We start from the raw sequence: 57362 nt of genomic DNA on the forward strand, positions 1-57362 counted from the left end.
GCCGCCGGACTCGCCAGCCCCACCGACCCCACCAGGACCGCGGTGGTCGCGGCCAGCGAGTACGCCGGTGCGCTGCCCGCCACGGCCATGACCACGGTGTCGAACGTGCCGAGGGCGTTGGCCTGTAGCCCTCTGCCCCTGTTGATGCTCATGGTTGTGCTGCTTTCCGGTCGTGCAGGGCGCACGGGAGTGCAGGCCCGCGGTGGTACGGGTGGGGGGTGCGCGACCCGCCTCGTACCCGTCGAGGGGGTGACCTCGGGCAAGCGGCCGGTCAGAAAGCGAGAGAAGGCGCGGCGCGGGCCGCATGCCGAGAGTCGGCGAACGGTCACACCGCGTGTGTGGGTGTGACTATAGCGGCCCTCTTTGACCTTTCAAGCTGACTGACCGGTAATCACATATGCCACTTCAGTGAGCCAACCCGTACCTCGGAAGCGGCGGTTCCGGAAACCGTCAGTCCTCCAGCCGGTCGAGCTGGCGCAGTTTGTTCGTGGCGTCCAGGGCCGCGACCTTGTACGACTCCGCGAGCGTCGGGTAGTTGAACACTGCATCCACCAGATAGTCGACCGTGCCGCCGCAGCCCATCACCGACTGGCCGATATGGATCAGTTCCGTCGCTCCGGTTCCGAAGCAGTGCACGCCCAGCAGTCGCCGGTCCTCGGGGGAGACCAGCAGCTTGAGCATCCCGTGCGAGTCGCCGATGATCTGCCCCCGGGCCAGCTCCCGGTAACGGGCCACCCCGACCTCGAACGGCACGCAGTCCTCGGTGAGTTGGTCCTCGGTGCGGCCGACGAAGCTGATCTCCGGAATGGTGTAGATCCCGATCGGCTGGAGGTGGTCCATCTGCCCGACCGGCTCCCCGAAGGCGTGGTACGCGGCGGCCCGGCCCTGTTCCATCGAGGTCGCGGCCAGCGCCGGGAAGCCGATGACGTCACCGACGGCGTAGATGTGCGGCACCTCGGTGCGGAAGTGCTCGTCGACCGTGATCCGGCCGCGCCGGTCCGCCGTGAGGCCCGCCTTGTCCAGGTCGAGTTCGTCGGTCAGGCCCTGCCGCCCGGCCGAGTACATCACCGTGTCGGCCGGTATCTTCTTGCCGCTCTCCAGGACCGTCAGCGTCCCCCGCGGGTGACGCTCGACCGCGGCCACGGTCTCCCCGAAGCGGAAGGTGACGGCGAGATCCCTGAGGTGGTACTTCAGCGACTCGACGACCTCGACGTCGCACATGTCGAGCATGGCCGCGCGCTTCTCGACCACGGTGACCTTGCTGCCGAGCGCCGCGAACATCGAGGCGTACTCCATGCCGATCACGCCGGCGCCCACGATGACCATGGAGCGCGGCACCCGCTCCAGCGACAGCACGTTGTCCGAGTCCATGATCGTGCGGCCGTCGAACTCGACGCTGTCCGGGCGGGCCGGCCGGGTGCCGGTGGCGATCACGATGTGCTCGGCGGTCAGCAGCCGTTCGTCGCCGTTCGGTTCGCGCAGCGCGACGGTGTGCGGGTCCACGAACCGGCCGGTTCCGGAGCAGAGGGTGACGTGGTTGCGGGAGAGCTGGTTGCGGATGACGTCCACCTCGCGGCTGACCACGTGCTGGGTGCGCGCGGTCAGGTCGGCGACGGTGATGTCCTCCTTCAGCCGGTAGCTCTGGCCGTACAGGTCGCGCTGGGTGAGTCCGGTCAGATAGAGGACCGCCTCGCGCAGGGTCTTGGAGGGGATGGTGCCGGTGTGAATGGACACACCGCCGACCATCTCGGGGCTGTCGACCACGGCGACCCGGCGGCCGAGCTTGGCCGCGGCGATGGCGGCCTTCTGGCCGCCGGGTCCGGATCCGATGACGAGCATGTCGAAGTCTGGCACCTTGCGGAGTCTGTCAGCAGGTGCCACCGCTTCGGAAGGGCGGACCGGCGGCCGCCGCGTGAAATCCCGTGCGGACCTGGGTCGTTGCGCGCCCTCGTGCCGCGCGGGCCGAGGCGGGGCGGCGGCCTCGCGGTCACCGCCCCGTCGCCGTCGCCGCCGCTGTCGCCGCCGTCGTCGCCGCGGTCAGGGCAGGAGGCGCTCGATGCAGTTCGGGCCCTCCCGCTCCAGCTTCTTCCTGGCCCACTCCAGCGTCGCCGGGGTGACGTCCCGGCCCGACGCCAGCACCAGGTCCTCCGGCGCCACCCCGGAGCCGGGGGCGCTGTGCAGGATGGAGTCCGGGGTGGCGCGGTCATCGGACAGCCGGGACGCTTCGGGTTCTGAGGTCGACATGGTCCCTCCTTCGCGGAGCGGGTGCACCTTCTCACCATTGCCCGCATGGCCGCACCCCGCATCCCGAGCGGATCCGGGCCCCGGCCCGGCCGGGCAGCCGGTGCGGAACGGAACGTATCCCTTTTAAGCTGGTACGTGACCGTACACCCGTTCCGGGGAGGCCGCCACGATGGCCGAGCAGGCGTTCTACCAGAATGCGCCCGGGAGCCCCCGCTACCTGCCGATCGCCGAGCACGGACTGATCGGCGACCTGCGCAGCGTGGCCCTGGTCGGCAGCAACGGCACGATCGACTGGTACTGCACCCCGTCCTTCGACTCGCCGAGCGTCTTCGCCGCGGTCCTGGACGCCGAGCGCGGCGGTTTCTTCGCGCTGGCCGCCGCCGTACCGGCCCGGACCAAGCAGTTCTACTTCCCCGACACCAACGTGCTGATCACCCGCTTCTACACCGACGAGGGGGTCGGCGAGGTCCAGGACTTCATGCCCGTGACGGGCGAGGGCGCCGAGCCGGCGGAGTGCGAGCGGCACCGGCTGATCCGCCGGGTGGTGTGCGTGCGCGGCACCGTGCCCTTCCGGGTCCGGGTGGCCCCCCGCTTCGACTACGGCGCGGTACCGCACACCCTGCGCATGCTGGGCGACACCGTGCTCTTCGAGGCCGCCACCATGTCCCTGGCCCTCACCTCCACGGTGGCCCTGGAGAGCGACGGTCCGGACGCCCACGCCGACTTCAAACTCGCCGAGGGCGAGTCCGCCGTCTTCGCCCTCGACCAGGCCGGCGGGCACATCGCCCCGCGCGGCTGTGCCCGCACCGAGGCCCAGCGGCAGTTCGAGAGCACCGTCTGCTACTGGCGGCGCTGGCTGCACCAGTCCCGCTACCGGGGCCGCTGGCGCGAGATGGTGCACCGCTCGGCCCTCACCCTGAAACTGCTCACCTACGCGCCCACCGGCGCCATCGTCGCCGCGCCCACCACCAGCCTCCCCGAACAGTTCGGCGGCGAACGCAACTGGGACTACCGCTACGTCTGGATCCGCGACGCCGCCTTCGCCGTGTACGCCCTGCTGCGGCTCGGCTTCAGCAGCGAGGCCGCGGCCTTCATGAAGTTCGTGACCACCTACATCAGCCCGGGCGACGGGTTCGCCTCCGGCCCACTGCAAATCATGTACGGCATCGACGGCCGCACCGACCTGCCCGAACGCACCCTCCCGCACCTGGAGGGCCACTGCGGCTCGGCCCCGGTCCGGGTCGGCAACGACGCGGCCGGCCAGCTCCAGCTGGACATCTACGGCGCCCTCATCGACTCGATCTACCTCTACGACAAGTGGGCGCAGCCGATCTCCAGCGCCCAGTGGGACGACGTCACCCGCCTCGTCGACTGGGTCGCCGACCACTGGGACCAGCCCGACGAGGGCATCTGGGAGACCCGGGGCGGCCGCAAGAACTTCCTGTACTCGCGGCTGATGTGCTGGGTGGCCATCGAGCGGGCGATCCGCCTGGCCAACCGGCGCGGTCTGCCCGCCGACCTGCCCCGCTGGCGGCAGGCCCGCGACATGATCTACCGGCGGATCATGGACCGCGGCTGGTCCGAGCGGCGCGGCGCCTTCGTCCAGTACGAGGGCGGGCAGGTGCTCGACGCCTCACTGCTCATGATGCCGCTGGCCAAGTTCATCGCCCCGACCGACCCCAAGTGGCTGTCCACCCTGGACGCCCTCACCGAGGACCTGGTCTCCGACTCCCTCGTCTACCGCTACGACCCGCAGGCCAGCCCCGACGGCCTGCGCGGCGACGAGGGCACCTTCTCCATCTGCTCGTTCTGGTACGTCGAGGCCATGGTGCGCGCCGGACGCGTCGACGAGGCCCGGCTCGCCTTCGAGAAGATGCTCACCTACGCCAACCATCTCGGCCTGTACGCCGAGGAGATCGGCCGCACCGGCGAGCAACAGGGCAACTTCCCGCAGGCGTTCACCCATCTCGCCCTGATCAGTGCCGCCTTCAACCTGGACCGCGCGCTGGGCTGACCTCAGGGCAGCGGCTGCTCGGCCCAGATTATCTTGCCCGCGGGCGTGTAGCGGGTGCCCCAGCGCTCGGCGATCTGCGCCACCAGGAACAGCCCCCGGCCGCCCTCGTCGGTGCTCGCCGCGTACCGCAGGTGCGGGGAGGTGGTGCTGGCGTCGGAGACCTCGCAGATCAGCGTCCGGTCGCGGAGCAGCCGGACGCCGATGGGGGCGCGGCCGTAGCGGATGGCGTTGGTGACCAGCTCGCTGAGGATCAGCTCGGTGGTGAACGACAGCTCGTCCAGGCCCCACTCCGACAGCTGACGGGTCACCTTCGACCGCACCTCGGAGACGGCCGCCGGATCCGCCGGCACCTGCCACTCGGCGATCCGGTCCGGGCCGAGCGCCCTGGTGCGGGCGACGAGCAGCGCCACGTCGTCGCTGGGACGGGCCGGCAGCCTTTCCAGTACGGCCGCACAGGTCTCGTCGGGGGTGCCGTCCGCCGCCGACTCCAGGGCGCCGGCGAGCAGTTCGAGCCCCTCGTCGATGTCCCGCTGCCGGTCCTCGACCAGCCCGTCGGTGTACAGCACCAGCCTGCTGTCCGCGGGCAGCTCCAGCTCGGCCGTCTCGAAGGGCAGGCCGCCCACCCCCAGCGGCGGACCGGCCGGGACGTCCGGGAACTCCACACTGCCGTCGGGCCTGAGCAGCGCCGGCGGCGGATGACCGGCCCGCGCCACCGTGCAGCGCCGCGACACCGGATCGTAGATCGCGTACAGGCAGGTCGCCCCGGTGATGGTGGTCATGCCGTCCGAGGGCGTCTCGTCCTGGTCGATTCGGCTCACCAACTCGTCCAGCAGCCCGAGGAGTTCGTCCGGCTGGAGGTCGAGGGCGGTGAAGTTGTGCACAGCGGTGCGCAGCCGCCCCATGGTCGCCGCCGCGTGCAGCCCGTGCCCCACCACGTCCCCGACCACCAGCGCCACCCGGGCCCCGGACAGCGGCAGCACGTCGAACCAGTCACCGCCGACCCCCGACTGCGCCGGCAGATAGCGGTAGGCGATGTCGAGGGCGCTCTGCTCCGGCAGGCTGCGCGGCAGCAGGCTGCGCTGGAGGGTGACCGCCATGCTGTGCTCACGCGTGTAGCGGCGGGCGTTGTCGATGGAGACGGCGGCGCGGGCCACCAGCTCCTCGGCGAGGGCCAGCTCCTCGGAGTCGAACGGCGCGGGCTTCTCCGACCGGCAGAAGTTGGCCAGCCCCAGCACCAGGTTCCCGGCCCGCAGCGGCACGGTGATCAGCGAGTGGATGCCGAACTCCAGGATCCGGCCGGTCAGCTCCACGTCCTGGGCCCGCCAGCCGGGCGCCTGACGCAGCACGGGCTCGACCACGGAGTCGCCGGTGTCCAGACTGCGCGCCTGCGGTGAGGAGGCCACGAACCGGAACCGTTCGCCGACCGGGTACAGCGGGGCGTCCTTGCGGATCCCGGTGAGCGCCACCCGGCGCAGCGCGTCCCCCGGCTTCGGCTCCTCGCCCTTGAGCACCGCGTCGTACAGGTCGACCGTGGCGTAGTCCGCGAACCGGGGTACCGCCAGCTCCGCGAGCTCCTCCGCGGTCCGGCTGACGTCCAGGCTGGTACCGATGCCCACCCCGGCGTCGTACAGCATGTTCAGCCGTTCGCGGGCCACTTCGGCGCGGCCGGACAGGGCCCGCAGCTCGGTGGAGTCGCGCAGGGTGATGACGCTGCCCGGCGGGCCGCCGCGCACCTCGATGGGACGCTGGTTGACGGCCAGCAGACGGTCCTTGACCCGGTGCACCTCGTCGGTGGCGATCCGCCCCGAGGCGATCAACTCGGCGGTGTCGCCGTCCAGACCGAGGTCCAGGACACGCCGGTGCTCGGCGTCCGCGGGCAGTTCGAGCAGGCGCTGGGCCTCGTCGTTGGCGAGCATCAGCCGTCCGTCGCCGCCGACGATCAGCACGCCCTCCCGCACCGAGTGCAGCACCGCGTCATGGTGCTCGTACATGCGGGTCATCTCGTTCGGGCCCAGACCGTGCGTCTGACGCATCAGTCGGCGACTGACCAGCGCCGTCCCCGCAAGCGCCAGGGCCAGTGCCACACCCGCCGCGGTCAGCAGCAGCGGCAGCTGCTGGTCGGCGGCGCCACCCACGTGCGCGGTGGTGATGCCGGCCGACACCAGCCCCACCACCCTGCCGTCGGCGTCCCTGACCGGCACCACCGCCTGCACCAGCTCCCCGATGGTGCCGTGCACCTCCTCGGAGACGATCCCGCCGGCCACCGCGGGCCCGATGTCCCCGACGAACTTCTTGCCGATCCGGTCGGGTTTGGGATGCGTGTACCGGATTCCCTCGGTGTTCATGACGACGATGAAGTCCACGCCGGTCGCCTTGCGGGCCGCCTCCGCCTTCGGCTGGAGCACGGTCGTGGGGTTCGGCAGCCGCAGCGCCGCCGCCGTGCCCGGCGCGTTGGCGAAGGTCTGGGCGACGGCCAGCGACCGGTTGCGCGCCTCGGTGCTGCTGTCGTGCCGCACCTGGAGCACCTGCGCCACCACGGCGGCCGCGACCAGCAGCAGCACGATCACCACCTGGAGGACGAACACCTGTCCGGCCACACTGCGCCCACTGAGCGCGGACCGGACCTGTCCCGCCCTGCTCGCCCCCTGCTCCCGCTCGGTGAGCGGCGCACGCGGACTCCCGGAGCGGGGCGGCCGAGTATCGGGCCGGCCGGGCAGACGGACCATGAGCCCATGTCTACACTGCCCGGCCGCGCGAGGCGAGGGGGTCTCATGAGGTAACCGGACCGATACCCCGTTCCGGCCCCGCTCCGGCCCCGTCCCGCCGACGTTCCACCGATGTTCCGCCGCGGCCGCGGCCCGGACTTCGCCGTTCAGTGCGGCGGGCGGCGGGTCGCCAGCAGCAGTGCCACGTCGTCCGGCCGGTCGGTGGCGTGCCGGGCCGTGGCCGTGAGCCGGTCGGCCACCCCGGCGAGCGACCGGCCGCCGCGCCGCCCGTGCGCCGCGCCCGCCTTCGCCAGGGCCACCCGCAGCGCCGAGATACCGTCGTCGATGTCGGCGCCGGGCCGCTCCACCAGCCCGTCCGTGTAGAGGGCGAGGATCGCCTCCGGCGCCAGCTCCAGTTCGGTCACCGGATACCGGGCCCGCGGATCCACGCCGAGGACGACACCGCCGGGTATCTCCAGGGCGTGGGTGCGGCCGTCCGGGGTACGCAGCAGCGGCGGCAGATGTCCCGCCCTGGCGACCCGCGCGAGTCCGGTGGCCGGGTCCAGCCGCAGGTAGCAGCAGCTGGCGAACTGACCGGGGTCGAGGTCGATGAGCAGGTGGTTGGTGCCGCTCATCACCTCGTCGGGCGGCCGGTCACCGAGCGCGAACGCCCTTACCGCGCTGCGCAGTTGTCCCATGGTGGCGGCGGCCTGCACACCGTGCCCCTGGACGTCCCCGATGACCAGCGCGAGCCCGTCGCCGGCCTCCACCACGTCGTACCAGTCGCCGCCCACGTCCATGCCCTGGGTGCCCGGCAGATAGCGGCCCACGGTCTCCACCCAGGGATGCGCCGACAGCCGGCGCGGCAGCAGCGCCTGCTGGAGGCCGCGGGCGAGGGCGGCCTCGCTGTCGTAGCGCTGGGCCTTCTCCATCGCGTGCGCGATCAGGCCCGCGAGTGCCATGAGGACGGTGCGTTCCTCGGTGCTGAAGCCGCGCTCGTCGTCGAAGCCGAGGATGCAGGAGCCGACCGGACGGCCGGAGGCGATCAGCGGCAGGAAGGCGCGGGCGCCCCGGTCGGCGTCCAGGGCGAGCCCCGGGTAGGTGTCCGCCAGCTGCCGCATGGACTCGAAGAACAGCGGTCTGCCGGTGGTCAGGGTCTCCACGCCGGGGATCCGGGCGTCCAGACCGACCCCGTCGAAAGGGGCGAGGAAGCCGGGCGGGAAGCCGCTCTCCCAGGCCAGGTAGAGATGCCGGTCCTGGACCAGGTAGATGGCGAGCCGCCGTCCGCCGAACGCGGGGAGCAGCTCCTGCATCACCACCGCCGACACCTGCCGGGCGGTCACCGCGTCGGTCAGCGCGATGGCCAGGGCGATCGGCCGGTACAACGGCGCCATCGAGGGCCCGCCGGACCGGCCGGGCCCGCCGACCGCGTCCGGCTCCGGCGGACAGGGCAGACGCAGCGCGGGATCGAGCCGGTTGGCGGGGACGACCGTACAGGTGACCAGGTCCGGACCCGGGTGCAGGGACATGGCGAGGAGGTCGCCCTCACCGGCGTCCTCGTGGCGGACCTGGAAGTGCACCGGGTCGGGGGCGAGCAGCGCACCGCGCCAGTGGTCGTCGTACGGCGGGCCGCTCAGCCACGGCATGGCCTCCCACACCGGCCGGTCCAGCAACTCGGCGGCGGGCCGGCCCGCGAGCCGGGCGGCGGCCCGGTTGACGTACCGGACGAGTCCCGCGCGGTCCAGGCAGAACACGCCCTGGGGGAGCAGATCGGCCGCCGAGTCGGCGGACCCGGCCGGCCCGGGGTCGACGACGATCCCGGAGACCAGGGACGGGGTGTCGGCGCCCGACGGCGGCCACAGCTCCACCAGTCGCGGGGTGCCGTCCCCGGCCCGCGTCAGCAACGGGGACTCCGGTGGCTTCCCGGCCGCGGTCTCGCGCAGCGCGGCCAGCACCTGCGGGGCGTCGGCGGGCGCCACCGCCTCGGCCAGCGCGGATCCGGTGCCCGCGAAGTCCTCCGGAGCCACCCCCAGCAGGGCGTGCAGCCGGTCGTCCGCGTGCACCGCCGAGGTCCGCGGATCCCAGGTGAAGCGGCCGGCCCGGGCCGGCCGGGCCCGTCGCGCGGGCGGCCTCACGCACACCGGCTCGCCCTCCCAGGCGACCGCCGCCGCGCCCTCGTCGGCCACCAGCTCGCGCAGCCCGGCGCCCAGACGTTCGGCGAGACCGCACAGCCGGTCCAGGTCCGGCAGCTCGTCCACGGTGTCCGGGGTCGCCGGACGCAGCACGGTGAGCACCCCGAAGGCCGGTGACGCGCCGGGCACCGGCGAGTACACCGAGCCGAACTGGAAGGGCAGCCCGGCCGCGAACTGCGGATAGCGGCGGACCATCTCGGTGGCGTTGGGCAGGACCACCCGCACCCCGAGCCGGAAGGCGTCCGCCACCGGGAACGGCCGGTCCATGTGCAGCCGCCACCAGGGCCGGAACAGCGGGCCGGGCAGACCCACCAGGGTGGCGAGCCGCAGCAGGCCGGGGGTGCGGGAGCGCAGGTACACGCCGGCGACGTGGCCGCCCGCCGCGCCCAGGGCGCCGGTCGAGGCGTCGACCAGCAGCGCGGTCAGCCGTTCACGCGCCCGGCCCACGTGCTCGCCGCTCCCAGTCATCCGGTCCTACCTCATCCGTGCACCGCCGGGTGGGTGACACAGCAAGAATGCGCCACCACGGCCTTCGAACGCACCTCCGTCGCACGGATCGGTGAACGGTTCTCCCGATCTCACACCGATGCCCCACCCGGGTGGCGGGAGCCCGGACGGGGCCCCGGTAATGGTGGGAACGCGGCGTGCCGTACATGGGGTGCCAGGTACGGCCACACCCCCCTGGAGCCGAGCATGATCACCCGCTCTTCGCCCTACCGTCCCCCGGACCCGGCGATATCCCGGATATCGGAGGTACCCGGGATATCCGAGATGCCCGAGACATCCGAGGTGCCTGGGGTATCCGAGGTATCCGAGACATTCGAGGTACCCGAGACATCTGAGGCATCTGGGATATCCGAGGCACCCGGGACGTCCGAGGCGTCCGGTACATCCGAGGTGTCCGGAGCACCCGAGGTGTCCGGGGCACCCGAGGTGTCCGGGGCATCCGCCACCGAGGCCGGGAAACCGCCCTCCGTACGGCCCTCCGACCCCGCGGTCCCGCCCGCACCGCCGCCGCCGAAGGTCCGCATCGACCCGCACGAGGTCCCGGTCCGCCCCGACGGCCCACCGGAGGCCGCCGTCCGCGACGACGACCCGCTCGACGGTCTGCTCCGCACGGTCGTCACCGACCGCCCCCTGGAGGACGTCGTCCAGCTGGTCACGCTCCTGGAAGGCGATCCCGCCCACGCCGGGCTCACCACCGACGTGCTGCGTGCGGTGGGCCGCAACCGGTCGGTCGAGGAGGTCACCCGGCTGGTCACCCTGCTCACCGCCGAGTCCGGGCCCGCCGACCGTGCCCACGTCGCGATCCGGGCCGCCGCCGAGTGCCGTCCCCTGGACGAGGTGTCACGGCTGGTGGAAATGCTGCACCGGGGATCCCTGGAGCCGCACTGCGGCCGGGCCGCCGTCCGGGCGGCCGGCGTCGGCCGCCCGGTCGAGGACGTCGCCCGGCTCATCGGCCGGCTGGCGGCCGCGCGTGCCGCGCGGACCGGGACCCGGCCCGGGTCGGCTCCGGGGAGCGGGGGCGCGCTCCCGGCCAGCTCGCTCACCTCGCTGACGTCCTGGTGCGCGGCGCCCGAGGGGACCGAGGAGGCGGCGGGCACGGCCGACGGGTCCGAGTGGCCGGCGTCGTCCGGGCCGGCCGCGTCCGCGTCCCACCGGCCGGCGCCGGCCGCCCCGGCCGCGCCGCCGTCGTTGTCCGCGCCGCCGTCGCTGTCCGCACCGTCCGAGCGGTCGGTGCCGTCCACCTCGGCCGGGGCGGACGAGCCTTCCGTGGCGCGGGCCGCGTCGGCGTCGGTGGCGGCCGGGGTGTCCGACCAGCCCGAGCACCCCGATGCGTGCGTCCCGCGTACGACGGCCGGCCGCACCGCCTGGACCGCCGCGCCGGTGTTCCTGCTGTGCGGGATGGCGCATGCCCCGCGCCACTGGGGCGGCGCGCACCCGCTGGCCCTGCTGGTGCCCGGTCTGTGCCTGCTCCTCGCCTTCGCGCTGACGATTCCCGCGGTCCGGGCGGCGGCGGCCGCGGCCGGGCTGGCCGGCGCCGCCGTACTCGCGGCCGTGCCGGTACTGGATTCCCGGCTCGGCCACCAGGCCGGTGGTTTCGGGGCGGGGCTCCGGCGGCTGTCCGCCGTGCTGGACGACGCACCGGTCGCGCCCTGGACCGCGGGCGCGGTGGCAGCCGCGGCGGCGCTCGCCGCCCTGGCCGTGCTGGTCCTGGTGCTGGCGGGCAGGCGCCGTGCGGGAAGGGCGCCGGCTCAGCCTCCGGAGACCGGTCGCAGCACCAGGTGACCGTCCTCCCGGGCCGCGGCCATGGCGAACGGGAAGGTGTCCGCCTCCAGACACAGCGGTACGTCCTCGGAGTGGACGCCCTCCCAGCCGAGCCGCAGCCCCTCGGCGAGCCGCGCGGCCGCGTGGGAGTTCCGGGCCCGTGCCACGAACGGGCCCGGAGCCAGGCCGTCGTCACCCACGCGCCCGGCGATGTACTCGGCGCAGGCCAGGTCCTCGTCGGCCCGCCCGCCGTCCCCCGTGACGACGAAGGTGACCGCCGCGGGCCGCGTGCGCCGCAGCACGGCGGCGGTGGCCCCGGCGACCACGAAACTCGCGCAGAGCAGCAGCCGGGCCCCGGCCACAGCCAGCGCGCCGGTGGTGCCGGCGGTGGTCTTCTGGACGACCGTGCGGCCCCTGACGTCCAGTGAGCGCAGCTGGGCCGGGGAGTTGGCCAGGTCGAACCCCGGCACCACCGGACCGTCCTGGAACGCCAGCCAGTTCGGGTGCCGCGCCTTCAACTCCAGTGCCTCGTCCAGGGTCTCGGCGAAGACGATCCGCTCCGCGCCCCGCCGGAAGGCCCAGGCCGTGACGGTGAACGCGCGCATCACGTCGATCACCACGGCCACCTCGGGCGGCGTGGACAGGCCGGGGATCCCGGTGAAGGTGGTTCGCATCTCCCCATGATGCACAGGGAGTTGCCCGGGTGGCTCAGAGTTCCGGGTCTTCCGCGGGCAGCGCCGAGCGCATGGAGCGCAGGGCCAGCAGCAGCACGCCGATGTCGTCCAGGTAGATCGGGTCCGGCAGCAGGTCGGTCGGCAGCACCAGATACAGGACCGCGCCCCAGAACACCCAGCGGGAGCCGGTCGGCAGTCCGGCACGGCGCAGCGTGCGCCGGGTGCGGACCAGCCGTACGAGTACGGCGACCGCCCCGGCGAGCAGGGCCGCGGCGACGATCGCGCAGATCACGAGCACGGTCGTGGTGGTGTCCATGGCTGTCCTGTCGTCCGGCCCCGGTCCGCCCGGAGCCTCTCACTGGTCCGTCTTCCCGGTTTACCGGTCCGGCCGCGGTTCTGTCCCCCCGGTTTCCTCCTCGGCCGCGGCGGCCGGCTCCGGGTTCTCCCTGGGCGCCCGCAGACCCTTGAAGGCGCGGGTCAACTGCTGGAAGGGGGACGTGGGTTGGGGCACCGGGGCGACGGGGGCGGGGGAGTCTCGAAGGGCGGCCAGCGCCTCGTGGGCCCGTTCGGCCGACTCGCGGTACAGATCCCGTGACCGGGTCATGGCCTCCAGGGCCTCGGAGTACTGCGCGACGAGCTTCCGTTCCCGTTCGAGCTGCTCCGCCATCGTCATCAGGGTCCAGTTGTCGCGCAGATCGGCCAGTGCCTCCTCGGTGCCCTGCGGCGCGGGCCTGGGCAGGGCGGCGAACCGGACCAGCAGCGCGATCAGCTCGGTGGGCTCCGAACCGTCCAGGAACACGCTGCGCACCGCGTACTCCTGCGGGTCGTATCCGGACGGCGCCGGGTCCGGAGGCAGCAGGACCGCACCGCCGCGCGGGATCTCAGCGCCGAGGTCGCGCAGCGCCCAGTTGACGGCCCGGAACTGCTCGGGCGTGGCCCGGTGCTCCACGACGCGGTGGGCGAGGCCGGGGGGCAGCCGCCGTACCAGCGGGAGGCGGCCGAGCGTGTCGGGCGTCATCGCCTCGTGCACCACGAGGTTGACGCACCAGGCGTCCTTGGCGGCGTCGCGCAGGACCCGGCGCATGTCCTTGTCGTCGGCGGGCAACGGGTTGACGGTGCGCAGCCGCACACCGGCGACGGCCGGAAGGTAGTCCCAGGCGGCCTCACCGCCGTCACCGGCCTCGTCGCCGTCGGGCCAGAACATCGTCGCAGGCGAGGGCCAGCCGTCGTCCCAGGGCCGCTCGGCCTCGGCGACCAGCTGCCACTCCCGCCCCGCCTGCCGGCCCTCGTGCGCCACGAGGGTGAGCCGGGCGCGGACCGTGACCGCGCCGTCGTCGACACGCCAGCGGGCCTCGAAGACCCGCCGGTCGGAGTCCTCGGGCACGGCGGGTTCGGCGAAGTCGTCGAGGGCGCCGGTCTCCCTGCGAAGACGCAGGATCCGGCGGATCACCTCCTCGGAGTCCGGGCCCGTGTGGCGGCCACGGGCGGGCCAGACGGACTGCGGAAGGGCGGCGTGGTCGGCGGCGGAGTTCGACATGGGCCAATCTGCTGGTGAGAGGGGAGTGCGCCTCCAGTATCACCGCTCGGGAGCGTGTCAAACAGAGCGGGGCCCGCCCGCGCACGGGGAGCGCGCCCCGCATCCGGGGTGTGCACCGTGTGCGTCGTACGACGCCGGTTCACCCGTGCCCCCGATCCGCCGGGCCCCGCACAATTGACGCGGCGAACGGGGCCCGCCCGCCCATCCGCTTCGGGGCGGGGCCCGTTCGCCGCTCGAGGGCGCACCGGCTGCCGTGCGGGGCCACGGCGGTCCGTCGGCCCCTCACGAGGTTCGTCAGGCGCCGCTCTCCCGGAGCATGTCCGCACGCTCGACGAGCTTCACGCGCTCGCGGCCCTGCGGCTCGCCCAGCGCCTTCTCGGCGGCGTCCAGCCGGTACCAGCCCTCCCAGGTGGTGAAGCGGACGTTCCGCTCGGCCAGGAACGCGTCCACGGCCTCCGGCGCGGGCGCCTCGGGGGTGTGCAGCCGGCCGTTCGCGTAGTCGTCCAGCAGGTTGGACACCGTCTCGTTGGCGTCGCCCTTGGTGTGGCCGATCAGACCGACCGGGCCACGCCGGATCCAGCCGGTCACATAGGTCGACCGGAGGTGGTTGCCGCTCTCCTCGACGACCCGGCCGCCCTCGTCCGGGACGGTGCCCGAGTCGATGTCCCAGGGGAGCTTCGGCAGCTTGTCGGAGAGGTAGCCGACGGCGCGGTAGACCGCGGTGACGTCCCAGTCCTTGAACTCGCCGGTGCCCTTCACGTTGCCGGTGCCGTCCAGGGCGGTGCGCTCGGTGCGCAGCCCGACGACCTTGCCGTCCTCGCCGAGGATCTCCGCCGGGGACTCGAAGAAGTGCAGGAAGAGCTTGTGCGGGCGGTCGCCGACGTCGCGGATCGCCCAGTTCTCCAGAGTCTTGGCGACCATGTCGGCCTGCTTGTTGCCGCGCCGGGTCTCGATCGAGCCGGCGTCGTAGTCGATGTCCTCGGGGTCGACGATGACCTCGATGTTGGGGGAGTGGTCCAGCTCCCGCAGCTCCATCGGGGAGAACTTCGCCTGCGCCGGGCCACGGCGCCCGAAGACGTGCACCTCCAGGGCCTTGTTGGCCTTCAGGCCGTCGTAGACGTTCGGCGGGATCTCCGTGGGCAGCAGTTCGTCCGCGGTCTTGGCGAGGACGCGGGCCACGTCCAGGGCCACGTTGCCGACGCCGAGGACCGCGACCTTCTCGGCCTCCAGGGGCCAGGTGCGCGGCACGTCCGGGTGGCCGTCGTACCAGGAGACGAAGTCGGCGGCGCCGTAGGAGCCGTCCAGCTCGATGCCGGGTATCCGCAGCTCGCGGTCGGCGGTGGCACCGGTCGAGAAGATCACCGCGTCGTAGAAGGAGCGCAGGTCGTCGAGGCTGATGTCGGACGGGTAGTCCACGTTGCCGAAGAGCCGGATCTGCGGCTTGTCCAGTACCTGGTGCAGGGCCGTGATGATGCCCTTGATGCGCGGGTGGTCGGGGGCGACGCCGTACCGGATCAGGCCGAACGGGGCGGGCATCCGCTCGAAGAGGTCGATGGACACGCCGGGCTCGGCGGCCACCTCGGACTTGAGCAGGGCGTCGGCGGCGTAGATCCCGGCCGGGCCGGCACCGACGATGGCTACCCGCAGGGGGCGCGGCATGATCAGGTTCCCTTCGAGCGGAGACAATCGATCGAGTGAAGGCAATCGATCTCGAACGGGAAGCCTAAACTAAGGCAGTCCTAAGTTAGTACGCGGGTCCGGTCTATGACCTCATAAGCCGATCTTATGACCCATGCGAGGCTGCCTTATGGCCGTACGGCGGCCGTCCCGCCCGCCACCTGTTCCCCTCCGGCCCGCCATGCACCACCCTGTCCCCTGCGGCGCGCCGAGGCGCGGTGCGCCCGGGGCGTGAGGGGTGAGAGCGTGGACGTACGCGGGCACACGACGGTCGCGGTGACCGGCGGCAGCGGATTCGTCGGCAGCCACCTGGTACGACGGCTGCTGGAGCGGGGCTACCGGGTCCACGCCACCGTCCGCGGCGCCGCGGGCCCGGCGAAGCTGCGGCCGCTGTGGGACCTCCAGGAGGCCTTCCCGGGCCGGCTCACCCTGTTCCGTGCCGACCTGCTGGCGGACGGCTCCTTCGACGAGGCGTTCCGCGGCTGCGCGACCGTCTTCCACGTGGCCTCGCCGTTCCTGATGCCGGAGCGCATCGAGGACGGGCAACGGGACGTCGTGGACCCGGCGTTGCTCGGCACCCGCAACGTGCTCGGAAGCGTGGCGCGCACCCCCGAGGTGACGACCCTGGTGTTCACCTCCACGGTCGGCACGATCTTCGGTGACTACGCCGACGTCCGCGAGATGGCCGGCCAGGTGCTGACGGAGCGCTACTTCAACACGACCAGCACGGTGGCGGACAACCCGTACCACTACGCCAAGACGGTCGCCGAACGCGCCGTCCTGGACGCCGCGGCCGACCAGGACCGCTGGCGGCTCATCTCGATCAACCCCGGTCTCGTGCTGGGGCCCTCCCTCACGCCCGCCTCCGAGTCCGGCAGCCTGTTCCTGCTGGACGAGCTGTTCAAGGGCTACTTCTGTTACGGCGCCCCGGACTTCAGCTTCACCACCGCCGACGTCCGCGACGTCGCCGACGCGCACATCGCGGCCGCGGAGAACCCGGCGGCCGAGGGCCGCTACATCGTCGCCAACGAGACGATGACGTCGTTCCACGCCATGGCCCGGATCATCCGCACCCGTCACCGCTGGGACCCGCGGCTGCCGCGGACCGCGCTCCCGCACTGGCCGGTGCGCGTCCTCGGCCCGTTCTTCGGCCTCACCCAGGAGTACATACGCCGGCACCTCGGCATCCGTTTCCGGGTGGACAACGGCCGCGGTGTCCGCGAACTCGGCCTGGTCTACCGGCCGGTCGAGGAGACCCTCCTGGACCACCACGAGAGCTGGCGCGCGCGGCGGCGGAGGGTCTGACCCCGGGGTCCGTCCCGCTCAGGCGGGGCGGACCACCCGGTGGATCGCGGACTCCCCGGCGTTGTAGATCGACTCCTCGCGGATGGACGCCCCCGGGCTCGGCGCGTGGATCATCGTGCCGCCACCCGCGTAGATCCCGACGTGGCTGTCGTTGTCGAAGAAGAAGATCAGGTCACCGGGCTCGACGGCGGCCAGCGTCATCGGGGAGCCGGCCAGGGCCTGCTCCGCCGCGGTGCGCGGCAGTGTGACGCCCGCGGCGCGCCAGGCGGCCTGGGTCAGGCTTGAGCAGTCGTACGACTCCGGGCCGGTCGCCCCCCAGACACACGGCCGCCCGATCTGCGCCCGCGCGAACTCCAGCGCCTTCATGGCCTTGCCGGGCTCGGCCACGGCCACGGCCTGGACGAAGGCCCCGGCGTCGGCGTAGGCGGCGGCAGCCGGAGCGGCGGCCATCGCAGGCACGGGAGCCGCGGGCACCGGAGCCACGCCGACGGGAGCAGCGCCGGCCATCTCCATCATGGGCGCGGGCATCTCCACCATCTGGGGCGCGGCCATGGCCATGAAGGGCGCGGCCGTCATCTCCATCGGAGGTGCGGCCATGGCCATGGGGGGCGCGGCCATCTCCATGGGAGGTGCCATGGTCATGGAGGGTGCGGCCGTCATCTCCATCGGGGGTGCGGCCATGGCCATGGGGGGCGCGGCCATCTCCATCGCGGGTGCGGGCATCGCCATGGAGGCGGCGCCCATCGGCACGGCGGACGTTGCCATCCCCATCGGCGAGGTGGCCATCGCGGCGGGAGGCGTCATCGTCATGGGAGCGCCGGCCATCGTCATGGGGGGCGCGGCCATCGCGGACTGTGCGGGTGGCACCGGTGCGGGCATCGGTGCCTGGGGTGCGGTCATCGCTGCCGCGGCGGCGTAGGCGCTCGCGCCGGGATGCAGGCCCGCGCCGTAGGCGCCCACGCCCATCTCGGCCATGGGCGCCATGGGTGCCATGGGCGCCGCAAGGTAGGCACCCGTACCGGGGGCGGCCTGCGGTACGGCCGGCATGACCGCGGTGGGTGCGGCGGTCGCCGTCTCGTAGGTGGCGGCGGGGTATGCGTAGCCCTCGGGGGCCGGTTGCGCGGCGTAGGCGGCCGCGTACGCGGCGGCGTCGGGCGACATGGCCTGGAACGCGCCGGTGTCGACCGGTGCCGGGGCGGGCGCGGCCGCCGGGAAGCCGCCCGTGTTCATGGGTGCGGCGGTGGGAAAGGTGCCGGTGCCGGCGGGCGCGGCGGTCGGCATGGCGCCCGAGTCGGTCGCGGACGGCATCGGGAAGGTCCCCGTGGCCCCCGGCGTCATGATGCGGAAGGAGCCGGTGTCCGCCGGAGACGGGGCCGCGGCCGGGCCCGGGTCCATCGGTGCCACGGCCGGGAAGGTGCCGGTGGCGCCCGGCGTCATGATGCGGAAGGCGCCGCTGTCCGTCATCGGGCTCATGGCCGTGGCGCCGTCCGTGGCGCCCGGCGTCATGATGCGGAAGGCGCCGCTGTCCGTCATCGGGTTCATGGCCGTGGCGCCGTCCGTGGCGCCCGGGGGCATGGTGCGGTAGGAGCCGCTGTCCGTCATCGGGTTCATGGCCGTGGCGGGGTCCGTGGCGCCCGGGGTCATGACGCGGTAGCCGCCCGTGTCCGCGGTCGGGGACATGGTCTGGGCCGCGCCCGCGCCCGGGGTCATGACGCGGAAGGAGCCGGTGTCCACCGCGGGCACGGCGGGGAACGCGCCCGTGTCCGGCGCGTTCATCGCCGGCAGCACACCCGTGGCGGCCAGAACGCCGGAGTCCGTGCGCTGGGCGGGGATGCCGCCGATGCCCGTCTGCCACTCCTGCGCCGGGACCTGGGCCTCGGGCACGGGCCACGGGTTCCGGGCCTCCTGGGCGGGCTGCGGAACGGGAGCCGGCCGGGCGGCCGGGGCTTCGGGCGCCACGCCGGGCCCCGCCGTCAGCTCCAGCTTCGGGCGCTCCGCCGGGAGTTCGCGGACGACCTCGGCGTCACTCTGCCCGGACGGCCCCGCGGGCAGCGCGGGCCGGGCCGGGCCGGCGCCCTCCAACTGGCCGAGCAGGTCGGCGGCCATGGCGCTGACTGGGCGCCGCGGACCCGAACGGTCGGGCATCCGGTCGGTCGGCAGCGCGGCCGGGACGCTCGGCCCCAGCTTCGAGCGGGCCCCCTCGAACCACTCCCGGGCGATGTTGTCGAGGCCCGGGTCGTCGCGTCGCGTCCGCTTGAACAGCGGGACACCCCGTGACCGCGAACCCCCGCTCATCGCGCGTGTGGCGTTGTAGTTCCCGGTGGCGTTCTCGGCCTGGTCGTAGAGGCTGTTGATCCGCTGTCGAACCTCGTCACGGCTCTCGGACGCCATGGGGGTCGTGCTCCTTCCGTACTCCGCCTACCGGGTTAGCTGTCGGGTTCGGGCGTGGAACGGAATCCGGAAGGTATGCCCTACGGCCGCTGCCCTCGCGGGCCGTCGGCCGATTCACCCCAGTGGTCGGTTGGGTCCCCGGCTCCGGATTCGCCTCGAGAGGCCCGGACTCGGCGGAGGCCGCGCGGCCCGACGGGATTCGCCGGGGGGAGCCGAGCGGCTTAAACGTCAACTTAGCCAACTTGTGTCACTCGTGTGAAGGTTGACGTGCGTAATGTCCGATACGTATTTGTGATGTTCGTCGTACTGATCGGAACGCGACCGTGAGGGACGGGAGTTCGGGTGCTGATCGATCACAGCCGGACGACCACCAGGGCGGTGTCGTCGGTGGCCCCCTCCGGTGGCAGCAGTTCCCGCAGCACGGCGTCGGCGAGGTCCTCCGGGTTCGACTCGCGGTGCGCGCTGAGCGACCGGGCGAGCCGGTGCAGCCCGGTGTCGATGTCCTCGCGGCGCCGCTCGATCAGCCCGTCGGTGTAGAGGACGAGCGTCGCGCCGTCCTCGAACGCGGTGACGGCCTGGGGGCGTGGCACCGGGTCGGGCCGGGCGTCGAGCGGGGGATCGGTGGCCCGGTCGAGGAACTCCACCCCGCCGTCGGCGTGCAGCAGGGCGGGCGGCGGGTGCCCGGCGCTGCTGTAGGTGACCGTGTGCCGGGAGAAGTCGACGAACGCCGTGACCGCCGTGGCCGACTCGGCGCCGTCCACCACGTGCGCGTACCGGCCCAGCACGTCGAGTGCCTGGGCCGGGCCGGCGGCGACCCGGGAGGCCGCCGTCAGCGCGCTGCGCAACTGCCCCATCACGCAGGCCGCCGCGAGCCCGTGGCCGACCACGTCGCCCACCGAGACGCCGACGCGGTCGCCGCCGACCAGGTCGACCAGGTCGTACCAGTCGCCGCACACGTTCAGCCCGCCCGTCGCGGGCCGGTAGCGCACGGCCGTCCGGTGCCGGCCCAGCCGTCCCGGTGCGGGGAGCATCGCCTCCTGGAGGGCGACGGCGACCTCGCGTTCCTGGGCGTGCGCCTGCCGCAGGCGGTCGTTGACCTCCTGCAACTCGCCCGCCCGCCGGTACAGTTCGCCCTCCAGGACCTGCGCCCGCCCGTCACCCGCGGCCCGGCGGGCCCGGATCAGCTCGGTGACCTCCTCGACCCGGTGCACCAGCAGGACGACCTTGCCGTCCGGGTCCAGGACCGGCGCGTTCACCGGGCTCCAGTAGCGCTCGTCCCAGTGCCCGGGCCGGGCGGTGTCCTGCACGTCGTACCGCTGGAGGGCCATCGTGTCCCGCTCCCCGGTGGCGAGGACCCGGCGCAGTGAGCACTCCAGATTGCGCATGCCGGTGGCGGTGGAGTCGTCGGGGTTGTCGGGGAACACGTCGAACAGGTACCGGCCGACCACGTCCTCGCGCCTGCGTCCGGCCATGCGCAGGAACTCCGCGTTGGCGTCCGCGTACACCAGGTCGGGGGTCAGCAGTGCCACCATCCCGGGCAGGTTCTGGAAGACCGTCGCGTAGTCGATCTCCGCATCGCTCATGACCGGGCCACCTCCCCGCCGGTTTCGAACCAGTTTCGCATGGAAAGCGAGAATTGCACCGGACGATCCGGCCCTTCCTCCGGCTGCACTCCGTGTCCGGGCGGTCACCCCGGGGGTCGCTTCCTGTGAGGTCGCCGTGAATTCCTGGTGTCGTTGAACACGGCCGTGCCGCGGCCCGTATGGGGCGGGGGATTTCCATGCCCGGCCGCCCACGACCACGCAGGGGTATGACCGTGAGTACGACCTTGAGACGCAACAGGCGCAGACGTCCGACCGGCGCACGGCGCGCGACCTTCGCCGCGGTCGCCCTCATGCTCGGCGGGGGAGGCCTGGTCGCGGTGAACGTCTACGCCTCGGCCACCGAGGGCGGCTGGGACCAGCGGTCCGCACAGGGCCAGACCGCCCAGGTGCTGTCCGCGCCCACGGTCTACTGCCCCGACGTCGGCAGCCGGCTGACGGACGTGCCCGACGGGGCCCGCGCCGAGGTCGACGGCGAACTCGCCGAGCTGGACAAGCAGATCGCGGGCGCCTACCAGCAACTCAAGGACTCGGCCGAGGCGATCCGGCAGAACCCGGAACTCGCCGACCAGACGATCATGAACCCGCTCAAGGAGCAGCGGTCCGGGACGCTCCGGCGCATCGGCGACGCCATCGACCGCGAGGGCGACCGGCCGCAGGGCCTCGACGACCTCGCCGCCTGCACCCTGCGCTCGACGGACCAGGGCGCCGGGCAGTCGACGCCGCCCCAGGACAACGGCGGCGCGGGCAACGGCGGTGCGGACAACGGCGGCGCGGGCGGCGGGAGCAGTGCCTCGCCTAGCCAGAGCGCCGGTACCGGCGCCGGCGGACAGGGCGGCAACGGCCCGGTGGCGGCCGACTACGCCGACATCACGACCGTCCAGCCCGACGCGCAGACCCCGGCCGAGCAGTCCGGCGGCTCCACCGGCACCTTCGCCTCCAGCTGCGGCGTCAACGCGAACGGCCTGTTCAACTCGGACAACGTGATCGTCGCGCCCGGGGTCTCCAACGGCGCCCACCACTTCCACGACTACATCGGCAACCAGTCCAACAACGCCTTCGCCAGCGACCAGGACCTCGCGAACGCCGACACCAGCTGCGCGGACAAGGGTGACAGGTCCACGTACTACTGGCCCGTGCTCCGGCTCCAGAACGGCAAGCAGGAGCGGGACGCCGACAAGCCGGGCGGCGGCACGGAGGGCAACGCCGGACAGATCGTGACGGCGAAGCAGGTCACGCTGACCTTCGAGGGCAACCCCACCTCCAAGGTCACCGAGATGCCGCGGCTGCTGCGCATCATCACCGGCGACGCCAAGGCCTTCGTCAACGGCCCGGGCAACGCCAACGCCTCCTGGAGCTGCACCGGTTTCGAGGACCGGCAGCTGAAGGACAAGTACCCGCTCTGCCCCCGGGGCAGTGACGTGGTGCGCACGTTCAGGTTCCAGAGCTGCTGGGACGGCCGCAACATCGACAGCGCCAACCACCGCACCCACGTGGCATTCGAGGCCGCCGACGGCAGCTGCCCGAACGGCTTCGAGGCCATCCCGCAGCTGGTGCAGCGCATCGTCTACGACGTGGACGCGCCGAGCCTCCAGGACGGTGGCCGTACGGTCCCGCTGTTCGCGGTGGACTCGTTCCCCGAGCAGCTGCACAAGCCGGTCACCGACCACGGCGACTTCATCAACGTCTTCGACGAGGGTCTGATGCGGAAGATGGTCGACTGCATCAACTCCGGCCGTACCTGCGGCGCGGGGGCCGCCGAGCAGCCGCCGGCCCAGAGCCCCGAGCCCACCCCGAGCGAGACCGGGAGCCCGGCCACCCCGCCGTCCGAACCGTCGGAGCCCGCGGAGCCGTCGGAGCCCGCGGAGCCGTCCGAGCCGGCGAGTTCCGGGCCCTCCGAGCCCGCCGGTGCCGGGGGCCAGGAGCCCTCCGAGCCCCCGGCCGGCACCCCGGCGACGGAGACCAGCGCTCCGGCCGGCTCCACCGGCCTGCCCAGGGTCTACGAGACCGCGTCGCCCAAGAAGTCGGCCGGCGGTGTCATCAGCCGGCCCACGCAGCGGCCCGAGACCACGACCCCGTCGGCGACCGCGGCCGCCCCGGCGGGCCAGGAGACGGCCACCGCTCAGGGGACCGGACCCCAGACCCAGCCCCAGGCCGTCCAGGGCGGCCTGGCCGAGACCGGTGCCGACCTCTGGCCCGCGGCTCTCGGCGCGCTGCTGCTGGCCGGCGGGGCCGGGCTGCTGTGGCGCACCCGGCGGAACTCCGCCTGACCGCCGCCTGACGCCCTACGAGGTACGCAGTGTGCCCTGGGCGAGCTCGAACGCGGGGAGCATCTCGTCGTGCTCCGCGCTGTCGAGCCCGCCCAGGTGCAGTACGACGGGACCCCGGGGCGTGACCACGGCCAGGGCCGACTCCTTCGTGCGCTCGCCGAGGAGTTCACTGGAGTGGACGTAGTCGACCCGGACCCCCGAGAGGCCGCCCGCTCTGAAGGTCCGGTACGCGGCCCGGGAGGTGGCCCCCTCGGCGGCCACGAACGCCCGCAGCACCGCGTGGGCGTCCCCGCTGCCCGGCTTCCCGGTCGACACCCGCAGGAAGCCGACGGCCCCGGCGGGCTTGGCGTCGATCTCGCAGACGAGGGTCACCGGGCCCTGCCGCAGCAGGCTGTCCACGGTGTCCCCGTCGACGCCGCCCGACGCGACGGCGGTCAGACCGTCGACGGCCTCGGCCTGCCACCCCGCGGCGATGTCGAACGTCACCGGCAGGACACAGGCCGACCCGGCGCGGCCGATCGTCCCCGCGCCGGCGGCCACCCCGCTCGAACCGTGCCCCGAGACCGTGACGTCGGTCGGGCGCGGCGCCGCGCCGCACCCCGTCAGCAGCCCGGCGACCAGCGCGAGCAGCGCCGCTCTTGCTCCGAGGTTTCCCACTGCCTCCCCCTCCGGCATCCCAGGCGGGCACCTTAACCGAGGGCGCCGACAACGCCGTTCGGTAACGGGGGCGTTGACCGTCCGTCATATTACTGAAACGTAATCAAACCGCTGCTACCCACGGTAACCCACTGCTCGTTACCGTCGGGTAATACGCACCTGCCCCCGTCGGCCGCTCCGGGGGCGTCCGCTCGACCCCCACGACCAGTACGTCCAGGAGGCTCCCCATGCCTGTCCGCGTACGCCTGCTGGCCACCGCCGTCACCGCCGCCGCCTGCCTCTGTCTCCAGACAGCACAGGCCACGGTCTCCCAGGCGGAGGTCTCCCGCGGTGTCACCATCCCGGCCTTCTACGACCCGCCCGCCGGCCTCCCCACGGCCGACGGCGCCCTCGTCCGCACCGCGCCCCTCCCGCTCGCCCTCAGCCTGCCCAGCCTGCCCGGACCCCTGCCGGGCACCGCGACCAGGCTGATGTACAAGTCCACCGACTCGGCCGGTGAACCCGTCGCGGTCACCGGCGCCTACATCGAGCCGACGCTCCCCTGGCTCGGCCCCGGCGCCCGCCCGCTGGTGGCCCTGGCCCCCGGCACCATGGGGCAGGGCGACCAGTGCGCCGCCTCGATGGGCCTCCAGTACCCGCTGCTCCTCAACGGCCGGACGGTGTCCGTCGGTTACGAGGACCTGGCGATCTACCGGCTGCTCGCCGAAGGAGTCGCGGTCGTCGTCACCGACTACGTCGGGCTCGGCGCGACCGACCGGCTGCACACCTACGTCAACCGTCTGGACGGCGCCCACGCCGTCCTGGACGCCGTACGGGCCGCCCGTAAGGTGCCCGGCGCCTCCGTGACCACCGCCTCGCGCGTGGGTCTGTTCGGCTACAGCCAGGGCGGTGGCGCCACCGCCGCGGCCGCCGAACTCCAGCCGGACTACGCCCCGGACGTCACCCTCGCCGGCAGCTACGCGGGGGCGCCGCCCGCCGACCTCACCGCCGTCACCGCGGCCATCGACGGCAGCGACCTGGCCGGCGCGCTCGGCTGGGCGGTGAACGGGTTCGTCCAGTCCGACCCGGCGCTGAAGCCGATCGTCGACGCCCACCTCGGGACGGCGGGCCGGGCCGCGCTCACCGACCTGTCGACGATGTGCGTCGGCGACGCGCTCTTCGCCTACGGCTCCCAGCACAGCACCGCGTGGACGAACGACGGCAGTTCCATCTCCGACGTCATCGCCCAGGAACCGGCGCTACAGGCCTTCCTCGACGAGCAGCGCATCGGCAGGACGGCGCCGGCGAGCCCGGTACGGCTCGCGACCGGCGTCAGCGACGACCTCGTCCCGCACGCGCAGGCCCGGCAGCTCGCCGTCGACTGGTGCGGCGAGGGCGCGGACGTCACCTATGTGCCGGTCGCCCTGCCGGACGCCGGCCGTGCCCTGCTCAACCATCTGGCGCCGCTGCTCACCGACCAGGGGGACGCCGTCGCCTGGCTGACGGCCCGGCTCTCCGGCATACCGGCCGGCTCCAACTGCTGGACGATGCCCGCGCAGCCCTGAGCCGGCCCCGAGGCCGTTCCCACTCACCCCCGCTCATCCCGCTCACGCCCGTTTCACCCCCGCTCACCCCGCCCGCCGCCGTTTGCCGTCGGCGGGCGGCACAGGGCAGGGTGCCGTCGTGCCCACCTTGCTGATCGTCCATCACACCCCTTCGCCGCACTGCCAGGCCATGTTCGAGGCCGTGGTCTCCGGGGCGACCACCCCGGAGATCGAGGGGGTGCGGGTGGTACGGCGGGCAGCCCTGTCCGCCACCGCCTCCGACGTGCTGGCGGCCGACGGATACCTGCTCGGCACCCCGGCCAACCTGGGTTATCTCTCCGGCGCCCTCAAGCACTTCTTCGACCAGATCTACTACCCGTGTCTGGACGGGACACGCGGCCGTCCGTTCGGTGCCTACGTGCACGGCGGCAACGACGTCACCGGCGCCCTGCGCGCCCTCGACACCATCACCACCGGCCTCGACTGGCGCAGGGCCGCCGAACCGGTCACGGTGACCGGCGAGCCGTCCAGGGCCGACCTCGAGGCTTGCTGGGAACTGGGAGCAACCCTCGCGGCCGGCCTCACCCAGCCCGCCTGACCACCCACCCCCACGGCCCCGCCGGGCGGCACCGGACCGGCTTCGGCGCGCGGGTTCCACCCAGCCGCACCGCACCGGTCGCGGCGCGCCGGCACTGTGGCGGGCGGCATCCCCTCGCCCGTGGCACGGGCTCCGTACCGGAGGGCACCGCCCCTGTCCGGCGCGCTGGCCTCTCCTGCCCGGTCGCACTCCGCCACGCCCCGTGCGCGCCGCTCTGCCGGGCAGCCCGCAGCGGCCCCGGTGGGCTGGGGCCGTGGCGTGGGCCGGGAGCGGGGCGCATGTACGTGGGGCGGCTCGGCCGGACGGGCGAAGGTGCGGGGGGCGGGGCTCGGGACCACGATGGGACGAGGGGCTGTCGTCGATCCGAGGGAGCGTCGGATGGCAGCGCATCGCCATGCCGACGGGCCGCCCGCGGCGGAAGCGCTGCGGGCGTGCGCCCGTGACGTCGTGGACGTCGCCGAGGGCATCCGCGAGGTGTCCGCGCGGACCAGCTCCGTCCTGTTCGCCCCGGCGCTGACCGCCGCCGCCCGCCGCCACCCGCGCACCGGCTGCGCGGCCCGGTGGGCGCTGCTGCGGGCGCTCACCGACAAGCAGGGACTCGGCGGTTCGGCGGTCGTGGCCCCCGACGGCATGGGCCGGCTGCTCGGCGCGGCCGGGCAACTGCTCGGCCGCCAGAGCCTCGCCGCGCTGGTGGCGGTGACCTCGCTGCGGCTGCGGATCGCCGCGCTCCTGCTCGACCACCCCGAGTTCGCGCACGACCCGGGCATGCGGCGGCTGACGGACGCCGTCGGCGCCGACGACGAGGCGGCCGTCCGCGCGCTGCGGGCCCTCTTCGAGGACCCGGACGCCCAGCGCGCGCTCTGCGGACTGGCCCCCGTCCTGACCGAACTGCTGACCGTCCGGGGCCTGCTGGCCGAGGACCCCGGCGACGACGAGGCCGCCTGGGCGCTGGCCGCGGGACACGGACTCACCGCCGGCCCCGGCAACGGCATCGGCCCCTCCCGCCCCCGCGCCCGGGACCGGACCGAGCAAGCGCCCCAGGCCGTCGAACCGACCGCGCGGGAGGCCCGGGGCCTCGCCGCCGAGGGCTCGCTCCTGGGCTTCCTGCGCAACATCGACGCCCTCTCCGCCGACGGCCGGCTCCTCGTCCAGGAGGTACGCGGTCCCGACGGCGTGCTCCGCTACGTCGTCCAGGCGCCCGGCACGGCCCCCGGCCGCCCCCGCGACGACTGCGCCCAGGACTTCGCCGGCGCCTGGCGCAACCTGTTCATGGCCGACTCGCCGTACACCCGCGCAGTCCTGAAGGCCGTCCGGGACCACGGCATCCCGCGCGGCGCCGACCTCGCGCTGATCGGCCACGGCGAGGGCGGGATCGCGCTGCTCAACCTCGCGCGGGACGACGAGTTCTGCCGCGCCTACCGGGTCACCCACGTGGTCGCCGTGGGGGCGCCCCTCGACGGCGGAAGGCCCGCCGACCCGCGCACCTGGGTCGCCGGTGTCACCAACCGGCACGACATCGTCCCGGTCCTGGACGGCCGCGGCACCGGCACCGCGGGCACCCCGCACCCCAACCGGTACGAGGTCGACTACACCGGCCCCACCCGCGAGTTCCCGCTCTGCCACCTGCTCAGCGGCTACCTGGAGCACCTGGAGACGGTGATCCCGCAGGCCCGCGTGGACATCGACCGCGCCCTCACCCCCTACCGGGGCCGGGTCGAACGCAGCCGCGTCTACCGGCTCGGCGACCGGGCCCGCCCGCCCGAGGGCCACCCCTTCCTGACCGTGCCGACCACGGGCCTGGTGACCTCCGTCGGCCCGGTCGACGTACCGGTCCGCTACTACGACTCCTCCGCCGTCCACCTGTGCTACCCGGTCGATCCCGACGTGGCCCGCACCCTGCTGCCCGACGTCGCCTGGCTGGTCCCCACCCGCTTCGGCCGCCGCGCCCTCGCCGTGCTCTCCCTGTACGAGCACCGCTGCACCACCCTCGGCCCCTACACCGAACTCGCCCTGTCCGTCCCGGTCGACGACCTGTGGCGGCCGCACGCCCGTGACATCGCCGCCGACCTGCTGCGCCGCGCCGATCTGCGCCGCACCGGACGGTACGTCGTGTCGCTCGCCGTCGGCAGCCGGGAGGCGCGGGCGGTGGCGGAGGAGGTGTGGGCCCAGCCGGCCGTCGAGGCGAGCGCCGACGTCCGGGTGGAGGGGCGCGAACTACGCGCACGGGCACCGGACATGGGCCTGGCCGTCGAGGGCCGTCCGGGTCCAGGGGTGCGCTGTCCCGAGGCGGACTGGGTGCTCTACGGCCGCCGCGGCGACAGCACCGTCCGCACCCTGGTGCGCGCCCGCGGACAGCCGCACGCCCATGCCCGACCGCGGGTGCGACTCCGGCTCGACGGCGCCCAAGGGCCGCTCGCCAGGCAGCTCCAGATCCTCGAACTGGACGCCGTACGGCCCGCGTTCGCCCTGACGAACGCCCGCTTCATGGCCCACCGCAGCGCGGGCACGGCGCTGCCGCGTTAGCCGTCCCTCCGAGCACAGGTGACCCCGCATGGCGACCGAATCCGTCCCGACCGCTCCCGAACTCCTCGCGTACGTCACGGACCTGAGAGCCGACGCCGACCGCATGGACGGCTACGCGCGGCGTCTGCGCGGCGCCGCCGGCACTCTGGACGGCTGCGCCGGGACGCCCGGCTGGAGCGGAGCCGCGCTGGAGCGGCAGGCGGCGGCATGCGCGACCGCGGCGGCCCGGCTGCGCGCCGCGGCGGCCGCCCTGCTGGCCCATGCCGGCCGGCGCCCCCCGCGCTGAGAAAGCGAAGGCCCGCTCCGCGCCTCGGCCTCCTGGGGAGGGCCTGGCTGCGGGAGCGGGCGGACGTCTCGGGTCGGGGATCAGGCGGCCGGAGCGGTGTGGGGTTGTTCCGGGCCGGGTTTGGGGCGGGTGCGGGTCCAGGACGGGTCGGCGGGGAGATCAGGAGTGGGGGGACGGTCCATGGGGCGACGGGTCTCCTGGGGCGTGGGGGGTGGTGGAGCAGTCGTCCGGGGCCGTCGACAACTCGGCCCAGACGACGCGGGCGGTGGATCCCTCCGGCGCGACCTGGACGCCCCAGTCGAGGCTGAGCGCGTCGACCAGGAACAGGCCGCGGCCGTTCTGCTCGTCCGGTCTGGCCCGTCGGGGTGCCGGCAGGGTGAAGCCGCCGTTCTGGTCCTCGACCTCGATACGGACCCGGCCGTCGGTGGCGTGCACCCGGCACACGATCCGCCGTCCGGCGGAGTGCACGATCGCGTTGGTGACCAGTTCGGAGGTGACCAGCACCGCGTTGTCGCGGGCCTCGTCGCACACGCCCCAGGTGCCCAGCAGTTCGCCCACGCTCCGGCGGGCGTTGCCCACCGCGCGCGGCGTCGGTGCCAGGTCGAAGACGCGGCTGCGGGCAGCGGCGGAGCGGTCCCCGGAGGCGAACCGGTCGAGGCCTTGCGGCCCAGGGAGTCGACCGAGGCGTTCGCCTCCGGGTGGCAGGGGGGCGCCCGTCACGTCCGACGGGCGGTGAGTGCCCTCGGCGGCGGCCATCAGGGCCGGCCGGGGCAGACCGGGTATCCGGTCGTCGGGGAGTCGGTCGAGCGGCTGGGGGAGAGAGGGCGGGGCCATCGCCGTGCGCCTTTCGTCCGGCTTCGCAGCGTGGGGCTGAGCGGTCGCGTCCGCCCCGGGCCGCTCGGGGGCAGACGACGACCCGCGCCTGGACGGCGCCGGGCCGCAGCTCAGTCTCCCCCAACTGCTCTGCTTCGCCTGCTCCTTGGTCGGCCGGAGCAGTAAGCCCACTCTGGCATCTGCCAACATCGTCTCGCAACCGGCAAGTTGAAAATTGCAAGAAGCGAAGTGCATGCTGCTCCCGACAAGAAGTGATCGAATGAGTCCGCGAGCCGATCACACGCACGTGAGACGGTGACCCTGAAACCTGGTGTGAGGGGGTAGGGCGTGACCTCGGAGACCGACTGGGGCGGTGCCCCTTCCGTCCTGCGCATGATCCTGGGCCGGCAGCTGGAGGAGATGCGCACCCGGGCCGGCCTGACCTTTGAGCAGGCGGCCGCCGCGATCGGCGTCAGCCATTCCACGATCCGCCGGATGGAGGCCGCCAAGGTGGCCCGGCTCCGGCTGGCGGACGCCGAGAAACTGCTCCAGACCTACGGCGTGACGGACCGCCAGGAGGTCGACACCTTCCTTCAGTCCGTGCGCGAGGCCAACAAGCGCGGCTGGTGGCACACCTACCGCGATGTGATGCCCGACTGGTTCGCCGCGTACCTGAGCCTGGAACAGGCCGCGTTGCAGATCCGCGCCTACGAGAACGAGTTCGTGCACGGCCTGTTGCAGACCCGCGAGTACGCCGCCGCCCTGCTCGGCGCGGGCAACCCGCACGCGCCCGGCGAGGCCACCGAGCGGATGGTGGCGCTGCGCATGCGCCGCCAGGAGCTGATCACCCGGCAGTCGCCGCCCCGGCTCTGGGTCGTGATGGACGAGACGGTGCTGCGCTGGCCGGTCGGCGGCGCCACGGTCATGCGCGCCCAGATCGACCATCTGATCGAGCTCAACCGGCTGCCCAACGTCACCTTGCAGATCATGCCGTTCGCCAACGGCCCGCACCCCGCCATGCGCGCGGGCGCTTACCACCTCTTCCGGTTCAAGGCACCCGAACTGCCCGACATCGTCTATCTCAACGGCCTGGTGGGCGCGGTCTACCTGGACAAGAGCGACGACGTCGTGGTCTACCGCGAGGCCCTGGACCGGTTGGGCGCCCAGGCGGCGCCCGCCAGAAAGACCGAGGTCCTCCTCGGTGCGATTCGCAAGGAGCTCTGACGTGCACCACCCCGTACAGAACGGCATCCCGTCCCGGCAACTCGGCGCGCGCGGCTGGTCCAAGCCGTGGAGCGACGACGCCGGCGGCGCCTGCGTGGAAGTGAAGAAGCTCTCCGACGGCCGGGTGGCGGTACGCCAGTCGACCGACCCCGACGGTCCGGCGCTGGTCTTCACACCCCGCGAGATGACGAGTTTCCTGACCGGTGTGAAAGCGGGTGACGCCGACTTCCTGATGTGACCCCTCTCCCGGGAACTTCCTTGCTATAGCTGATCGTTCAAGCAACCCCCCACCTGACACAGCACTCCCGCAGTCCCCGAACACCCCCGCATCCCCCTCACCCGAATGGGAGACACGGCGTTGCCCGACAACGGATGGCCGGCCGACCGCATCGACACCGAGAACGCGCACTCCGCGCGGATCTACGACTACATCCTGGGCGGCAAGGACTACTACCCCGCCGACCAGGAGGCGGGTGACGCGATGGCGCACGAGTGGCCCGCGCTCCCGATCCACATGCGCGCCAACCGCGACTGGATGAACCGTGCCGTGCGCTGGCTCGCCGAGGAGGCGGGGATGCGCCAGTTCCTGGACGTCGGGACCGGCATCCCCACCTCCCCGAACCTGCACGAGATAGCCCAGGCGGTGTCCCCGGACTCCCGGGTCGTCTACGTGGACAACGACCCCATCGTCCTCACCCTGTCCCAGGGCCTGCTCTCCAGCACGCCCGAGGGCAGGACGGCGTACATCGAGGCCGACTTCCGCGACCTGACGGACCTCTTCGACGCCCCCGAGCTCCGCGAGACCCTCGACCTCGGCAAGCCGGTCGCGCTCACGGTGATCGCCATCGTGCACTTCATGCTCGACGCGGACGACGCGGTGGGCGTCGTACGGCGCCTCCTCGAACCGCTGCCCTCCGGCAGCTACCTGGCGATGTCCATCGGCACCGCCGAGTTCGCGCCCGAGGAGGTGGGCCGGGTCGCCCGCGAGTACGCGGCCCGCAACATGCCGATGCGGCTGCGCACCATCGACGAGGCCCACGAGTTCTTCGAGGGCCTGGAGCTGGTGGAGCCGGGCATCGTCCAGGTCCACAAGTGGCACCCGGACGGCACCGGCGAGCAGGGCATCCGCGACGAGGACATCGCGATGTACGGAGCGGTCGCCCGCAAGCCGTGACAGATGCTCCGTGCCGGGGCCGGGCTCACCTTCCCGGCCCCGGCACGGTCTTCACCCGGGCGTCCGCGACAGGGCGTCGGCACCGGAGCGCCCGTGCTCAGGCGTTCGGGTCGAAGGAGATCCCCGACGGCATGGAGTACGACAGGTTGGCGTTGAACGAGCCGTCCTTGATCTTGATGGTCGCGTCACCGAAGTCCGCGTTCATCAGCTTGTCCCGATAGCCCGCCGGGTAGCCGTCCCAGCCCACCAGCCGCGGGTAGAACCAGCCGCCCGTGACGTTCTCCGGCGGCTCGTCGTTGGAGTTGGCGAACCGGAAGTCGTGGGTGGACACGCCGTCCTTGTGGTAGACGATCTTCGGGTGGGTGCCGTCGAACCGGACGGCCGAGGCCGCGGCCACCTGGTAGCTGCTGTGCTGGGACACCGAGACGTACTGCACCTGGTTGTTCTGGATCCACACGATGACGTGTTCCCAGTCGTGCCGGTGCCCGATGGCCAGCGGACCGAGCGTGGCCTGGTCCTTCTCGAAGTAGCTGGCGTACATCACCGCGCACCAGCCGTTGTTGCACTTCTCGCGCGAGTAGGTGTTGGCGTTGGCGAGCTGCGCGTAGTCGTGGCAGTGGCCGTTGACGTCACCGCCCAGCGCCAGACCGGGGTTGATGGTGCCGTCGGCGCCGATGGCCGCGGTGGTGTAGCAGCCGTCGCCGTCGTAGTCGTACGCCGGGGAGAACGTCTGCTCCAGACCGTCGGCGTTCTGCGGCAGCAGGGTCAGGACGTTCGCGTGCGCGGTGGCGGGTACGGCGACGACGAGGGCGAGCGCGCCGAGCGCCGCGGCCAGGGCCTTGCGGAACGGCCGTCTGCGGGTGGGGGGTTGCAGGTCGGACATGTCGACTCCCTGTCTCGGAAAGGCGAAGCGGAGTCTGGCAGGCCCCCTGTGGTCGAGACCACCTGTCGGACTGAACATTTCTGCAAAGCCGGTTGAACAGCCTTCTCGAGACCAGCCTTCTCGGCACCAGCCTTCTCGAGACCAGCCGTCTCCACACCAGTGAGCTCAACGCCCTTGCTGTGAACGGCTGTTGAGTTGCTGTCAGTCACCGGGATGTGCTTGCCGCACCGCTCGCCCGGCGCCAGGCTGCTGGTCGGCTCGTCCCCCCACCGCCCGAAAGGGAACCCAGTGAGCAACAGCAGGACGCGTTCCGCCGCGCTGAACCGCCGCGGCTTCCTCGGCGCCGCCGCCGCTGCCGGACTGCTCGGCACGCTGCCCACCCCGGCCGAGGCGGCGCGCGGCGCGGCCGCCACCGACCCGGTCACCACGGAATCCGGACAGGTCACCGGGGTCCAGGGCGGCCTGCGGGGCGTCACCGTCTACAAGGGCGTCCCGTACGCCGCCTCCACCGCCGGAGCGAACCGCTGGCGCCCGCCGCAGCCCGCCCCGTCCTGGGACGGCGTACGGGCCGCCGACTCCTGGGGACCGGCCTGTCCGCAGCCGGTCACGGGCATCCCGAGCGACCAGGTGCCCGAGCTGAGCGAGGACTGCCTGAACCTCAACATCTGGACGGCCGCGACGGGTTCGGGCGACCCCCGCCCCGTCCTGGTCTGGCTCTACGGCGGCGACACCGCCCTGTGGTCGGGCCAGGAGATCTACAACGGCTCCCTGCTCGCGGCCAAGGGCGTGGTCGTCGTCACCCTCAACCACCGCGTCGGCGTCCTCGGCGGCCTCGCCCACCCCGGGCTGACCGCCGAGTCCGCCTACGGCGGCTCCGGGAACTGGGGGACCCTGGACGTGGTCGCGGCCCTGGAGTGGGTGGGGCGGAACATCGGCGCGTTCGGCGGCGACCCGGACCGGGTGACCCTGGGCGGCTGGGCGCAGGGCGCCGCCGTCGTCAACGTCCTGCTCTCGTCCCGGCGCGCCCGGGGCCTCTACCACCGCGCCCTGCTCTCCTCCGGCGTCCGGTACACCAAGGACCCGGCGATCGCCCGGGGGCCCGCCCGCCACCGGAGCCTCGCCGACGCCGAGGCCGACGGCACCGGCCTCGCCGCCCGCCTGGGCGCCGACGGCCTCGCCGCACTGCGCGCGCTGGACGCCGGCGACCTCGTCACCCGGGCCGCCGCCGATCCCGCCGCCGACTCCGGGCACGTCCTCGACGGATACGTGCTGCCCGACACCTACACCGCCGTACTGGCGGCCCGCGCCGAGACCGACGTACCCGTCCTCACCGGCGTCTGCAAGGACGCGGGCGGCGCCTCGCCCGCCCTGGAACTGACGCTGGACGCGTACCGGGCCTACGCCGCCTCCGAGTTCGGCCCGCTGGGGCTCGCGGACACCTTCCTGACGCTCTACCCGGCGGACACCGACGCGGCCGCCGCCCAGCAGTTCAGCGCCTGGGCCCGGGACGAGCAGCGCGTCTCCGCCTTCCTGTGGGGCGGCCAGTTCCTGGACACGGCCGGCAACTCCGGTCCCGTGCACACCTACTACTGGACGCGCGTGCCACCGGGGTACGACGGCACCAACCCGGCCATCGGCACCGCGGCGACCGGCGCCTTCCAGGGCTCCGACGTCTACTACCTGCTCGGCTTCCTCTACGACACCGACCGGCCCTGGACCTCCCAGGACTACGACATCGCCGACACCACCGCCTCGTGCGTCGCCCGGTTCGCCGCCACCGGCGACCCGAACGGCGCCTCCCTGCCCACCTGGCCGGCCCTCGCCGCCGACACCCCGGGGACCATGGAACTCGGCGCCCGGTTCGGCACCCTCGCGGTGGCGGACAGCGACGCCAGGCTCGCCTTCGCGGAGTCGTACCTGCGGTCACAGACCGAGGAGTTCTGACCCCCCTCAGGCCTGGGCCGAGCCGTGGCCGAGGACGCCGTGGTGGGGACGTCGGTGCACGGCCGGGGTGCGGTGCAGGGCGATCAGGGCGGCGTCGTCGCCCAGCCGGCCGCCCGCGTGGGCCAGCAGGTCGCGGCGGACGTGGTGGATCAGCGCCTCGGGGGAGGAGTCGGTCCACTGCGCCACCCGGTCCGCGAGCGGATAGAAGCGGCGCCGGGCGTCCCGTGCCTCGGTGACCCCGTCGGTGTACAGCAGCAGGGTGTCGCCCGGCTCGAAGGAGAACACGTCCAGCGTGTGCTCCGAGGCCGCCGTCCCGCGCACGCCCAGTGGCGGCGACGGATGCAGGCTCGGGTCGGTGACCGCGTGCCCGGGGCTCAGCAGCAGCGGTGGCGGATGGCCGCAGCTGGTCATCCGGGTGATCGGGTCCCGGTCCGGGATCTCGATCAGCAGGGCGGTCGCGAACCGCTCGTCCGCCTCCTCCGACGAGTCCAGGTCCGCCGCGTTCCTGGTCACGCTCTGCTCCAGGAGGGCGGCCAGCTCAGGCAGGCTGATGTCCCGGTGCGCGGACTCCCGGAAAGCGCTGAGCAGCAGCGCCGCCTCGCCGATCGCGGCCAGCCCCTTGCCCCGCACGTCGCCGATCAGTACCCGGACCTGGTCGGCCGAGCGGGTGACCGCGTACAGATCGCCGCCGATCTGCGCCTCGTCCTCGGCGGCCAGGTACAGCGACGCGATCCGCAGCGGCCCGATCTGCTCCGGCAGCGGCCACATCAGCACGTGCTGCGCCGCCTCGGCGACCGAGCGGACCTGGGCCAGCTGGGCGCGGCGCCGGTCGCGGAGCGCGCAGTAGACCACCACTATCACCGAGAGCAGCGTCAGGGTGACGATCTGCACGATGTGGTTGGCGCTGATCAGCCCGCCGTGGAACACGCCGATCACCACCTGGGCGGCCACCGCCAGCGCGCCCACCAGCGCGGTCGTACGGGGTCCGGCGAACGACGGGGTGAGCGCCGGGGCGATGACCAGGGTGGGACCCAGGTGGACGTCGGGTGGCGAGCGGATAGCCGCGACCGTGATCACCACGATGAGCAGCACCGGGAGCAGCAGCAGTAGGCGCGTGGACTGCCACGCCTGTCGCGGTCCCGCGACGATCCACCGGCTCCCCATGCCTACCAGCGTGCGTCACCGCCCGGCCCCCGGCCACCGCGAGCCGCCCCGGCCACCACCACCGCGAGCCGTCGTGGGGGCGACGACAGGGCTAGAGGTTCACGGAGCGCATCCCGGACTCGTCGTAGCGCTCGCCCGCCGCCCGCGGCACCTCGGCGTCGATCCGGGCCAGGTCGTCCTTGGTGAGCTCGACGTCCACGGCGCCCGCGTTCTGCTCCAGGTAGCTGCGGCGCTTGGTGCCGGGGATCGGGACGATGCCGTCGCCCTGGGCCAGCACCCACGCGAGGGCCAGCTGCGCCGGGGTGACGTCCTTCTCCGCGGCGATCTCCTTCACCTTGGCGGCGAGCCGGAGGTTGGCCTCCAGGTTGTCGCCGGTGAACCGGGGACCGCCGCGCCGGAAGTCGTTCGCGTCGAGCTCGTCGGGGGAGGAGAACCGGCCGGCGAGGAAGCCGCGGCCCAGCGGCGAGTACGGGACGAATCCGATGCCCAGCTCCCGGCAGGTCGGGATGACCTCGTCCTCCGGGTCACGGGACCACAGCGAGTACTCGGTCTGTACGGCCGTGACCGGGTGCACCGCGTGGGCCCGCCGGATCGTCTCGGGGCTCGCCTCGCTCAGCCCGATGTGCCGCACCTTGCCCTCGGCGACCAGCTCGGCCAGGGCGCCGACGGTCTCCTCGATCGGCACGTTCGGGTCGACCCGGTGCTGGTAGTACAGGTCGATGTAGTCGGTGCCGAGCCGCTCCAGCGAGCCGTCCACGGAGCTGCGGACGTGGTCGGCGGAACCGTCCTGCCGGCCGATGCTGCTCATGTCGCCCGGTACGGCGTGGTCCATCCGGTAGTTGAACTTGGTGGCGATCACGTACTCGTCGCGGTGCCCGCGGATCGCCTCACCGACCAGCGTCTCGTTGGTGAGCGGGCCGTAGAGCTGCGCGGTGTCGAGGAAGGTGACGCCCAGTTCCCGGGCGCGGTGGATGGTCCGCACGCCCTCGTCCTCGTCGGCCGTGCCGTAGAACGCGGACATGCCCATGCAGCCGAGACCGATGGCGGAGACCCGCAGATCCCGGAGGGTGCGCTGTCGCATGTGACTCCCAGCCTTTCCTGCTGATTGGTGCTGTCCTTCGGACGCTACGACTTCAAGCGCACTCGAAGTCAAACGCGAACGGCCCGGGACGCGGTCCACCGCGTCCCGGGCCGTCTCCGCCCGTCAGGGGTTGAGCCGCACCGGCAGCTCGAAGAGGTCGTTCTGGGTGACCACCGGCTTGTTGCGCAGCTCGGACGCAGGCACCGCGAGGTCCAGGCCGGGGAAGCGGACGTAGAGCGCGGGCAGCGCGACGCCCGCCTCCAGGCGGGAGAGCGCCGCACCCGGGCAGACGTGCGGCCCGTGCCCGAAGGAGATGTGCCGGTTCCCCGACTCCCGGGTGACGTCGAACTCCCCGGCGCTCGGCCCGTGCGCGTCCTCGTCCCGGCCGATCGCGGCGTACGACACGATGAGCGCGTCGCCCGCCGGCAGCACCTTGTCGCCGACCTGGACGTCCTCGGTGGCGAACCGGATCAGCACGTGCGAGGTCGGGGTGGACCAGCGCAGCGTCTCCTCGACCACCGACGACCAGTCCACCTCCCCGGCGAGCACGGCGGCCCGCTGCTCGGGGTGGGTGGAGAGGTTGACCACGGCGTTGACGATCAGCGAGATGGTGGTCTCGTGGCCCGCCGCCACCATCAGCTGGAGGGTGGAGACGATCTCCTCGTCGGTGAGGTGGTCGCCGTCCTCGGAGGCCAGGATCAGCGCGCTGGTCAGGTCGTCCCCGGGCGCGGCCCGCTTGGCGGCGACCGTGGCGGCCATGATCCCGGCCAGCTCGGTGAGGGTGGCGATGACCTCGGCGGGCGGGGTCTGGGTGGAGAAGAACTTTTCGAACAGCACCTTCAGACGGGGCAGTTCGGCCTCGTCGATGCCCATCAGGTCGGCGATGACGTACATGGGCAGCGGGTAGGCGAAGGCCGCCTTGAGGTCGACGCTCTCGCCGTCCACGGGCAGGGCGTCGAGCAGGTCCTGGGTGAGCTTCTGGATCCGCTCCCGCATCTGCTCCACCCGGCGCGGGGTGAGCGCCTGCGCGACCAGCACCCGCATCCTGCGGTGGTCGGCGCCGTCCACGGTCAGCATCGAACGGCCGGGGTTGGCGAGGCCGATCAGCGGCCAGTCCGGCGCTATCTCCCCGCGCTGCCAGGCGCCCCACACGTTGATGTCCTTGACCAGCCGCGGGTCGGTCAGCAGCGCCTTGGCCTCGGCGTGCCGGGTGACCGCCCAGACGGGCACCCCGCCGGGCAGTTCCACGGCGGCGAGCGGGCCGGCGGCGCGCAGCCGCGCGCTCTCGCCGTCCAGGTCGCCGACGAAGGGGTCGAGGGCGATCCGGGCTTGTTCGGTACCGGTCGTCATCGTGACGTGCCTCCCAGGGCAGGGTCGGATAACTGCGCCATGCGGTGCTGCGCCTGTCTCTCGATGCGGATCAGCGGATCAGAGGGCGGGTACGGGGGTGAACCGGACGGGCAGCGCGGTCAGCCCGCGCAGCCACGGCGAGGGCCGCCGGGTGAGGGAGTCGGCCGGGACCGCCAGGTCGATGTCCGGGAGCCGGTCGAGGACGACCTCGATCCCGGTCCTGGCGATCACCTCGGCGACCTCCTGGGCGGGGAACGGGCAGCGGTGCTCGCCGTGCCCGAAGGAGAAGTGCGCGTTGTTGCCGCCGGTCAGCGCGGAGGCGTCGGTGCGCACCTGCGGATCGGAGTTGGCGCCCTGGAGTCCGAGGATCAGCAGGTCACCGGCGCGGATCCGGCGCCCGCCCAGCTGGGTGTCGCGGGACGCCCAGCGGCCGGCGATGTTCTGGCTGGGGGTGTCCTCCCACAGCACCTCGTTCATCGCCTCCGCGACACTGTTGCGGCCACCGAACAGGGAGGCGGCGAACCGGGAGTCGGTGAGCATCAGGCGCAGTGAGTTGCCGATCCAGTCGGCGGTCGGCTGGTGCCCGGCCGCCATCATGACCATCAGGTCGTTCATCATCTCTTCGTCGGTGAACCCGCTCTTGTCCTGGAGCATCCGCGACACCACGTCGTCGGCCGGGTCCGCCTTCCGGTCGGCCAGCAACTGGGCCATGGACGTGGCCAGATGGGTCTGCCCGGCGATCGCCCGCTCACGCCCGTCGATCATGTCGTTGAGGGCGGTGACCAGACCGGGGCCCTCCTCGTCGGAGAAGCCGTACAGGCGCGCCAGCACCCGCACCGGCAGCAGCATCGCGTACTGGCCGATCAGGTCGGCCTCGCCGCTCGTGCACAGCCCGTCGATCAGCTCGTCCGCGAACCGCTCGGCGTGGCCGCGCAGTTCGAACGGGTCGACGGCCTCCAGCGCGTCGCTGATCATCCCGGCCCGCTCGCGGTGCCGCTCGCCGACCGTGTACAGGATCGAGGGCTGCTTACGGCCGATCATCGGCAGCAGCGGCCAGTCGTCGGGTATCAGGTCCCACTGGTTCCACAGGTCCGAGTCCCGGCTGAACAGCACCGGGTCCCCGGTCACCTGGTGCAGCTCGCGGTAGCCGACGACCAGCCAGGCGGGCACGTCGCCGTCGAGCACGACGGGGGTGACGGCGCCGTGGTCGCGCCGCATCTCGCGGTACAGACGCGCCGGTTCGGTCTGGAACCGGGGGCCGCCGAGCGGCACGGCTTCGGGGGTCACACGAACTCCTGTCGGGGCAGGTCCGCCGGTGCGGACGGGCCGGCGTACCGGTTCTTGACGTGCTGGACGAGCGTGATCAGCACCTGCTTGCCGGACTCCCGGGAACGGGCGTCGCAGTTCACCAGCGGGACGTGCGGATCCAGGTCGAGGGCGTGCCGGACGTCCTCCGGCGTGTGCACGGCGCCGCCGAAGTCGTTGCAGGCCACGATGAACGGCGTGCCGTGCTTCTCCAGGCGGTCGATGGCGTACCAGGAGTCGTCGATCCGCCGGGTGTCGACGAGCACGACCGCGCCGAGGGTGCCGGAGAACAGCCGGTCCCACAGGAACCAGAACCGCTCCTGGCCCGGCGCCCCGAACAGGTACAGCACGTTGCGGGAGTCCAGCGTGATCCGGCCGAAGTCGAAGGCGACGGTGGTGGCGGACTTGCCGCGCACCTCGCGGATGTCGTCGACCTCCGCGCCGGCCTGGGTCATCGTCTCCTCGGTGTTCAGGGGACGGATCTCGCTGACCGAGCGGACCAGCGTGGTCTTGCCGACGCCGAAGCCGCCCACGACCACGATCTTGAAGCCGTTGTCGGCGGAGGCACCCAACGGGGTGCGCGCGTCAGAGGTTGCGGAGTCCAACGAGCACCTGCTCCAGGATGTCGGGATCGGTGATGGCCGGCCGGTACGGGTGGCGGGCACTGACCCGGCCGGCCGCCAGCAGGTCGCCCAGCAGGATCTTGGTGATGCTCACCGGCAGCGCCAGCTCCGCCGCGATCTCGACCACGGAGACCGGGAACTCGGCCAGCCGCAGGATCGCCGCGTGCTCCGACTGCATGCCGGTGGCCGGCTCCGACTCGGCCACGACCAGTGTGACCAGGTCGAAGGGGTTGTCGGGGCCGGCACCGCTGCGGCCGCCGGTGATGGTGTAAAGACGGTCGGGCGCGTCGTCCCTGCCGGGCCGGCTCATGCGGTGCGAGGCTGCGCGGTCAGGTGTTCGCCGAGTTGCTCGACCAGTTCGCTCATGTTGTGCCCGACCAGCCCCGGCTCCGCGTCCTCGCTGGTCACCACGGCCAGGTGGGCGCCCTCGCCGGCCTCGACGATGAACAGCACGCCCCCGTAGAACTCGGTCATCGCCGACCGCACGCCGCCGCTGCCGTCGCCGAACTCCACGGACGCCCCGTGCGACAGCGACTGGATGCCGGCGGCGATCGCCGCGAGCTGGTCGGCCTGGTCGACGGAGAGCTCCGGGGTACGGCAGAGCTTGAGCCCGTCGCGGGAGAGCACCAGGGCATGCCGGGCACCGGGGGTGCGCTCCAGGAGGCCCTCGATGAGCCAGGTGAGCTTGTCGTCGGCGGTGGTCCTGCCGGTCATGAAGTGGTGTCGCCTTCCGGGTGCGCGTGCGGGTGAGAGGTGTGCTCGGATTCGGACTCCGGGTGGGGCGCGGGGGCCGGGTCGTGCACGGGCGTGGGGGCGTACGGGTCAGTCTCGTCGGCCGTGCCGTGGGCGCCGGCGGAGTCGGGCGCGGCGGTGCGTACGGCCTGCCGGAAGCTGTTGAAGCGGGCGGCGCGCACCCGGGCGTCCTCGGCGGCGGGCGCGGGGCGCGGCTGCTCCGGCTGCGGCGACGACCTGCGCTCGGCCTCGGCGAGGGTCCGGCCGCGGCGCCGCCTGGGCAGCCCGGCGGGCTCGTTCTCGTCGTCGGCGGATCCGGTGCCCGCGGTGGATCCGGATGCCGCGGCTTCGGCGGTCTCGGATCCGGTGGCCGCGGCGGACTCGGCGAGGTCGGCGGACTCGCCCGACGCGGCGGACTCGTGCACGGGTGCCGGGTCCGCGGCGGCCGGCACCCGCGCGGGCGACTCGGCCGCCTTCGGGGGCGCGGGCTCGTCGCCGACCGGGCTGGTCAGCAGGTCCTGCGGGACGAGCATCAGCACCCCGGTGCCGCCGCGTGCCGACGGCCGGAACGACACCTTCAGACCGTGCTTGCCGGCCAGCCGGCCCACCACCGCGAGACCGAGCCGGGTGCCGGTGAGACCGCCCAGCTCCGTGGTGTCGCCGGAGACCGCCCGCTCGGCGCGGCGCAGCTGCACGTCGCCCATGACCAGCCCGCTGTCCTCCACGGACACGATGACCCCGGCCGGCACCTCCTCCACGTACACGTGGACCTCGGCCGTCGGCGGCGAGAAGTTGGCGGCGTTGTCGAGGAGTTCGGCGAGCGCGTGCATGACACCCTCGGCGGCGTGTCCCGCGACGGCGGCCTCGCTCACCGAGTGCACCCGCACCCGGCGGTAGCCGCTGATCCGGCCCATCGCCCCGCGCAGGATCGACTCCATGCCGATCGGACGCGCCCACCGGCGGCCGGAACGCGCCCCGGTCAGTACCGCGATGGAGTCGGCGAGCCGGCCCGCCTGGGCGGTGCGGTGGTCGAGGTGCAGCAGGTCCGCGAGCACGTCCTCCTCGGTGTGCCGCTCCTCCATGCCCCGCAGGTCGGCGAGGGTGGCGGTGGCCAGGGCCTGCATCCGGCCGGCCGCGTTGCCGGCGGCGGCGATCGCCGCGGCCCGTTCCCGGGAGGCCCGCTCCAGGGCGGCGGCGAGCCGGACGTTCTCCTGCCGGTACCAGTCCAGCTCCTGGCCGCTGTCCTCCTGGACGCGGGCCCGCTCCTGCTCGAAGGACTCCGCGAACTCGCTGCGTTGCTGGGCCAGTTCGTCGATCAGCCGCTGCTGCTCCTGGCGCGCCTCCTCGGTCGTGCGGGCCTGCTGCTGGAGCAGCCGCCCGATGTCCTGGCTCACCGCCTCCAGCCGGCGCCGGGCACCGCGCGCGGTGCGTGCCGCGTGGACGGCCCAGGTCACCGCCGCGCAGAGCAGCAGCGCGGCCGCGCTCGCCCCCAGGGCGAGGGGCGTACGTACCGAGGCCGGAGCGGCGGTCACCGCGGCGACCACCGCGAGAGCCGACACGACGGCGGTCAGTGCGAGGGTCGGAGCGAGCGTACGGGGGGACGGTCGGTCGCCGGGATGCGTGGGCGCGGTCATCGGTCCGGTCTGATCCTCGGAGCAGGTAGGGATGTGTGTCCGGTAAAGGAGTTGTGACGCTCGGTGCTGAACTTCGCGTCACTATACGAGAGTCCGTGATCGAAACAGAACGGTTCCGGCCGCATTACCTGAAAGCGATGACAGGGCAGGTGTCTTGCTGTGGGTAGGCTGTGAGTGATCTTAAGCGTCGTCGCGGCCGAAGGCGTCCGCGACCACCGCGGCGGCCGCGCTCACCAGCGCCGAGTCGGCCGCGGCCGCGGCGTCCGTGTGCGTCGAGAGCACGGCCACCACGACGGGGGCGCGGCCGGGCGGCCAGGCGATCGCGACGTCGTTGGCGGTGCCGTAACCGCCCGTCCCGGTCTTGTCGCCGACCGTCCAGTCGCGGGGGAGCCCGGCGCGGATGCGTTCCCCGCCGGTGGTGTTGGCGAGCAGCCAGCCGGTGAGCCGGTGCCGGTCCCCGCCGTCCAGGGCGCCGCCGAGGACCAGCCGGGCATAGGTCGCGCCGATCGCCTCGGGGGAGGTGGTGTCCGTCCCGCGCCCCGGCTCGGCCGAGTTCAGCTCCGGCTCCCACCGGTCCAGCCGCGTCACCCGGTCCCCGAGCGAACGCGACAGCCGCGTGACCGCCACCGGCCCGCCCAGTTGCTCCAGCAACAGGTTCGCCGCGGTGTTGTCGCTGTACGAGACCGCCGCCGCGCACAGCTGCGCGACGGTCATTCCCGAAGCGAGGTTCTCGGGCCTGCCGGTGACCGGCGCCCCGCCGGCCCGCTCGACGTCGCCCTCGTCGTAGTGCACCACCTCGGCCAGCACGTCCTCGTCCAGGTCGCGCAGGACCGCGGCCACCGCGAGCGTCTTGAACACCGAGCACATCGGGAAGAGTTCGCCGCCGCGATGCCGGAGCCGGGCGCCGGTACCGGTGTCCCAGGCGAACACCCCGAGGCGCGCCCGGTGTTCACGTTCCAGGGCACGCAACCGGGCGACTGCCGAGGGACGTTCGCCGACGGGCAGCGCGGTGCCCAGGGCGGCGGTCAGGACGAGACGGCGCGACGGGTTCGGCATGACGGCTCCTTCACCTGGACATCGGGGAGGGGGACGCACGGGCGGCCAGGAGGGTTCCGTCGTGGACGGGTGATGAACGCGACGCGGAATTCCGGCCAGTAGTAGCTCCCGCATCGTCGCAAATGATCCAAACGTCTATACGATGACGCGTGAAACGGCCGGGACGTGGAGAACCTCTTCTCCGTGTGCGCGGGTCCGCGGGCAGGCCGACGGCGGGGCGGTGTCGAGGGGGCGATGCCTTCATGAGGGGCGACTGGACCCGGCTGACCGGGAGAGCGGTCCGGTTCGCGCACCGCACGCTGCGCGACGAATGGCACGGCATCGTGGTGGAGCCGGTACGACAGCTCGTCCGCCGCGGGCTCTGCGGGATCGTGCTGGCGTTCGTGGCCGCGTCCGGCGTCATCTTCTTCCACGCCGTCGCCCAGCACCCCTTCGGCAGGAGACTCGTGTGGCATCTCGGCGGTGTCACCGCCGACCTCCCGCTGTGGCTCTCCCTGCTCCGCACCCCCGTCTCGCTCTACGTCCCGGCCCTGGATCTGCCCGTCTGGGCGGGCATCACCCAGCTCTTCCTCGCCTTCGCGCTCGCCGAACTCACCCTCGGCCGCGGCCGGACCCTCGCCGTCGCCTACCTCACCACCGTGGCCGGCACCATGACCGCCCGGGTGATGGTCGCGGTGGGCCCCGGCTGGTGGGGGTTCGGCCTGCCCCCGGCGGTGGGCCGGGTCCTCGACACCGGGCCGTCCGCCGCCGTGGTCGGCCTGTTCACCTATCTGGCCGTGGTCCGCCGGGCCCCCGTCGTCTTCGCGCTGACCGGCGGCTCGATGGTGTGGGAGTCGATCGCGGTACCGAACCTCGCCGGCCGGGAGCACCTGATCGCGGTGACCGGGGCGCTCGTCCTCGGTCTGCTGCACGGCCGCCGGCCGCCCCTCCCGGCCCGGTTCGCGCAACGCCTCGACACACCACCGCCGCCGCCCCGTTCCGGGCCGCCCGTGCACCGCCCCGACCCCCAGCGCCGGCCCGTGCCGTCCCTGCGGCTCCCCTGAAACACCCCAACCCCTCCGCTTTCCCCGGAACCCCATAAGTCACGCGGCCGACCCGCCGAACCGTTCAACCACGTCAATGTGATGGTTTTCGCACTTCAGCCCCTGCGGGCAACCCCTAGTGTTGCGGCGAGCTACGGCAGGTCACGGCAGCGCGCGGCTGACACCATGGTGTCTGTCGCCGGCAGGCTGAAGGGATCCAGGGATGTTCCGCAAGGTGCTGGTCGCCAACCGTGGAGAGATCGCCATCCGCGCGTTCCGCGCGGGCTACGAGCTGGGTGCGCGCACGGTCGCCGTGTTCCCCTACGAGGACCGCAACTCGCTGCACCGGCTGAAGGCCGACGAGGCCTACGAGATCGGCGAACCCGGGCACCCGGTGCGCGCGTACCTCTCCGTCGAGGAGATCGTGGCCGCCGCCCGGCGGGCCGGGGCCGACGCCGTCTACCCGGGTTACGGCTTCCTCTCCGAGAACCCGGAACTCGCCCGCGCCTGCGAGGAGGCGGGCATCACGTTCGTCGGGCCGAACGCCCAGACACTGGAACTCACCGGCAACAAGGCCCGCGCGGTCGCCGCCGCGCGCGCCGCCGGCGTCCCGGTGCTCGGCTCCTCCGCGCCCTCCAACGACGTCGAGGAACTGGTCCGGGCCGCCGACGAGATCGGCTTCCCGGTGTTCGTGAAGGCCGTCGCGGGCGGCGGCGGCCGCGGCATGCGCCGGGTCGAGGAACCCGCCGCACTGCGCGAGTCCATCGAACAGGCCTCCCGGGAGGCGGCCTCCGCGTTCGGTGACCCGACGGTCTTCCTGGAGAAGGCCGTGGTCGACCCCCGCCACATCGAGGTGCAGATCCTCGCCGACGGCGAGGGCAACGTCATCCACCTCTTCGAGCGGGACTGCTCGCTCCAGCGCCGCCACCAGAAGGTCATCGAGCTGGCCCCGGCGCCGAACCTCGACCCGGAACTCCGGGACCGCATCTGCGCCGACGCCGTCCGCTTCGCCCGCGAGATCGGCTACCGCAACGCGGGCACCGTCGAGTTCCTCCTCGACCGCGACGGCAACCACGTCTTCATCGAGATGAACCCGCGCATCCAGGTCGAGCACACGGTCACCGAGGAGGTCACCGACGTCGACCTGGTCCAGGCCCAGCTGCGCATCGCCTCCGGCCAGACCCTCGCCGACCTCGGCCTCTCCCAGGAGACGGTGAAGCTGCACGGGGCGGCCCTCCAGTGCCGTATCACCACGGAGGACCCCGCCAACGGCTTCCGCCCCGACACCGGCCGCATCAGCGCCTACCGCTCCCCGGGCGGCTCCGGCATCCGGCTGGACGGCGGCACCACCCACGCCGGCACCGAGATCAGCGCCCACTTCGACTCGATGCTGGTCAAGCTCACCTGCCGGGGCCGGGACTTCAAGGCCGCCATCGGCCGCGCCCGGCGGGCCGTCGCCGAGTTCCGCATCCGCGGTGTGTCCACCAACATCCCCTTCCTCCAGGCCGTCCTCGACGACCCGGACTTCCAGGCCGGCCGCATCACCACGTCGTTCATCGAACAGCGCCCGCACCTGCTGACCGCCCGTACCTCCGCCGACCGCGGCACCAAGCTGCTCACCTACCTGGCCGACGTCACGGTCAACAAGCCGCACGGCGAGCGCCCCCACCTGGTCGAGTCCACCAGCAAGCTGCCCCCGCTGCCGGCCGGCGAGCCGCCCGCCGGCTCCCGGCAGCGGCTCGTGGAGCTCGGCCCCGAGGGGTTCGCCCGCGCCCTGCGCGAGTCACCCACCATCGGCGTCACCGACACCACCTTCCGCGACGCCCACCAGTCCCTGCTCGCCACCCGGGTCCGCACCAAGGACCTGCTCGCGGTCGCCCCGGTCGTCGCCCGCACCCTGCCCGAACTGCTCTCCCTGGAGTGCTGGGGCGGCGCCACCTACGACGTCGCGCTGCGCTTCCTCGCCGAGGACCCCTGGGAACGGCTCGCGGCCCTGCGGGAGGCGGTCCCCAACATCTGCCTCCAGATGCTGCTGCGCGGCCGCAACACCGTCGGCTACACCCCCTACCCGACCGAGGTCACCGACGCCTTCGTGCAGGAGGCCGCCGCCACCGGCATCGACATCTTCCGCATCTTCGACGCCCTCAACGACGTCGGCCAGATGCGCCCCGCCATCCAGGCGGTACGCGAGACGGGCACCGCGGTCGCCGAGGTCGCGCTCTGCTACACCGCCGACCTGTCCGACCCGGACGAGCGGCTCTACACCCTCGACTACTACCTGCGGCTCGCCGAGCAGATCGTCGACGCGGGCGCCCACATCATCGCCGTCAAGGACATGGCGGGCCTGCTGCGCGCCCCCGCCGCCGCCCGGCTGGTCTCGGCGCTGCGCCGCGAGTTCGACCTCCCGGTCCACCTGCACACCCACGACACCGCGGGCGGCCAGCTGGCCACCTACCTCGCCGCGGTCCAGGCGGGCGCGGACGCGGTGGACGGCGCCGTGGCCTCCATGGCCGGTACGACCTCGCAGCCCTCCCTGTCGGCGATCGTGGCCGCCACCGACTACTCGGAGCGGCCCACCGGACTCGACCTCAGGGCGATCGAGGACCTGGAGCCGTACTGGGAGAGCGTCCGCAAGGTCTACGCTCCCTTCGAGGCGGGCCTCGCCTCCCCGACCGGCCGCGTCTACCACCACGAGATCCCCGGCGGCCAGCTCTCCAACCTGCGCACCCAGGCCGTCGCGCTCGGCCTCGGCGACCGCTTCGAGGACATCGAGGCGATGTACGAGGCCGCCGACCGCATCCTCGGCCGGCTGGTCAAGGTCACCCCGTCGTCCAAGGTGGTCGGCGACCTCGCCCTGCACCTGGTGGGCGCCGGGGTGAAGCCGGAGGACTTCGAGGCGACCCCCGACCGGTTCGACATCCCGGACTCGGTGATCGGCTTCCTGCGCGGCGAGCTGGGCACCCCGCCCGGCGGCTGGCCGGAGCCGTTCCGCACCAAGGCGCTCCAGGGCCGCGCGGCCGCCAAGCCGGCGCCGGAGCTGTCCACCGAGGACCGTGAAGGCCTCGCCAAGGATCCCCGCGCCACCCTCAACCGGCTGTTGTTCCCGGCCCCGACCCGCGAGTTCGAGACGCACCGCCAGACCTACGGCGACACCAGCGTCCTGGACAGCAAGGACTTCTTCTACGGCCTGCGCCCGGGCAAGGAGTACGCGGTCGACCTGGAACCCGGCGTCCGGCTGCTGATCGAGCTCCAGGCCGTCGGCGAGGCCGACGAGCGCGGTATGCGCACGGTGATGTCCTCGCTCAACGGCCAGCTGCGGCCCATCCAGATCCGCGACCGCGCCGCGGCCTCCGACGTCCCGGTCACGGAGAAGGCCGACCGCGCCGATCCCGGCCACGTCGCGGCCCCGTTCGCGGGGGTCGTCACCCTCGCGGTGACCGAGGGCACGGAGGTCGAGGCGGGCGCCACGGTGGCCACGATCGAGGCCATGAAGATGGAGGCCACCATCACCGCGCCGAAGGCCGGCCGGATCTCCCGGCTCGCCATCAACCGCATCCAGCAGGTGGAGGGCGGCGACCTGCTGGTCGAGATCGCCTGATCCGGACCGGTACGGAAAGGGCGGGGGCGGGCCGGTCGCGACCGGCCCGCCCCCGCCCGCGTCAGCCGCGTCCCCGCTACGACCGTACGAAGTGGGCGCGCAGGTGCGCCTTGAGCAGGTTGGGGTCGCGCTGGGTGGAGTAGGCGGAGCCGGCCACGTACACGTCCCGGCCCTGCACCGCCAGCGAGGTCGGGTTGGACAGACCGTCCTGCACCGTGAGAACGGTGGCGCGGGTGCCGTCCGGGTGGACCAGGACGACCTCGTTGGAGGGGTTCAGCGCGGCGAGCACGACGTCCGAGTGCCCGGGGAAGACGAAGTCGTCCACGCCGGTCAGGCCGGTCGCCCTGGTCTCGGCGGAGCCTGCGGAGCCGTCCTTGCGGACCGGGATGCGCAGCAGCGTGCCCCGGTCGCTGTTGGTCACCCACACCGCGTCCTTGTGGACCTTGACCCCGTTGGCCCCGAAGCCGCCGGCCGCACCCGGCAGCGCGGCCAGGGCGGCGCCGGTGGCCCACGCCGTGGGCGTGCCGCCGGCCTGCGGGACGCGCCACACCGTGGCCAGCGCCGAGTCGGCTGCGTAGAGGACGCCGTGCCGCTCGTCGAGGGCCAGGCCGTTGGGCAGACCGTCCGACGGCAGCTCGGCGATCTGCTCCGGAGTGCCGCCGCCCGCCGGGATGCGCCAGATGCCGGTCCTGCCGGTGCCGGTGGCGTAGTTGACGTACAGCGTGCCGTCCAGCGCGCGGGCCAGACCGAGGGTGACGGCACTGTTCAGCAGGGGTGTGCGGGGGCTGCGCTCGGCGGGCAGGGTGGCGAGGACCCGCACCCGGCGCTCCCGGGTGACCCTGGCGACCTGCCGGGCGTAGGAGAAGGACACGTCGGCCGAGCCGCCGCGCTCGGCGACGACGTTCTCGGGGGTCTGGCCACCGGCCAGATCGAAGTGGGCGATGACGCGGGGGTTCGAGACGACCGGCTCGTCGCTCGCGGCCGGAGCCGCCGCGAGCAGACCGATCACGAGCGCGGCCGGGGCGACCACGGCCGCGCGGGGGAATCGGGGCATGTGACCTCTTTCGACGGGAGCGCGGGGCTCCGGCGTACCGGTCACACCAACATGACGGCTCCCCGGCCCCGGCCGCCGTCAGCCCCGGCCGGGACGTCGCCCGCCCGGCGCACGGCGTGGCCCCGCATGCCGCGCAGCCGGGTGACGGTTCCGCTCAGTTCCACAGCGGAATGGTCATGACCTGCGTGAACCCCTCGGGCCTCGCGCCGGAGTAGGTCATGCTCAGCCGCGTGAACTGCTGGACGTCCGGATGCTTCTTCCACGTCGTGGGACGGTCGAGCCTCACCGTCACCGGGTAGCGGTGGAAGGTGCCGGCCGCACAGTACGGCTTGCAGTCGTTGACCCAGTTCGAGCCCTGGGCGACCGCGCTGTTGTCGTTCCACTGCGTCCAGCGCATACCGGCGAGCCGGCTGTTGCCGTCGCCGCAGGCCAGGATGAAGTCGGTGGGCCGGTACCGCTGGTGCCAGAGGCAGTCGACGAGCACGGGGTGCTGGGCCGCCCGCGGCGCGGCCGGTGTCGGCGGTGTCGCGGAGGCCGTCGTCATACTCGCCGTGAGCAGCAGGGCCGCTCCGAGTCCGATCGCCGTTCCCACCACTGGACTGCGCATGGTCGCTCCCGCCCGTACCGCCGTAAGTGCTTCTCTACGACGCTACGACCGACCCACCGGATGTACCACTTGCGAAGTATTCGAAAGCCCGGGCGAGCCGGGGCTCAGCCGTGGTTGACGGTCAGGCCGTAGAACGCGACCCGGGCCCCGTTCGTGGTGCTGTCCGAGGACGACTGGTTGTACGAGCCCGCCTTGAAGTACTGCTTGTACTGGTTGAAGGAGGACGGGACGGCGTAGTGCGTGGTGGTGCCGTTGACGGTCAGGTCGATGGTGTTCCCGCCGGAGACCGCGATGGTGTAGGTCCACGTCTTGCCGATGGACACGTGGCCGACGCCGTGCGTGGTCTGGCCGCCGTCCGGGGAGTTCTCGGTGCCGAGCACGATGTCGCCGTTGGAGTGGTAGTACAGCTCCAGCAGCGGCTTGGTGGAGGAGCCGCCGGTGCCGAGGTGGATCTGGCCCACGCAGACGTTCTTGGTCACCGAGACCACCCGCAGTGTGGCGCTCATCCGGTGGCTGCCGCTCAGCGACCAGTTGGCGGCGGAGCCGTCCCGGTTCATCTCCCGCAGTTCGGAGCGGGCGTAGTTGGAGTTGGGGGTGGTGACACCCTTCTCCGGCGCCCAGAAGGTCATCGCGCCGTCCCGGGTGTCGGTGTAGAAGTACGCGTCCTGGTAGCCGCCCGCGCCCTGGAGCCGGGACGAGGAGATGGTGGTCGGCGAGCCGGGGGAGCCCACCGGCTCCTGGAGCTGCCATACGGACAGGTCGAAGTTGCCGCCGGGCGCGACGTTCGGGTTCGCCGCCCGCGCGCTGCCGCCGAACAGGACGGTCAGGGCGAGGGCCAGGCCCGCGGCGGTCGGCGCCGCGAGCAGCCGGGAACGGGACATGTGGGGGGGTCCTTCCGTCAGAGGGAGGCGTCCGGAGCTCCATGGCGTTCGTGTATGTGAACTCCGGACGTATCCGTAACCAGCCGATGACCCGTGAAGGTAAAGGTCCGGACCATACCCGTCAAGAGGTTCAGCAGGCGCCCTCGTCCTGCCAGGGACCCCACTCGGAGGCGCCGGGCACCTCGTTCTGGGTCCACCACTTGGCCTTCCAGTTGTGGCCGCCGTACGACGCCTCGTCGTCCTTCACGTACACCGCGGTCGCGCTCCAGGCGGCCTTGCAGGAGGTGGGGGTCGGTGTCGGGGTCGGCGTGGGAGTGGTGGTCGGCGGGGTGACCCCGGCGAACTTCACCGAGTACTTGGCGAAGTCCCAGGAGTTCTGCGCGACGCTGGAGCAGGTGCCCGAGGTGCGGCCGCCGTTGTCGGCCGGGGTGCACTGGCGGTCGCGGTTGAGGGACCAGAAGGTGAAGCGGTCCATGGCGTGGCTGGTGGCGTAGTCCAGCACGGTCTGGAAGTCGGCCTGGGTGAAGTACTCGCCGGTGTCGCTGCGGCCGTTCATCCCGGAGAAGCCCTCGTGGGCGTAGGCGGTCGCCTGGTCCCAGCCGAAGGTGGATTGCAGGATCGAGTTGAAGTTGGTGAGCGCGGCGGTCTGTGCGGCCGCGCCGTTGAAGCCGCCGTCGAAGGGCATGATGGAGAAGTTGTTCGGGGTGAACCCCTGCGACTTTGCCTCCAGCAGCATCTGCTTGCCGAACCAGCCCGTCCCGTCCGCCGTGCCGGCCGTCGTCACCGAGACGTACAGGCCCGGGTTGTTCTGCTGGAGGATCTTGGCGGCGCCGATCTCGTTCCTGATCGCCGCCGTGTTCTCGTACTCCGGCTCCTCCAGGTCGAAGTCGATCGCGTGCAGTCCGTACTTGGTGATGACCTGCTGGTAGGCCGCCGCGGTCGAGGCCGCGTCCGCGCAGGTCTGGCCGAGCTTGGTGCCCCCGTAGCCGCCGATCGACACGGAGACGTCACCGCCCTTGGCGCGGATGGTGCTGATGACCGACTGGACGGCGGTGTCGGAGGAGACGGCCGCCGTGCCGCCCCAGGTGGGGGAGCAGCCGCCGCCGTTCGGGGCCAGGACGAATGCCAGCTGGAAGGCCTTGAGGCCGGTGGCGTCCATGATGGCGGCCGGGTCCGGCGGGTCGTTGTCCAGGGGCATCAGGTAGGGGGCGGCGGCGTACCACCGGTTGCTGAGCGCGGTGGTCGCGCCCGAGGCGTCGGTCGTGACGAGCGCGGTGGTGCCGGCGGCGGCGAGCGTGACGGCGGCCGCCGCGCCCAGACATGCGCGAAGAGGTCTCACTGGTGCCTCCAGGGGGTGGGGAGTCGCCCCAGCTTCCGGAGGTGTCGCGACCACGTCAATAAATTGGACTGGACCAAAGGACACTTTGGACTAGACCATACGATCTCTTTACTCGCTGTGGCGAAGCAGCTCCGGCGTTCCGAACCGCACCTTCACCCCGGGTGACCACAGCACGCTGACCGGCGGCCCGGACGGCACCGGAACACCTGCCGCGGCCACCAGCTCGTCGTCCAGGTCGACGAGTTCGGCCCGGTGTAGCGGCCAGGGCGGATGCTCGGTCGGCAGGTGCGCGGTACGGCCGTGCCACGTGACGTGCAGCCCCCAGCGCGCGGTCAGGAAGTGCTCGAGCGGCGAGGGCTCGGCGATCGGCGGCCCGGTCCGTACCACCGCCCGGCTCGCGGCCACCGGACACCGCCGCCGGCAGGTGTAGGTGATCGCGTCGCCGTCGCGGCGCAGCCGCATCGCGGACCACAGGTACGGCAGCCGGAACCCGTACCGGCCCACCAGTGCCGGAAGCAGCCGGGCCGAGTCCAGGGACCGGAACACCACCCCGCGCCGGCCGAGCCCGTCCACCGAGTACAGCCGCACGTTCGTCTCACAGAAGGTGCCCAGGTACGGCAGTCCCGGCCCCGGCCCGAAACCGGTGCCCCGCATCAGGAACGGGACGAGACCGACGTAGGTGACGCCGTCCAGGGTGTCCGGCCGGGTGCCGGCGGGCAGCAGCCCCGCCACCCGCTCCGGCTCCACCGGCCAGTGCAGGAAGGTCAGGTCGTACCACCCCTGCACCATCGTCGGCCGCCGTACCGGCCGCGGGGTGGACGGGGTCACGGCCTCGGCCGCCATGGTCTCCATCACAGCTTGATAGCACGCCAGTACGAGTCGATGGGAGGGTTCCGCGGGACCGGGGCGCCGCCCGTCCCGCCGGATGTGCCGTACCCCGGCGACGCCTCGCTGATCAGGACTTCCGCGCCGCCCGGCCCGGTCACACGGGTAAACTGTGCGGCGACACACAGGCCTTGTGAAGGGGGAGCCGGGATGCCGCCGCACCGCTCTTCCGCGGCCGGTGCCCAGGGCGACGGCGACGGGCCGGGTGAGCCGCCGCCCGTCCGGCAGGCGCTGTCGGACAGCGTGTACGAGAGCATCAAGGCGATGGTCATGGACCACGAGATCGCCCCCGGCGCCCGCGTCGGCATCGACGCGCTCTCCCGCGCCCTCAAGGTCTCGCCCACCCCGGTCCGGGAGGCGCTGGCCCGTCTGGAGTCGGACGGACTGGTCGTCAAGCGGGCCCTGTCCGGATACCGGGCCACCGAACTGCTGACCCGCCAGGGCCTCGCGGAACTCTTCGAGATGCGGCTGCTGCTGGAACCACGGGCCGCCGCCCTCGCCGCCGCCCACGCCACCGAGGAGCAACTCGACGGGCTGGAGCGGATCCTGGAGGAGATGCAGGTCCAGCCCAGCCCCAACGGCCGGTACGCGTCGTACCGCGACTTCGCCGCCCTCGACCAGCGCTTCCACGAGGCGATCGGGCAGGCCGCGCACCGCCCGCTCCTCGCCGACGCGGTCGAACGCCTCCACGCCCACCTGCACATCTTCCGGCTCAGCAAGGTCGTGGGCGCCGGCGGCCCGACCGTCGCCGAGCACGAGCGGATCGTACGGGCCGTCCTGCGCCGCAGTCCCGAGCGGGCGGCCGAGGCGATGACGGAGCACCTCATCCGCAGCATGGAACGCCAGCGCGGGGAGACCGGGGCCGGCGGCCCGCCGGCTGCTCCATGAGGACCACCCGCTCCGCCGTGGTCCACCACTCACCGGGCGCCGCCTCCGGCACCGGGGCCTGGCAGGGAGCCGTCAGCCGCCACCACTCCCGGGTCGCCTCGTCCTCGGCCGTCAGCGCGAGGTCCGCGGTCAGATCGTCGCCGTGGTACGCGAAGCAGGCGAACGGCCGGTCATCCAGCAGATGGATCGAGTAGTCGGCGATCCGGCAGCGCCGGAGCCGGTCCGGCACCGGTCCGGCGCGGTGCGACTCCCGGTACTCGGCGCGCTTTTCCGCGCGTACGGCGACGACCTGGGCCACCCGCCTCACGGGCGCGCCGCGTCCCTGCCGTGGATCAGCCGGATGATCCGGCCGCTCATCCGGTCGTAGTCCCGGTCGTTGTCGACCTCGCCACGGATCCGGCGGTCCGCCATCACCACGACCCGGTCGGCGAGGGTGACCATCTCCCCGAGGTCGCTGCTGATCAGCAGGACGGGCAGCCCGTCGTGGGCCAGATCCCAGATCAGTTCGTGGAAAGCGTGCTTGGTGCGGACGTCCACACCGACCGTCGGCTCGTCGACGATCAGCAGCCGGGTGTCGGCGGCCAGCCACTTGGCGAGACTGACCTTCTGCTGGTTGCCGCCGGAGAGCTCACCGGCGTGCTGCGCGAGCCCGGCGGTGCGGATGCCCAGCCGGTCCACCAGGTCCTGGGCGACCTCGCGCTCGTCGCCCGCCGGGACGAACCCGAGCACCCGGGCCAGCCGCTTCCACACCGTCACGGTGATGTTCCGGACGATCGGCTGCTCCAGGAAGACGCCCTCCTCCTTGCGGTTCTCGGTCACGTAGCCGATGCCGAACTCGTGCAGGGCCTGCCGGGGAGAGCTGATCCGGGCCGGCCTGCCGTGCACCCGGACCTCGCCGGCCGTGATCCGGTCGAGGCCCAGCACCGCCCTGACCAGCTCGCTGCGCCCGGCACCGACCAGCCCGTACAGGCCGACGATCTCGCCGGGCCGAACCGTCAGACCGATGTCCCGGTGGCCGCCGGCCGTGGCGACCGCGGTCAGCTCCAGGGCCGGCGCGGCCGACCGGTCGACCGTGCGGGGGCGCATCCGGGCCGCCGCGTGGGCACGGCCCACCATGAGGCTCACGATGTCGTCGTGGGAGTGCTCGGCGAGCGGGGACGACTCCAGCACCGACCGTCCGTCGCGCAGCACGGTCACCGTGTCGCAGACGGCGAAGACCTCTTCCAGCCGGTGACTGACGAACACCACGCAGGCACCGCGGTCGGCCAGCCGCCGCACCACCCCGAACAGCCGCTCCGTCTCCTCGGGGGAGAGGGACGCGGTGGGCTCGTCGAGCAGCAGCACCCGGCTCTCGGTGTACAGGGCCTTGGCGATCTCCACCAACTGCTGCTGCGCGACCGAGAGTTCCCGCACCGGGCGGTCGGGGTCGAGGTCGACGCCGAGTTCCGTGAGGCAGGCGACGGCTGGTTCGGTCATGGCCGCGTAGTCGACCAGCCCGTGGCGGGAGGGCGGTTTCTGGAGCGTGATGTTCTCGGCCACCGAGAAGCCCGGGATCAGGTTGCGCTCCTGGTGGACGACCCCGATGCCGGTCCGGGCCGCCTCCAGCGGCGAGCGCGGCCGCACCGGCTCCCCGCACCAGGTGAGGGTGCCGCCGTCGGGGGAGTGCACCCCGGTGAGCACCTTGATGAGGGTGGACTTGCCGGCGCCGTTCTCACCGAGCAGCGCGTGTACCGAACCGGCGGTGAGCCGCAGGCCCACACCGTCCAGGGCCCGTACGCCCGGGAAGAGCTTGACCAGGTCCTGGCATTCGAGGAGGAGGGTGTTCACAGGGCGCCCTCCGGGCGCGGAGCCGGTGTGCCCGGCGCGGCGGGCGTGCTCCCGGCAAGCCGGCTCTGGTGCAGGTGCCCGCCGGCGACCGTGCCGAGGACGACCAGGCCGATCAGCAGGTTCACCCAGCTCGGGTCCAGTGAGAACTGGGCGCGGGCCGCGTCGATCAGCCGGGTCACGAAGGCCGCCAGGACGGTCCCGAACACCGCGACGGACCCGCCGGTCAGGGCGACACCGCCGATGATCGGCGCGGCGAAGCTGGGCAGCAGCCAGTCCCCGCCGACGCTGCGGTTGACGCCCGGCAGCGAGGCGGTCGCCGTCACCGCCGCCACTCCGACGAGGAGCCCGGACAGCGTGTGCGCGGCGATGACCTGCCGGTCGGTGGAGATCCCGGACAGCCGGGCGGCCGGCGGGTTGCCGCCGGCCGCGAGCAGCCGCCGCCCGGCGACCGTGCGGTACATGAACGCGCCCAGCAGAGCGGCCGCCACCACGGCGGTGACGAAGACCAGCGGTACGTTCAGCGGGGCCGCGGTGCCCAGGTGGCGCAGGGTGGCCGAGTAGCCGTCGACGGTACGGGTGCCGGTGAGCCGGTACTGCGCGCCCAGCAGGATCGTCATGGTGGCGAGGGTGACGATGAAGCCGTTGATCCGGGTGGCCACGATGACGACGCCGGTCACCAGTCCGACGGCGGTCGCGGTCAGCAGGCCCACGAGTACCGCGACCCCGGCGGGCACCCCGTGGTCCGCCATCAGGACCCCGGTCAGGCAGGCCGTGCAGCCGCCCAGCGCGCCGACGGCGAGGTTGAGCTGGCCCACGGACAGCGCCACCATCTGCGCCAGGCCGATCAGGACGGGCGTGGCCAGGTACTGAAGGAAGACCCGTACCGAGGGGCCCTGGAGGAAGGAGCCGGAGGACGCCACCTCCAGGGCCACGGAACCGGCCACGACGACCAGGAGCAGCATGGCCGTCGTCGTACGGGAGAACCGGTGCAGCGCCGTGACGGCCCGGCTCTGCTGGTCGCGGATCGTGCTCATGTGGAGCGCACCACCTTGCGATAGGACACCACGGTGCGGATCCGGTCGGCCGACAGGGCCAGCAGCAGGATGCAGCCGAGGTAGATGTTCAGGCTTTCCAGGCCGACGCCGAGCAGGTCGAGGCCCTTGCGGATCACGCCGACCAGCGCGGTGCCGAGCAGTGTGCCCAGCACGGAGACCACCCCGCCGGTGAGCAGGGTGCCGCCGAGCACCGCGCCCAGGAAGGACGGCAGCATGAAGTCGTCGCCGATGGAGGCGCGGAAGGTGCCGGTCCCGGCGGCGGCCATGAACCCGGCGAGCGCCGCGAGCAACCCGGAGAGCGTGTGCGCGAGCAGGACCCGGCGGCCGGTGGGGATGCCGGACAGCTCGGCGGCGGCCGGGTTGGCCCCGGTGAGCAGCAGCTCCCTGCCGATGCGGGTGCAGCCGTACAGGACGCCGAGGCCGAGCATGGCGAGGACGGTGAACTGGGCCAGCTGCGGGATCGCCGGGGAGCCGCAGACCGGGCCCAGGCAGAGGTCGGCGAGCGAGTAGGACCGCAGCGCGTCGATGCCGGCCGGGCGGGTGGTGAAAGCCGCGTCCTCGGTGAGCGCCGAGTACGTCAGTGACACCAGGCCGAGCAGGGCGAAGTCCATCGCCAGCGTGACGACGAACGAGCTCCCCCCGGTCCGGGCGATCAGCCAGCCGGTGACCGCGCCGATCACCGCACCGGCGGCCAGGCACAGCAGCAGGCCCGCCTGCATGGGGAGATGCAGCTTGTCGTAGCCGACGCCCGCGAACAT

48 protein-coding genes and 1 riboswitch (2 of these 49 cut by a window edge) are annotated in these 57362 nt (G+C 73.0%); of the genes, 15 read left to right on the forward strand and 33 right to left on the reverse strand.

Annotation, left to right across the window (positions count from 1 at the left end):
• The 3 genes from AAW13_RS25515 to AAW13_RS25525 form a co-directional block, all read right to left on the reverse strand.
• Positions 1 to 152 carry the 5' portion of an APC family permease gene (locus AAW13_RS25515; protein WP_046732190.1) on the reverse strand. 1321 nt of this gene lie to the left of the window's left edge, so 152 of the gene's 1473 nt are visible here — the first part of the coding sequence; its start codon is at positions 150 to 152; the stop codon falls past the left edge of the window.
• Between the two features lie 298 nt (positions 153 to 450).
• On the reverse strand, positions 451 to 1854 hold the full coding sequence (gene sthA, locus AAW13_RS25520) for a Si-specific NAD(P)(+) transhydrogenase (RefSeq protein ID WP_046732191.1): 1404 nt from the start codon (positions 1852 to 1854) through the stop codon (positions 451 to 453).
• A 183-nt stretch (positions 1855 to 2037) separates the two neighbouring features.
• Positions 2038 to 2244: a hypothetical protein gene (locus tag AAW13_RS25525; RefSeq protein ID WP_046732192.1), complete on the reverse strand. Its 207-nt coding sequence runs from the start codon at positions 2242 to 2244 to the stop codon at positions 2038 to 2040.
• Positions 2245 to 2413: 169 nt separating this feature from the next.
• Here AAW13_RS25525 and AAW13_RS25530 point away from each other — a divergent pair, with 169 nt between their 5' ends.
• The gene (locus AAW13_RS25530) at positions 2414 to 4258 is read left to right on the forward strand and encodes a glycoside hydrolase family 15 protein (RefSeq protein WP_046732193.1); all 1845 of its coding nucleotides are present in this window, start codon (positions 2414 to 2416) and stop codon (positions 4256 to 4258) included.
• Positions 4259 to 4260: 2 nt separating this feature from the next.
• Here the strand turns inward: AAW13_RS25530 and AAW13_RS25535 are convergent, their stop codons facing one another.
• Both AAW13_RS25535 and AAW13_RS25540 read right to left on the reverse strand, forming a co-directional pair.
• Complete coding sequence (locus AAW13_RS25535; RefSeq protein ID WP_079178962.1) at positions 4261 to 6984, reverse strand: SpoIIE family protein phosphatase; 2724 nt, start codon at positions 6982 to 6984, stop codon at positions 4261 to 4263.
• A gap of 146 nt (positions 6985 to 7130) precedes the next feature.
• Positions 7131 to 9623 carry a SpoIIE family protein phosphatase gene (locus tag AAW13_RS25540; protein WP_046732195.1) on the reverse strand — a complete coding sequence of 831 codons (2493 nt, stop codon included), beginning with the start codon at positions 9621 to 9623 and terminating at the stop codon, positions 7131 to 7133.
• A gap of 447 nt (positions 9624 to 10070) precedes the next feature.
• On the opposite strand from AAW13_RS25540, the gene AAW13_RS25545 reads away from it, so the two are divergent.
• Positions 10071 to 11444: a hypothetical protein gene (locus AAW13_RS25545; RefSeq protein WP_052768683.1), complete on the forward strand. Its 1374-nt coding sequence runs from the start codon at positions 10071 to 10073 to the stop codon at positions 11442 to 11444.
• Here the strand turns inward: AAW13_RS25545 and AAW13_RS25550 are convergent.
• The 4 genes from AAW13_RS25550 to AAW13_RS25565 all read right to left on the reverse strand — a co-directional run bounded on the left by AAW13_RS25550 (position 11411) and on the right by AAW13_RS25565 (position 15293).
• A complete protein-coding gene (locus tag AAW13_RS25550; RefSeq protein ID WP_046732196.1) occupies positions 11411 to 12097 on the reverse strand; it encodes a 2-phosphosulfolactate phosphatase in 687 nt (228 codons plus the stop codon). The two genes, AAW13_RS25545 and AAW13_RS25550, sit on opposite strands and share 34 nt — an antisense overlap.
• Positions 12098 to 12131: 34 nt before the next feature.
• Positions 12132 to 12413 carry a YkvA family protein gene (locus tag AAW13_RS25555; RefSeq protein WP_046732197.1) on the reverse strand — a complete coding sequence of 94 codons (282 nt, stop codon included), beginning with the start codon at positions 12411 to 12413 and terminating at the stop codon, positions 12132 to 12134.
• Between the two features lie 60 nt (positions 12414 to 12473).
• Positions 12474 to 13634, reverse strand: coding sequence for a hypothetical protein (locus AAW13_RS25560; RefSeq protein ID WP_046732198.1), 1161 nt, complete (start codon positions 13632 to 13634; stop codon positions 12474 to 12476).
• Between the two features lie 294 nt (positions 13635 to 13928).
• The gene (locus AAW13_RS25565; RefSeq protein ID WP_046732199.1) at positions 13929 to 15293 is read right to left on the reverse strand and encodes an FAD-dependent oxidoreductase; all 1365 of its coding nucleotides are present in this window, start codon (positions 15291 to 15293) and stop codon (positions 13929 to 13931) included.
• 264 nt (positions 15294 to 15557) lie between these two features.
• Here AAW13_RS25565 and AAW13_RS25570 point away from each other — a divergent pair, with 264 nt between their 5' ends.
• Entirely contained in the window at positions 15558 to 16616 is a 1059-nt protein-coding gene (locus tag AAW13_RS25570; protein ID WP_046732200.1) for an NAD-dependent epimerase/dehydratase family protein, read from the forward strand.
• Between the two features lie 18 nt (positions 16617 to 16634).
• Here AAW13_RS25570 and AAW13_RS46995 read toward each other — a convergent pair whose 3' ends face one another.
• Together AAW13_RS46995 and AAW13_RS25585 are read right to left on the reverse strand one after the other, a co-directional pair.
• Entirely contained in the window at positions 16635 to 19007 is a 2373-nt protein-coding gene (locus tag AAW13_RS46995; RefSeq protein ID WP_052768684.1) for a C40 family peptidase, read from the reverse strand.
• 8 nt (positions 19008 to 19015) lie between these two features.
• Positions 19016 to 19193: riboswitch (cyclic di-AMP (ydaO/yuaA leader) on the reverse strand.
• 167 nt (positions 19194 to 19360) lie between these two features.
• Positions 19361 to 20590, reverse strand: a complete 1230-nt coding sequence (locus AAW13_RS25585; RefSeq protein ID WP_046732201.1) for a PP2C family protein-serine/threonine phosphatase — start codon at positions 20588 to 20590, stop codon at positions 19361 to 19363.
• A gap of 311 nt (positions 20591 to 20901) precedes the next feature.
• On the opposite strand from AAW13_RS25585, the gene AAW13_RS25590 reads away from it, so the two are divergent.
• On the forward strand, positions 20902 to 22878 hold the full coding sequence (locus AAW13_RS25590) for a DUF1996 domain-containing protein (protein WP_046732225.1): 1977 nt from the start codon (positions 20902 to 20904) through the stop codon (positions 22876 to 22878).
• 15 nt (positions 22879 to 22893) lie between these two features.
• On the opposite strand, the gene AAW13_RS25595 is transcribed toward AAW13_RS25590, so the two are convergent.
• Positions 22894 to 23553 (reverse strand): lipoprotein, encoded by a 660-nt coding sequence (locus AAW13_RS25595; RefSeq protein ID WP_046732202.1) that lies wholly within the window; start codon positions 23551 to 23553, stop codon positions 22894 to 22896.
• A 209-nt stretch (positions 23554 to 23762) separates the two neighbouring features.
• Between AAW13_RS25595 and AAW13_RS25600 the strand changes: the two genes are divergently transcribed.
• The 4 genes from AAW13_RS25600 to AAW13_RS25615 all read left to right on the forward strand — a co-directional run bounded on the left by AAW13_RS25600 (position 23763) and on the right by AAW13_RS25615 (position 28465).
• Positions 23763 to 25079 carry a lipase family protein gene (locus AAW13_RS25600; protein ID WP_046732203.1) on the forward strand — a complete coding sequence of 439 codons (1317 nt, stop codon included), beginning with the start codon at positions 23763 to 23765 and terminating at the stop codon, positions 25077 to 25079.
• 118 nt (positions 25080 to 25197) lie between these two features.
• A complete protein-coding gene (locus AAW13_RS25605; RefSeq protein ID WP_046732204.1) occupies positions 25198 to 25656 on the forward strand; it encodes a flavodoxin family protein in 459 nt (152 codons plus the stop codon).
• 378 nt (positions 25657 to 26034) lie between these two features.
• Entirely contained in the window at positions 26035 to 28179 is a 2145-nt protein-coding gene (locus AAW13_RS25610) for an acetoacetate decarboxylase family protein (protein WP_046732205.1), read from the forward strand.
• A gap of 28 nt (positions 28180 to 28207) precedes the next feature.
• On the forward strand, positions 28208 to 28465 hold the full coding sequence (locus AAW13_RS25615) for a hypothetical protein (protein WP_046732206.1): 258 nt from the start codon (positions 28208 to 28210) through the stop codon (positions 28463 to 28465).
• Positions 28466 to 28624: 159 nt separating this feature from the next.
• On the opposite strand, the gene AAW13_RS25620 is transcribed toward AAW13_RS25615, so the two are convergent.
• Positions 28625 to 29299, reverse strand: coding sequence for an ATP-binding protein (locus AAW13_RS25620; RefSeq protein WP_107483404.1), 675 nt, complete (start codon positions 29297 to 29299; stop codon positions 28625 to 28627).
• A 327-nt stretch (positions 29300 to 29626) separates the two neighbouring features.
• Here AAW13_RS25620 and AAW13_RS25625 point away from each other — a divergent pair, with 327 nt between their 5' ends.
• The 3 genes from AAW13_RS25625 to AAW13_RS25635 all read left to right on the forward strand — a co-directional run bounded on the left by AAW13_RS25625 (position 29627) and on the right by AAW13_RS25635 (position 31676).
• Positions 29627 to 30502: a helix-turn-helix domain-containing protein gene (locus AAW13_RS25625; protein ID WP_046732207.1), complete on the forward strand. Its 876-nt coding sequence runs from the start codon at positions 29627 to 29629 to the stop codon at positions 30500 to 30502.
• Position 30503: 1 nt separating this feature from the next.
• A complete protein-coding gene (locus AAW13_RS25630; protein ID WP_079178965.1) occupies positions 30504 to 30740 on the forward strand; it encodes a DUF397 domain-containing protein in 237 nt (78 codons plus the stop codon).
• Positions 30741 to 30860: 120 nt separating this feature from the next.
• Entirely contained in the window at positions 30861 to 31676 is an 816-nt protein-coding gene (locus AAW13_RS25635; protein ID WP_046732209.1) for an SAM-dependent methyltransferase, read from the forward strand.
• 97 nt (positions 31677 to 31773) lie between these two features.
• On the opposite strand, the gene AAW13_RS25640 is transcribed toward AAW13_RS25635, so the two are convergent.
• Entirely contained in the window at positions 31774 to 32559 is a 786-nt protein-coding gene (locus AAW13_RS25640) for an NPP1 family protein (RefSeq protein ID WP_046732210.1), read from the reverse strand.
• Positions 32560 to 32847: 288 nt separating this feature from the next.
• On the opposite strand from AAW13_RS25640, the gene AAW13_RS25645 reads away from it, so the two are divergent.
• A complete protein-coding gene (locus tag AAW13_RS25645) occupies positions 32848 to 34503 on the forward strand; it encodes a carboxylesterase/lipase family protein (protein WP_052768685.1) in 1656 nt (551 codons plus the stop codon).
• A gap of 6 nt (positions 34504 to 34509) precedes the next feature.
• Here AAW13_RS25645 and AAW13_RS25650 read toward each other — a convergent pair whose 3' ends face one another.
• The 9 genes from AAW13_RS25650 to bla form a co-directional block, all read right to left on the reverse strand.
• Positions 34510 to 35667, reverse strand: a complete 1158-nt coding sequence (locus AAW13_RS25650; protein ID WP_046732211.1) for a PP2C family protein-serine/threonine phosphatase — start codon at positions 35665 to 35667, stop codon at positions 34510 to 34512.
• A 91-nt stretch (positions 35668 to 35758) separates the two neighbouring features.
• On the reverse strand, positions 35759 to 36748 hold the full coding sequence (locus tag AAW13_RS25655) for an aldo/keto reductase (protein ID WP_046732212.1): 990 nt from the start codon (positions 36746 to 36748) through the stop codon (positions 35759 to 35761).
• Between the two features lie 123 nt (positions 36749 to 36871).
• Positions 36872 to 38098, reverse strand: coding sequence for a cytochrome P450 family protein (locus AAW13_RS25660; RefSeq protein WP_046732213.1), 1227 nt, complete (start codon positions 38096 to 38098; stop codon positions 36872 to 36874).
• Between the two features lie 78 nt (positions 38099 to 38176).
• Positions 38177 to 39385, reverse strand: a complete 1209-nt coding sequence (locus AAW13_RS25665; RefSeq protein ID WP_046732214.1) for a cytochrome P450 — start codon at positions 39383 to 39385, stop codon at positions 38177 to 38179.
• On the reverse strand, positions 39382 to 40008 hold the full coding sequence (locus AAW13_RS25670; protein ID WP_420855494.1) for a GTP-binding protein: 627 nt from the start codon (positions 40006 to 40008) through the stop codon (positions 39382 to 39384). Before AAW13_RS25670 ends, AAW13_RS25665 begins: the two co-directional genes overlap by 4 nt.
• Complete coding sequence (locus tag AAW13_RS25675) at positions 39989 to 40336, reverse strand: DUF742 domain-containing protein (protein WP_046732216.1); 348 nt, start codon at positions 40334 to 40336, stop codon at positions 39989 to 39991. The genes AAW13_RS25670 and AAW13_RS25675 overlap by 20 nt, the downstream gene beginning before the upstream one ends.
• On the reverse strand, positions 40333 to 40740 hold the full coding sequence (locus AAW13_RS25680) for a roadblock/LC7 domain-containing protein (RefSeq protein ID WP_046732217.1): 408 nt from the start codon (positions 40738 to 40740) through the stop codon (positions 40333 to 40335). The genes AAW13_RS25675 and AAW13_RS25680 overlap by 4 nt, the downstream gene beginning before the upstream one ends.
• Complete coding sequence (locus tag AAW13_RS25685; protein WP_046732218.1) at positions 40737 to 42392, reverse strand: ATP-binding protein; 1656 nt, start codon at positions 42390 to 42392, stop codon at positions 40737 to 40739. Before AAW13_RS25685 ends, AAW13_RS25680 begins: the two co-directional genes overlap by 4 nt.
• A 180-nt stretch (positions 42393 to 42572) precedes the next feature.
• Entirely contained in the window at positions 42573 to 43448 is an 876-nt protein-coding gene (bla, locus tag AAW13_RS25690; protein ID WP_046732219.1) for a class A beta-lactamase, read from the reverse strand.
• A gap of 242 nt (positions 43449 to 43690) precedes the next feature.
• On the opposite strand from bla, the gene AAW13_RS25695 reads away from it, so the two are divergent.
• The gene (locus AAW13_RS25695) at positions 43691 to 44491 is read left to right on the forward strand and encodes a hypothetical protein (RefSeq protein ID WP_079178967.1); all 801 of its coding nucleotides are present in this window, start codon (positions 43691 to 43693) and stop codon (positions 44489 to 44491) included.
• Between the two features lie 202 nt (positions 44492 to 44693).
• Positions 44694 to 48068: a pyruvate carboxylase gene (locus AAW13_RS25700; protein ID WP_046732220.1), complete on the forward strand. Its 3375-nt coding sequence runs from the start codon at positions 44694 to 44696 to the stop codon at positions 48066 to 48068.
• A gap of 76 nt (positions 48069 to 48144) precedes the next feature.
• Here AAW13_RS25700 and AAW13_RS25705 read toward each other — a convergent pair whose 3' ends face one another.
• From AAW13_RS25705 to AAW13_RS25725, 6 genes are all read right to left on the reverse strand, one after another.
• The gene (locus AAW13_RS25705) at positions 48145 to 49122 is read right to left on the reverse strand and encodes an SMP-30/gluconolactonase/LRE family protein (RefSeq protein ID WP_046734480.1); all 978 of its coding nucleotides are present in this window, start codon (positions 49120 to 49122) and stop codon (positions 48145 to 48147) included.
• 41 nt (positions 49123 to 49163) lie between these two features.
• On the reverse strand, positions 49164 to 49286 hold the full coding sequence (locus AAW13_RS47480; protein ID WP_276207602.1) for a hypothetical protein: 123 nt from the start codon (positions 49284 to 49286) through the stop codon (positions 49164 to 49166).
• Positions 49277 to 49729 carry a hypothetical protein gene (locus tag AAW13_RS25710; protein WP_046734481.1) on the reverse strand — a complete coding sequence of 151 codons (453 nt, stop codon included), beginning with the start codon at positions 49727 to 49729 and terminating at the stop codon, positions 49277 to 49279. The genes AAW13_RS47480 and AAW13_RS25710 overlap by 10 nt, the downstream gene beginning before the upstream one ends.
• A 104-nt stretch (positions 49730 to 49833) precedes the next feature.
• Positions 49834 to 50610, reverse strand: a complete 777-nt coding sequence (locus tag AAW13_RS25715) for a polysaccharide lyase family 7 protein (RefSeq protein ID WP_046734482.1) — start codon at positions 50608 to 50610, stop codon at positions 49834 to 49836.
• Positions 50611 to 50740: 130 nt separating this feature from the next.
• Complete coding sequence (locus AAW13_RS25720) at positions 50741 to 51949, reverse strand: carbohydrate-binding protein (protein ID WP_046734483.1); 1209 nt, start codon at positions 51947 to 51949, stop codon at positions 50741 to 50743.
• 108 nt (positions 51950 to 52057) lie between these two features.
• A complete protein-coding gene (locus AAW13_RS25725) occupies positions 52058 to 52792 on the reverse strand; it encodes a YqjF family protein (protein ID WP_046734484.1) in 735 nt (244 codons plus the stop codon).
• Between the two features lie 192 nt (positions 52793 to 52984).
• Between AAW13_RS25725 and AAW13_RS25730 the strand changes: the two genes are divergently transcribed.
• Positions 52985 to 53722, forward strand: a complete 738-nt coding sequence (locus AAW13_RS25730) for a GntR family transcriptional regulator (RefSeq protein ID WP_046734485.1) — start codon at positions 52985 to 52987, stop codon at positions 53720 to 53722.
• On the opposite strand, the gene AAW13_RS25735 is transcribed toward AAW13_RS25730, so the two are convergent.
• The 4 genes in view from AAW13_RS25735 to AAW13_RS25750 are tightly spaced (each overlapping or abutting the next) and all read right to left on the reverse strand, a layout consistent with a single transcriptional unit that may run on beyond the window.
• A complete protein-coding gene (locus AAW13_RS25735; protein ID WP_046734486.1) occupies positions 53658 to 54029 on the reverse strand; it encodes an L-rhamnose mutarotase in 372 nt (123 codons plus the stop codon). The two genes, AAW13_RS25730 and AAW13_RS25735, sit on opposite strands and share 65 nt — an antisense overlap.
• Complete coding sequence (locus AAW13_RS25740) at positions 54026 to 55549, reverse strand: sugar ABC transporter ATP-binding protein (RefSeq protein ID WP_046734487.1); 1524 nt, start codon at positions 55547 to 55549, stop codon at positions 54026 to 54028. Before AAW13_RS25740 ends, AAW13_RS25735 begins: the two co-directional genes overlap by 4 nt.
• Positions 55546 to 56583 (reverse strand): ABC transporter permease, encoded by a 1038-nt coding sequence (locus AAW13_RS25745; RefSeq protein WP_046734488.1) that lies wholly within the window; start codon positions 56581 to 56583, stop codon positions 55546 to 55548. Before AAW13_RS25745 ends, AAW13_RS25740 begins: the two co-directional genes overlap by 4 nt.
• A protein-coding gene (locus AAW13_RS25750) for an ABC transporter permease (RefSeq protein WP_046734489.1) crosses the window boundary here: on the reverse strand, positions 56580 to 57362 show its 3' portion. The gene runs 282 nt beyond the window's last position; 783 of the gene's 1065 nt are visible here — the last part of the coding sequence; its start codon lies off the right edge, out of view — the gene reads right to left on this strand; its stop codon occupies positions 56580 to 56582. The genes AAW13_RS25745 and AAW13_RS25750 overlap by 4 nt, the downstream gene beginning before the upstream one ends.

The organism is Streptomyces humi (assembly GCF_001005085.2).
GTDB lineage: Bacteria > Actinomycetota > Actinomycetes > Streptomycetales > Streptomycetaceae > Streptomyces > Streptomyces humi.

Excerpts from the sequence above, each read along its gene's own strand:
- AAW13_RS25535 (WP_079178962.1), bottom strand. The coding sequence starts at position 6,984 with ATGGTCCGTCTGCCCGGCCGGCCCGATACTCGGCCGCCCCGCTCCGGG.
- AAW13_RS25660 (WP_046732213.1), bottom strand. The coding sequence starts at position 38,098 with ATGACGACCGGTACCGAACAAGCCCGGATCGCCCTCGACCCCTTCGTC.
- AAW13_RS25555 (WP_046732197.1), bottom strand. The coding sequence starts at position 12,413 with ATGGACACCACCACGACCGTGCTCGTGATCTGCGCGATCGTCGCCGCG.
- AAW13_RS25590 (WP_046732225.1), top strand. The coding sequence starts at position 20,902 with ATGCTCGGCGGGGGAGGCCTGGTCGCGGTGAACGTCTACGCCTCGGCC.
- AAW13_RS25560 (WP_046732198.1), bottom strand. The coding sequence starts at position 13,634 with ATGTCGAACTCCGCCGCCGACCACGCCGCCCTTCCGCAGTCCGTCTGG.
- AAW13_RS25525 (WP_046732192.1), bottom strand. The coding sequence starts at position 2,244 with ATGTCGACCTCAGAACCCGAAGCGTCCCGGCTGTCCGATGACCGCGCC.
- AAW13_RS25680 (WP_046732217.1), bottom strand. The coding sequence starts at position 40,740 with ATGACCGGCAGGACCACCGCCGACGACAAGCTCACCTGGCTCATCGAG.
- AAW13_RS25540 (WP_046732195.1), bottom strand. The coding sequence starts at position 9,623 with ATGACTGGGAGCGGCGAGCACGTGGGCCGGGCGCGTGAACGGCTGACC.
- AAW13_RS46995 (WP_052768684.1), bottom strand. The coding sequence starts at position 19,007 with ATGGCGTCCGAGAGCCGTGACGAGGTTCGACAGCGGATCAACAGCCTC.
- AAW13_RS25730 (WP_046734485.1), top strand. The coding sequence starts at position 52,985 with ATGCCGCCGCACCGCTCTTCCGCGGCCGGTGCCCAGGGCGACGGCGAC.
- AAW13_RS25610 (WP_046732205.1), top strand. The coding sequence starts at position 26,035 with ATGGCAGCGCATCGCCATGCCGACGGGCCGCCCGCGGCGGAAGCGCTG.
- AAW13_RS25710 (WP_046734481.1), bottom strand. The coding sequence starts at position 49,729 with ATGCGCAGTCCAGTGGTGGGAACGGCGATCGGACTCGGAGCGGCCCTG.
- AAW13_RS25705 (WP_046734480.1), bottom strand. The coding sequence starts at position 49,122 with ATGCCCCGATTCCCCCGCGCGGCCGTGGTCGCCCCGGCCGCGCTCGTG.
- AAW13_RS25725 (WP_046734484.1), bottom strand. The coding sequence starts at position 52,792 with ATGGCGGCCGAGGCCGTGACCCCGTCCACCCCGCGGCCGGTACGGCGG.
- bla (WP_046732219.1), bottom strand. The coding sequence starts at position 43,448 with ATGCCGAACCCGTCGCGCCGTCTCGTCCTGACCGCCGCCCTGGGCACC.
- AAW13_RS25745 (WP_046734488.1), bottom strand. The coding sequence starts at position 56,583 with ATGAGCACGATCCGCGACCAGCAGAGCCGGGCCGTCACGGCGCTGCAC.
- AAW13_RS25640 (WP_046732210.1), bottom strand. The coding sequence starts at position 32,559 with ATGTCCGACCTGCAACCCCCCACCCGCAGACGGCCGTTCCGCAAGGCC.
- AAW13_RS25585 (WP_046732201.1), bottom strand. The coding sequence starts at position 20,590 with ATGAGCGATGCGGAGATCGACTACGCGACGGTCTTCCAGAACCTGCCC.
- AAW13_RS25600 (WP_046732203.1), top strand. The coding sequence starts at position 23,763 with ATGCCTGTCCGCGTACGCCTGCTGGCCACCGCCGTCACCGCCGCCGCC.
- AAW13_RS25700 (WP_046732220.1), top strand. The coding sequence starts at position 44,694 with ATGTTCCGCAAGGTGCTGGTCGCCAACCGTGGAGAGATCGCCATCCGC.
- AAW13_RS25650 (WP_046732211.1), bottom strand. The coding sequence starts at position 35,667 with ATGGGGAGCCGGTGGATCGTCGCGGGACCGCGACAGGCGTGGCAGTCC.
- AAW13_RS25685 (WP_046732218.1), bottom strand. The coding sequence starts at position 42,392 with ATGACCGCGCCCACGCATCCCGGCGACCGACCGTCCCCCCGTACGCTC.
- AAW13_RS25675 (WP_046732216.1), bottom strand. The coding sequence starts at position 40,336 with ATGAGCCGGCCCGGCAGGGACGACGCGCCCGACCGTCTTTACACCATC.
- AAW13_RS25715 (WP_046734482.1), bottom strand. The coding sequence starts at position 50,610 with ATGTCCCGTTCCCGGCTGCTCGCGGCGCCGACCGCCGCGGGCCTGGCC.
- AAW13_RS25620 (WP_107483404.1), bottom strand. The coding sequence starts at position 29,299 with ATGGCCCCGCCCTCTCTCCCCCAGCCGCTCGACCGACTCCCCGACGAC.
- AAW13_RS25595 (WP_046732202.1), bottom strand. The coding sequence starts at position 23,553 with ATGCCGGAGGGGGAGGCAGTGGGAAACCTCGGAGCAAGAGCGGCGCTG.
- AAW13_RS25615 (WP_046732206.1), top strand. The coding sequence starts at position 28,208 with ATGGCGACCGAATCCGTCCCGACCGCTCCCGAACTCCTCGCGTACGTC.
- AAW13_RS25655 (WP_046732212.1), bottom strand. The coding sequence starts at position 36,748 with ATGCGACAGCGCACCCTCCGGGATCTGCGGGTCTCCGCCATCGGTCTC.
- AAW13_RS25565 (WP_046732199.1), bottom strand. The coding sequence starts at position 15,293 with ATGCCGCGCCCCCTGCGGGTAGCCATCGTCGGTGCCGGCCCGGCCGGG.
- AAW13_RS25530 (WP_046732193.1), top strand. The coding sequence starts at position 2,414 with ATGGCCGAGCAGGCGTTCTACCAGAATGCGCCCGGGAGCCCCCGCTAC.
- AAW13_RS25550 (WP_046732196.1), bottom strand. The coding sequence starts at position 12,097 with ATGCGAACCACCTTCACCGGGATCCCCGGCCTGTCCACGCCGCCCGAG.
- AAW13_RS25695 (WP_079178967.1), top strand. The coding sequence starts at position 43,691 with ATGAGGGGCGACTGGACCCGGCTGACCGGGAGAGCGGTCCGGTTCGCG.